At 42.8% G+C, this 53,579-nt stretch carries 49 protein-coding genes, 2 tRNA genes, 1 other RNA gene and 7 pseudogenes; 12 read left to right on the top strand and 47 right to left on the bottom strand.

All coding sequences use genetic code 11. The features are described 5' to 3' along the window. The 10 genes and pseudogenes from LJE09_RS10155 to LJE09_RS10200 all read right to left on the bottom strand — a co-directional run. Positions 1–725, bottom strand: a pseudogene (locus tag LJE09_RS10155) (hypothetical protein); the annotation flags it as partial. Positions 726–744: 19 nt separating this feature from the next. Further along, positions 745–1,065 carry a hypothetical protein gene (locus tag LJE09_RS10160; RefSeq protein ID WP_227311286.1) on the bottom strand — a complete coding sequence of 107 codons (321 nt, stop codon included), beginning with the start codon at positions 1,063–1,065 and terminating at the stop codon, positions 745–747. 152 nt (positions 1,066–1,217) lie between these two features. After that, entirely contained in the window at positions 1,218–1,841 is a 624-nt protein-coding gene (locus tag LJE09_RS10165; RefSeq protein ID WP_227311288.1) for a PrsW family glutamic-type intramembrane protease, read from the bottom strand. Continuing rightward, the gene (locus LJE09_RS10170; protein ID WP_227311289.1) at positions 1,838–2,464 is read right to left on the bottom strand and encodes a histidine kinase; all 627 of its coding nucleotides are present in this window, start codon (positions 2,462–2,464) and stop codon (positions 1,838–1,840) included. Before LJE09_RS10170 ends, LJE09_RS10165 begins: the two co-directional genes overlap by 4 nt. Continuing rightward, the gene (locus LJE09_RS10175) at positions 2,448–2,816 is read right to left on the bottom strand and encodes a DUF4179 domain-containing protein (protein WP_227311291.1); all 369 of its coding nucleotides are present in this window, start codon (positions 2,814–2,816) and stop codon (positions 2,448–2,450) included. Before LJE09_RS10175 ends, LJE09_RS10170 begins: the two co-directional genes overlap by 17 nt. After that, positions 2,803–3,369: an RNA polymerase sigma factor gene (locus tag LJE09_RS10180; RefSeq protein WP_227311293.1), complete on the bottom strand. Its 567-nt coding sequence runs from the start codon at positions 3,367–3,369 to the stop codon at positions 2,803–2,805. Before LJE09_RS10180 ends, LJE09_RS10175 begins: the two co-directional genes overlap by 14 nt. A gap of 142 nt (positions 3,370–3,511) precedes the next feature. Then, positions 3,512–3,583 (bottom strand) — tRNA-Glu (locus LJE09_RS10185). A 262-nt stretch (positions 3,584–3,845) separates the two neighbouring features. Then, positions 3,846–6,014, bottom strand: coding sequence for an RNA degradosome polyphosphate kinase (locus LJE09_RS10190; protein ID WP_227311295.1), 2,169 nt, complete (start codon positions 6,012–6,014; stop codon positions 3,846–3,848). Positions 6,015–6,028: 14 nt separating this feature from the next. Further along, on the bottom strand, positions 6,029–7,567 hold the full coding sequence (locus LJE09_RS10195) for a Ppx/GppA phosphatase family protein (protein ID WP_025577169.1): 1,539 nt from the start codon (positions 7,565–7,567) through the stop codon (positions 6,029–6,031). 36 nt (positions 7,568–7,603) lie between these two features. After that, entirely contained in the window at positions 7,604–8,911 is a 1,308-nt protein-coding gene (locus LJE09_RS10200) for an ATP-binding protein (RefSeq protein ID WP_008707619.1), read from the bottom strand. 97 nt (positions 8,912–9,008) lie between these two features. Here LJE09_RS10200 and LJE09_RS19175 point away from each other — a divergent pair. Further along, positions 9,009–9,077: pseudogene (locus LJE09_RS19175) on the top strand (DUF6783 domain-containing protein); the annotation flags it as partial. 19 nt (positions 9,078–9,096) lie between these two features. Here LJE09_RS19175 and pheA read toward each other — a convergent pair. Beyond that, positions 9,097–10,227: a prephenate dehydratase gene (gene pheA, locus LJE09_RS10205; RefSeq protein ID WP_008707620.1), complete on the bottom strand. Its 1,131-nt coding sequence runs from the start codon at positions 10,225–10,227 to the stop codon at positions 9,097–9,099. A gap of 21 nt (positions 10,228–10,248) precedes the next feature. Then, positions 10,249–11,532 carry a bifunctional folylpolyglutamate synthase/dihydrofolate synthase gene (locus LJE09_RS10210; RefSeq protein ID WP_008707621.1) on the bottom strand — a complete coding sequence of 428 codons (1,284 nt, stop codon included), beginning with the start codon at positions 11,530–11,532 and terminating at the stop codon, positions 10,249–10,251. 165 nt (positions 11,533–11,697) lie between these two features. On the opposite strand from LJE09_RS10210, the gene LJE09_RS10215 reads away from it, so the two are divergent. The 3 genes from LJE09_RS10215 (at position 11,698) to LJE09_RS10225 (ending at position 13,517) form a co-directional block, all read left to right on the top strand. Continuing rightward, positions 11,698–12,084, top strand: coding sequence for a putative ABC transporter permease (locus LJE09_RS10215; RefSeq protein ID WP_008707623.1), 387 nt, complete (start codon positions 11,698–11,700; stop codon positions 12,082–12,084). 78 nt (positions 12,085–12,162) lie between these two features. Continuing rightward, the gene (pyrB, locus tag LJE09_RS10220) at positions 12,163–13,086 is read left to right on the top strand and encodes an aspartate carbamoyltransferase (RefSeq protein ID WP_020993668.1); all 924 of its coding nucleotides are present in this window, start codon (positions 12,163–12,165) and stop codon (positions 13,084–13,086) included. Next, positions 13,080–13,517: an aspartate carbamoyltransferase regulatory subunit gene (locus LJE09_RS10225; protein ID WP_008707627.1), complete on the top strand. Its 438-nt coding sequence runs from the start codon at positions 13,080–13,082 to the stop codon at positions 13,515–13,517. Before pyrB ends, LJE09_RS10225 begins: the two co-directional genes overlap by 7 nt. Before the next feature lie 51 nt (positions 13,518–13,568). Here the strand turns inward: LJE09_RS10225 and rnpB are convergent. The 7 genes from rnpB to LJE09_RS10260 all read right to left on the bottom strand — a co-directional run bounded on the left by rnpB (position 13,569) and on the right by LJE09_RS10260 (position 21,396). Next, an RNA gene (gene rnpB, locus LJE09_RS10230) (RNase P RNA component class A) lies at positions 13,569–13,919 on the bottom strand. Positions 13,920–14,128: 209 nt separating this feature from the next. Continuing rightward, positions 14,129–15,796 carry a nucleoside kinase gene (locus LJE09_RS10235; protein ID WP_008707628.1) on the bottom strand — a complete coding sequence of 556 codons (1,668 nt, stop codon included), beginning with the start codon at positions 15,794–15,796 and terminating at the stop codon, positions 14,129–14,131. A gap of 118 nt (positions 15,797–15,914) precedes the next feature. Next, positions 15,915–16,697, bottom strand: coding sequence for a Nif3-like dinuclear metal center hexameric protein (locus LJE09_RS10240; RefSeq protein ID WP_008707629.1), 783 nt, complete (start codon positions 16,695–16,697; stop codon positions 15,915–15,917). After that, on the bottom strand, positions 16,684–17,391 hold the full coding sequence (locus tag LJE09_RS10245) for a tRNA (adenine(22)-N(1))-methyltransferase (RefSeq protein WP_008707630.1): 708 nt from the start codon (positions 17,389–17,391) through the stop codon (positions 16,684–16,686). The genes LJE09_RS10240 and LJE09_RS10245 overlap by 14 nt, the downstream gene beginning before the upstream one ends. A gap of 10 nt (positions 17,392–17,401) precedes the next feature. After that, entirely contained in the window at positions 17,402–18,529 is a 1,128-nt protein-coding gene (gene rpoD / locus LJE09_RS10250) for an RNA polymerase sigma factor RpoD (protein ID WP_008707631.1), read from the bottom strand. A gap of 39 nt (positions 18,530–18,568) precedes the next feature. Continuing rightward, positions 18,569–20,365, bottom strand: a complete 1,797-nt coding sequence (gene dnaG / locus LJE09_RS10255; protein ID WP_055053826.1) for a DNA primase — start codon at positions 20,363–20,365, stop codon at positions 18,569–18,571. Positions 20,366–20,388: 23 nt separating this feature from the next. Then, a complete protein-coding gene (locus LJE09_RS10260; RefSeq protein WP_055060127.1) occupies positions 20,389–21,396 on the bottom strand; it encodes a deoxyguanosinetriphosphate triphosphohydrolase in 1,008 nt (335 codons plus the stop codon). A gap of 197 nt (positions 21,397–21,593) precedes the next feature. On the opposite strand from LJE09_RS10260, the gene LJE09_RS10265 reads away from it, so the two are divergent. Continuing rightward, a tRNA-Leu gene (locus LJE09_RS10265) sits at positions 21,594–21,678 on the top strand. A gap of 137 nt (positions 21,679–21,815) precedes the next feature. After that, positions 21,816–23,084 (top strand): peptidoglycan-binding protein, encoded by a 1,269-nt coding sequence (locus tag LJE09_RS10270; RefSeq protein WP_055060128.1) that lies wholly within the window; start codon positions 21,816–21,818, stop codon positions 23,082–23,084. A gap of 116 nt (positions 23,085–23,200) precedes the next feature. Here the strand turns inward: LJE09_RS10270 and LJE09_RS10275 are convergent, their stop codons facing one another. The 10 genes and pseudogenes from LJE09_RS10275 to LJE09_RS18820 all read right to left on the bottom strand — a co-directional run. After that, positions 23,201–23,323 (bottom strand): PD-(D/E)XK nuclease domain-containing protein, encoded by a 123-nt coding sequence (locus LJE09_RS10275; protein WP_242857138.1) that lies wholly within the window; start codon positions 23,321–23,323, stop codon positions 23,201–23,203. Between the two features lie 90 nt (positions 23,324–23,413). Continuing rightward, entirely contained in the window at positions 23,414–23,620 is a 207-nt protein-coding gene (locus LJE09_RS19180; protein ID WP_442860828.1) for a hypothetical protein, read from the bottom strand. Next, positions 23,620–23,790 (bottom strand): annotated as a pseudogene (locus tag LJE09_RS19185) (flavoprotein); the annotation flags it as partial. The pseudogene LJE09_RS19185 and the gene LJE09_RS19180, both read right to left, overlap by 1 nt. Positions 23,791–23,944: 154 nt before the next feature. Further along, positions 23,945–25,651, bottom strand: a complete 1,707-nt coding sequence (locus LJE09_RS10285; RefSeq protein ID WP_022380716.1) for an AAA family ATPase — start codon at positions 25,649–25,651, stop codon at positions 23,945–23,947. 337 nt (positions 25,652–25,988) lie between these two features. Next, complete coding sequence (locus LJE09_RS10290) at positions 25,989–26,681, bottom strand: hypothetical protein (protein ID WP_055060131.1); 693 nt, start codon at positions 26,679–26,681, stop codon at positions 25,989–25,991. 248 nt (positions 26,682–26,929) lie between these two features. Continuing rightward, positions 26,930–27,661 (bottom strand): DUF554 domain-containing protein, encoded by a 732-nt coding sequence (locus LJE09_RS10295; RefSeq protein WP_008707651.1) that lies wholly within the window; start codon positions 27,659–27,661, stop codon positions 26,930–26,932. Between the two features lie 24 nt (positions 27,662–27,685). Further along, a complete protein-coding gene (locus tag LJE09_RS10300) occupies positions 27,686–29,155 on the bottom strand; it encodes a sensor domain-containing diguanylate cyclase (protein WP_055058722.1) in 1,470 nt (489 codons plus the stop codon). A 362-nt stretch (positions 29,156–29,517) separates the two neighbouring features. Then, positions 29,518–30,813 (bottom strand): RIP metalloprotease RseP, encoded by a 1,296-nt coding sequence (gene rseP, locus LJE09_RS10305; protein WP_022380720.1) that lies wholly within the window; start codon positions 30,811–30,813, stop codon positions 29,518–29,520. A gap of 1 nt (position 30,814) precedes the next feature. Then, positions 30,815–31,957: a 1-deoxy-D-xylulose-5-phosphate reductoisomerase gene (dxr, locus tag LJE09_RS10310; protein ID WP_008707653.1), complete on the bottom strand. Its 1,143-nt coding sequence runs from the start codon at positions 31,955–31,957 to the stop codon at positions 30,815–30,817. Between the two features lie 33 nt (positions 31,958–31,990). Next, positions 31,991–32,164, bottom strand: a pseudogene (locus LJE09_RS18820) (DUF6783 domain-containing protein); the annotation flags it as partial. On the opposite strand from LJE09_RS18820, the pseudogene LJE09_RS18825 reads away from it, so the two are divergent. Next, positions 32,102–32,269, top strand: a pseudogene (locus tag LJE09_RS18825) (DUF6783 domain-containing protein). The pseudogenes LJE09_RS18820 and LJE09_RS18825 sit on opposite strands and share 63 nt — an antisense overlap. Here the strand turns inward: LJE09_RS18825 and LJE09_RS10315 are convergent. From LJE09_RS10315 to LJE09_RS10400, 18 genes and pseudogenes are all read right to left on the bottom strand, one after another. Next, complete coding sequence (locus LJE09_RS10315) at positions 32,232–33,026, bottom strand: phosphatidate cytidylyltransferase (protein ID WP_025580326.1); 795 nt, start codon at positions 33,024–33,026, stop codon at positions 32,232–32,234. The pseudogene LJE09_RS18825 and the gene LJE09_RS10315 sit on opposite strands and share 38 nt — an antisense overlap. 3 nt (positions 33,027–33,029) lie before the next feature. Beyond that, a complete protein-coding gene (locus tag LJE09_RS10320; RefSeq protein ID WP_287638547.1) occupies positions 33,030–33,758 on the bottom strand; it encodes an isoprenyl transferase in 729 nt (242 codons plus the stop codon). 114 nt (positions 33,759–33,872) lie between these two features. After that, on the bottom strand, positions 33,873–34,424 hold the full coding sequence (gene frr, locus LJE09_RS10325) for a ribosome recycling factor (RefSeq protein WP_008707656.1): 552 nt from the start codon (positions 34,422–34,424) through the stop codon (positions 33,873–33,875). A 69-nt stretch (positions 34,425–34,493) separates the two neighbouring features. Then, positions 34,494–35,189 carry a UMP kinase gene (gene pyrH / locus LJE09_RS10330; protein ID WP_008707658.1) on the bottom strand — a complete coding sequence of 232 codons (696 nt, stop codon included), beginning with the start codon at positions 35,187–35,189 and terminating at the stop codon, positions 34,494–34,496. A gap of 80 nt (positions 35,190–35,269) precedes the next feature. Next, on the bottom strand, positions 35,270–36,370 hold the full coding sequence (locus LJE09_RS10335) for a hypothetical protein (RefSeq protein WP_055148928.1): 1,101 nt from the start codon (positions 36,368–36,370) through the stop codon (positions 35,270–35,272). 378 nt (positions 36,371–36,748) lie between these two features. Next, positions 36,749–37,339: a cytidylate kinase-like family protein gene (locus LJE09_RS10340; protein ID WP_022380724.1), complete on the bottom strand. Its 591-nt coding sequence runs from the start codon at positions 37,337–37,339 to the stop codon at positions 36,749–36,751. A 153-nt stretch (positions 37,340–37,492) separates the two neighbouring features. Then, positions 37,493–37,963, bottom strand: a complete 471-nt coding sequence (smpB, locus tag LJE09_RS10345; protein ID WP_020993664.1) for an SsrA-binding protein SmpB — start codon at positions 37,961–37,963, stop codon at positions 37,493–37,495. A gap of 23 nt (positions 37,964–37,986) precedes the next feature. Further along, positions 37,987–40,269 (bottom strand): ribonuclease R, encoded by a 2,283-nt coding sequence (rnr, locus tag LJE09_RS10350; protein ID WP_020993663.1) that lies wholly within the window; start codon positions 40,267–40,269, stop codon positions 37,987–37,989. A 104-nt stretch (positions 40,270–40,373) separates the two neighbouring features. Beyond that, positions 40,374–40,610, bottom strand: coding sequence for a preprotein translocase subunit SecG (gene secG / locus LJE09_RS10355; RefSeq protein WP_022380725.1), 237 nt, complete (start codon positions 40,608–40,610; stop codon positions 40,374–40,376). Positions 40,611–40,697: 87 nt separating this feature from the next. Further along, a pseudogene (eno, locus tag LJE09_RS10360) lies at positions 40,698–41,558 on the bottom strand (phosphopyruvate hydratase); the annotation flags it as partial. A gap of 46 nt (positions 41,559–41,604) precedes the next feature. Further along, positions 41,605–43,212 (bottom strand): recombinase family protein, encoded by a 1,608-nt coding sequence (locus LJE09_RS10365; RefSeq protein WP_022380727.1) that lies wholly within the window; start codon positions 43,210–43,212, stop codon positions 41,605–41,607. Further along, positions 43,191–44,921 (bottom strand): recombinase family protein, encoded by a 1,731-nt coding sequence (locus LJE09_RS10370; RefSeq protein WP_022380728.1) that lies wholly within the window; start codon positions 44,919–44,921, stop codon positions 43,191–43,193. Before LJE09_RS10370 ends, LJE09_RS10365 begins: the two co-directional genes overlap by 22 nt. After that, positions 44,921–46,558, bottom strand: a complete 1,638-nt coding sequence (locus LJE09_RS10375) for a recombinase family protein (RefSeq protein WP_055053834.1) — start codon at positions 46,556–46,558, stop codon at positions 44,921–44,923. The genes LJE09_RS10370 and LJE09_RS10375 overlap by 1 nt, the downstream gene beginning before the upstream one ends. Positions 46,559–46,696: 138 nt before the next feature. After that, entirely contained in the window at positions 46,697–46,963 is a 267-nt protein-coding gene (locus tag LJE09_RS10380) for a DUF6870 family protein (RefSeq protein ID WP_055053835.1), read from the bottom strand. 56 nt (positions 46,964–47,019) lie between these two features. Next, on the bottom strand, positions 47,020–47,385 hold the full coding sequence (locus LJE09_RS10385; RefSeq protein ID WP_055053836.1) for a type II toxin-antitoxin system PemK/MazF family toxin: 366 nt from the start codon (positions 47,383–47,385) through the stop codon (positions 47,020–47,022). Between the two features lie 153 nt (positions 47,386–47,538). Further along, the gene (locus LJE09_RS10390) at positions 47,539–47,721 is read right to left on the bottom strand and encodes a hypothetical protein (RefSeq protein WP_055053837.1); all 183 of its coding nucleotides are present in this window, start codon (positions 47,719–47,721) and stop codon (positions 47,539–47,541) included. 242 nt (positions 47,722–47,963) lie between these two features. Next, positions 47,964–48,437: a sigma factor-like helix-turn-helix DNA-binding protein gene (locus LJE09_RS10395; protein WP_008707683.1), complete on the bottom strand. Its 474-nt coding sequence runs from the start codon at positions 48,435–48,437 to the stop codon at positions 47,964–47,966. A gap of 776 nt (positions 48,438–49,213) precedes the next feature. Beyond that, positions 49,214–49,396, bottom strand: a complete 183-nt coding sequence (locus tag LJE09_RS10400) for a hypothetical protein (RefSeq protein ID WP_008707686.1) — start codon at positions 49,394–49,396, stop codon at positions 49,214–49,216. A 129-nt stretch (positions 49,397–49,525) separates the two neighbouring features. On the opposite strand from LJE09_RS10400, the gene LJE09_RS10405 reads away from it, so the two are divergent. The 5 genes and pseudogenes from LJE09_RS10405 (at position 49,526) to LJE09_RS10425 (ending at position 53,514) form a co-directional block, all read left to right on the top strand. Beyond that, positions 49,526–50,200, top strand: coding sequence for an alpha/beta hydrolase (locus tag LJE09_RS10405; protein ID WP_008707688.1), 675 nt, complete (start codon positions 49,526–49,528; stop codon positions 50,198–50,200). Positions 50,201–50,220: 20 nt separating this feature from the next. Continuing rightward, on the top strand, positions 50,221–51,696 hold the full coding sequence (locus LJE09_RS10410; RefSeq protein WP_008707690.1) for an amino acid adenylation domain-containing protein: 1,476 nt from the start codon (positions 50,221–50,223) through the stop codon (positions 51,694–51,696). Beyond that, positions 51,696–52,166: a GNAT family N-acetyltransferase gene (locus tag LJE09_RS10415; protein WP_008707691.1), complete on the top strand. Its 471-nt coding sequence runs from the start codon at positions 51,696–51,698 to the stop codon at positions 52,164–52,166. Before LJE09_RS10410 ends, LJE09_RS10415 begins: the two co-directional genes overlap by 1 nt. 79 nt (positions 52,167–52,245) lie before the next feature. Continuing rightward, a pseudogene (locus LJE09_RS18830) lies at positions 52,246–53,140 on the top strand (radical SAM protein). After that, positions 53,137–53,514, top strand: a complete 378-nt coding sequence (locus LJE09_RS10425) for an MmcQ/YjbR family DNA-binding protein (protein ID WP_008707693.1) — start codon at positions 53,137–53,139, stop codon at positions 53,512–53,514. The pseudogene LJE09_RS18830 and the gene LJE09_RS10425 overlap by 4 nt, the downstream one beginning before the upstream one ends. Positions 53,515–53,579: the final 65 nt, after the last annotated feature.

The raw sequence follows: 53,579 nt of genomic DNA on the forward strand, positions 1-53,579 counted from the left end.
ATTCCGGCACCAAAAGAAGAAGTAGCAGTTACGGATCCACCGCTAATGGTAATGTTACTGCCGGTGTTCCCTCGACCCCCGCCAATTCCGGCACCAAAAATACCTGTGGCAATTAATTCTCCGGTAGTGTTTGGAGACTTATCTATTGTAAGTTTGGCAGTGTTATCTTTCTGTAAGGCTGCCTGCCATTCACTGTTAAGATTATTGATTCCTTCTAAATATATGTAAACTTGAGCTTGAACACTACTTTGAATTTGCAATGCCGGATCAGCAGATGTTTTGATATTTACGTTATCAAGATAAATGTTGATGTTGTCTTGCTCTAAAATAGTATCTCCATTAACCACAATTCTATTTGCCGTTTCCTGGCTATTACTGCATGTGAATTTGTAATCTCCTGCCGAACTTATAGTATAAGCTCCGTTTTTGACTTCAGTACTATTGATTAAGTCAATTTCTTTAATCCGTGCATTTTCCGCAGCAGCCATTGTCTCATCGGGGGTATCGTTAAATTCAGGAACCTCCTCCGAACTGAATACAAACAAGTCCTCATTTGTCTCTCCTGCTGCTTCCTGCTCCTCATTGGTAAAAATCTCTGGAGTATCTTCCTCAGACACTACATCCGGATTTCCTGAAGTAAATTCCCCCGCAAATATGGTCTGGGGGGGCATATTGGTGGAACACAGTGCAAGCGCCAGAATCCCGGCTAATAACTTTTTCTTCATACGTTCACCTCTCCTTTCTTTATACATGATCTTCTGCGTCTTGACTCTTTTGTTCTCTTTTTCTGAATTTGATACATAATGCGGTAATCACGACTGCCACAGTAAAGGAAATGACAGCCACCAATACATAGCCGCCTGCGCCTTCATGCAGCAGAATTGTGCCGTACATTCCCGTGGTGTTTATTGGCCGGCTTTGCATTATCCCCATTGCCCCCACAAGGGACAGGAACAGCATGGTACACAGAACGGACAGACGGCAGACTGTGCGCCGCTCCTGGCGGCGGTGGTATTCATGCATTCGCTTTTTTACCAATTCGATACGCTTTTCTGTATCGTACATGCCTTCCAACCTCCTTCCACAAAAACAGTCTTAAAAGTCTTTCACTTATATAGGTACAAAAAAAGCGAAAAACTCTCACCTGAAAATCAAATTTTTTCAAAAAAATTTGAGAGCTGCCGAAACAGCTCCCAAAAGAGAAAAATCAGGTTATATTATTGTATCGAACTGCGGAAAATCAGTTTTCCCGCTGCCAGGATCAGTACAGGCAGCAGATAAGCAATATACTGTGCTGCACTGCCATAGGCGATCAGAAGATTATAAATTGCGTGAAAAGTGATTGCCGCTCCCAGCAGACCGCAGGTTCCGGCAATCTTCAGCCATGTTCTCTGCCACACATATGCAAGGCCACCGCCGACAATGGCACCACAGATCACGTGCATGGCTCCTGTCCCAATACCCCGGAAGAAAATAAAAGAAAAATGACCGGCTCCGTTTTGGATCAGATAGCAGACGTTTTCAAATGTGGCAAAGGAAAGAGCTGTGATCACGGCTGCATTTTTGATCTGCTCCGCTTTCGGCTCAAATATCAGCAGATAAAAGAGCAATGGCAGAAGTTTCATCACTTCCTCCACCACCGGGGCGATCTCTGTGGTAGCTGCAAAGGTGTCCGCTTTATAAAGTGCAACGAAAAAGGTGTTGATGTAAGCGGAAAGCAGACAGGCACCCATCCCGGCAAAGCAGAACAGAAAGAATTTTCTCTGCCGCTTTCCCATGCACAGAGCAGCGATCAGCAGGGGTGAGACCATGCAAAGAAATACGTTTTCAATATATGTCATACCTGCACCGCCTTTCCTGTGGCTGGCAGCAGTGCAAACAGGCAGCCTGTAAGCAGAAGATCAAACCAGCAATAGGGAGCGGAAATGGAATAGCCCGGCCACAGGCAGCCGGAGATCCAAAGGACATACTCCACCGCCACATAGCACAGTACCCCAATGTGGAAATACCGCATCTTACACGCTGTTCCCGTCTGTATCTGCGCATAAGCAAGACCCCGGATGGAATGATAAGAAACAACAATCATCATGCCACACCAGAGCAGATTGGAGAGAACATCCCCAAAGGTACAGTAAAACACACAAAGCGGAACACCGATCAAAGGGGCAATCAGGGCTTTTCCTGTCGAAAATCTTCTTTCCTCATCAGAAGAAAGGGTGTATTGCAGAAGATAAAGGAAAACCACACTGGCTACCCAGCCGAACTCTGACACATAAAAGACCTGTGGTGTTTCAGAAAACAAAAGCAGATACAGCGTCCAGTAAAGAGAGCCAAGGGCAAAGCATCCGTAAAAGCAGGTCAGCAGGAAATGTGCCTGTTTTCGATCTTTCAGATACCGAATGCCACTCATACAAAAGCCTAGCAGGGTAACAGCGAATTGAAAAAGGTTACTGATCAGCTCCATCCCCATTGTCCTCCTTTTGTTTCTCCGTCTGCTCCTCTTTGTTCAGCTGACGGATGCGGAAGCACAGAACAGTCACGCACACGCCGAGGATAAAAGCCAGCAGTCCGATCACCATATATCCCAGTACGGTGCTGCCGCCCAAAATTGTTGCCGCAGTTTCAAATCCTGAAGAAATACCGGGTTCGATCTGTCCGACAATACCGGGCATGGCAAATGAAACCCCAACGATCACTGCAAAACATGCCGCTATACAGACAGCAGAGACAATCCGTCTGCGCCGCATTCTCTGCTGTTGTTCTTTTTTTGCAATACGCCGTTTTACCTCAGCAATCCGTTCCTCATTTTTCAGCATTTGCAATACCCTCCCGTTTCAATAATACGCGTAAACGCTCTTTCCCCCGGTACACCATATTTGTGATCTGCTTTACACTTTTCCCCATAACCTCAGCTGCCTGTTGATAGCTCATGCCCTCAAAATAGGTCAGATAAAGAGCCTCCCGATAATCTGGATTTAACTCGTCCATGCAGAGATGCAGGATCTGATTCCGTTCTTTTGTGCGGACGATCTCCTCCACCAGCGTTTGTGCCTCCGGTTCTCTGGCCAGGTCGTCAAGGCTGAAGAAAATCCGCCGTCTGCTTTTGTGGCGCAAAGCCATGTGCCGCGCTGCTTTATAGAGGTAAGCCTTAAAACATCCATCCCGGATGCGGGGCTTTTTCGTAAACAGCCAGGAAAAGGTTTCCATCATTAAGTCCTCCGCTTCGTGGACGTCATGCAGATAACCATCGATGTATAAGGTCAGCGGATCGCCGTATTTTTTTATCAACAGTTCAAGTCCTGTCTCATCACCGCACAGATATTGCCCATAAAGTTCTTCATCAGTGGCCATATCGTTCTTCCTTTCCAAATATTACTCCTCTGTTGTCAGATGAAATCTCCTGGTTCTTCAATCATTTTTGTCCACAAAGACATACAACATGTCAGGGGAAATCCCTGACAAAAAAAATAACCAGAGCTTAAACTCTGGTTAAATTCTCACTATTTCGTAGCAGCCAGTACGGGAATCGAACCCGTGTTTTCGCCGTGAGAGGGCGACGTCTTAACCCCTTGACCAACTGGCCATTTGTTTATCTGTCGTTCGCTCTTCGCTGTCGACTCGTTTAATATACACCATCTTTTTCTAAAATGCAAGTACTTTTTTAAAAAAATTTCAATTTTTTTATTTTTCTCGAATTTTTCGTTCAAAAAGCCCTGTATTTATGCGGTTTTTGCCACAAAAAAATTTTTATTTTTTTGTCCCAGAGAAGAAATGCCATGGCAGCTCCACCGCTTTCCATGGCATTTCCCAGTTATTTATTTCTGTTTCTGACTGTTTCTTGTTTCTTATTCCTCTATATCCTCCGCAGGCTCTGCCGGAATGAATACGCGGGATTTCTTTTCTTCGTGTTTATGAAGTGCTGCTTTCTCAGTTGCCTCCATACAGAATTCCATCTGAGAGTTAATCTGGGCTTTGCCTCGTTTATCCGGCTTCACATAAGTTCCATCCGGCTGCAGGATATGAGCTTTTACATTATCCTTAAACTCCAGATCAAGTACATGCTCCAGCTCTTTCTTAATCTTCTCATCTTCCACAGGGAAAACAATCTCTACCCTGCGGTCAAGGTTACGCGGCATCCAATCCGCACTTCCCATATAGATTTCCGGGTTTCCGCCGTTTTCAAAATAGAAAATACGGCTATGCTCCAGAAATTCCCCTACAATAGAACGGACATGAATATTCTCACTGATTCCCGGCACTCCTACTTTCAGACAGCAGATCCCCCTTACCAGAAGCTCCACCTGAACTCCGCAGGAAGATGCATAATACAATCCTGCAATAATCTTCGGATCACAGAGGGAATTCATCTTTGCGCGGATCAACGCCGGAAGTCCTTTCTTTGCATTCTCCGCCTCACGTTCGATCAGGCTTAAGAATCTGTCTTTCATCCAGATTGGTGCTACGATCAGCTTATTCCAGCTTTTTGGTTCTGAATACCCGGAGAGCATGTTAAATACTGCTGTTGCATCTTCACCGAAACGTTCATCGCAGGTAAAGATACCGCAGTCTGTATAGAGTTTTGCAGTGGAATCATTGTAGTTTCCGGTCGCCAGATGCACATAACGGCGGATTCCTGTCTCTTCCCTGCGCACAACCAGTGTGATCTTGCTGTGTGTCTTAAGGCCTACCAGACCATAAATTACATGACATCCTGCCTTCTCCAGCTTCTTCGCCCATACAATATTATTTTCTTCATCAAAACGTGCTTTCAGCTCTACCAGTACGGAAACCTGTTTGCCGTTTTCTGCTGCCTGCGCAAGGGCAGCAATGATCGGTGAATTGCCGCTGACACGATACAGAGTCTGTTTAATAGCCAGAACATCCGGATCTTTTGCTGCCTGACGTACGAAATTTACAACAGGATCGAAGCTCATATAAGGATGATGCAGGAATACATCGCCCTCACGTATCACCTGGAAAATATCCTTCTCATTCTGAAATTCCGGTACAGGTGCCGGCTGATATCTCGGTGTCTTGTAAGCATCAAAGCCATCCGCGCCATATACTTTCATAAGCATGGTAAGATCCAGAGGTCCGTTTATCTCAAAAATATCTGCCTCTTTGATGTCAAATTCCGTTTTCAGAATCTTCAGCAGGCGTTCATCCATCTTATCCTCTACTTCCAGACGGATAACCTCACCCCACTGACGTTTCTTTAACTGGCGCTGGATCTCCACCAGCAGATCCTCTGCCTCATCTTCATCGATGGTAAGATCCGCATTACGCATAATACGGTAAGGATGGGCACATATCACATCATAACTCAAGAAAAGTTTGTCAATATTTCTTTCAATAATCTCTTCCAGCAGGATCACTGTGGTATCTCCATCCTTCTTTGACGGAATCTGCACCACCCTTGGAAGCACAGACGGAACCTGCACTGTAGCAAACAGAAGTTCTCCTGTTTTATCCTTTTTGCTGAGTTTATCACTCTTCTCCTTCTTGGAGATCAGAGCACCAATATTTAATGTCTTGTTTCTGATCAGCGGAAACGGTCTGGAAGAATCCATCGCCATCGGTGTAAGTACCGGATATACATTATCCTCAAAGTATCTGTCTACAAATACACTCTGTGCTTCTGTAAGATTCTCATGGGCTGCCGCCAGGTGCATTCCTGCTTTCTCAAGCGCAGGGATCAGAGAACGGTTCAGGGTATTATACTGTACATGAACCAGTTCATGGGTACGGACACTGATTTCTTTTAACTGTTCCTTGGCTGTCATTCCTGCAATGTCTGTTTTATGATATCCTGCATGTACCTGATCCTTAAGAGACGCCACACGCACCATAAAGAATTCATCCAGATTGGATGCGGTAATGCTTAAGAACTTCAGTCTGTCAAACAAAGGAAGATTTTTATCTCTTGCTTCACTCAGAACACGCTCATCAAATTTGAGCCAGCTCAGCTCGCGATTCACGAAATATTCTTTCTTTTCAAATTTTTCAAAGTCCATAAGTTCATCCTCCTTTACGCTCTGCCCTTGCGTCTGAGAACCAGACGAATGCCAAATACTTCTTCAAAAAATGCCTCTTTATCTTTCAGCAGTCCCAGTTCCAGGGAAATGTCCTGTGCAGAATCCACGATCATCTGCAGTTCTCTGTCTTTGAGCACTGCTTTGATTCCTTTTACTTTCTGATAATGACTTCTGTCCATGGCATTCGCCAGACGAAGGATTGCAGTCATCTTTACCACCTTGATATAGCTCTCTCTGTCTATAGCGATTCCCATACTGTAAAGTTCATCGTAATAAACAAACGCAGAATTATTGAATCTGACCGCACATGCGATCATCTGGCGCTCCATAGAGGACAGACCAATAATATCTGTAGACATAATAATCTGATAGGAACACTCGGAAACCTTTTCCATGCTGATATATTTGCCACAATCATGAAGCAGTGCTGCGATCTGCAGTAACAGACGCTCTCTTGTTCCCATACCATGAACCTTCTTCATACTGTCAAAGATATTCAGGCAAAGATTCATAGTTCCCTGGATATGGCTCTTACTGCTGGAATAGCGTTTCGCAATGTTCTTTGATGTAACCAGAATGTCATTCTCAAAATTGTGGACACTTTTGAGAAATTTTTTCTTCTCTGCAAAATCATAGGCAATTCCATCCAGCAGGGAAACACCTGGTGCCCAGAGAGACTCTGCATTGAAAATATCAATAAAATTTCTGCACACTACCATGGTCGGCACAACAAGGGATGCATATTCCGGATCAATCTCCATCTCCTGTGCCAGCAGGTCAACAGATTTTCCAACTGTATCCTCATAGCGTTTCATAAACTCTTCCCTTGTAATGATCCTGTCTTCCATTTCCTCCTGGAAGATCATATCTGTAATAAAATCTCCCATCAGGATCACATTCCTGATATCCTTATCCTTCAGATACAGACGCTGAAAGCTCATCAGGTCATTTCGGATAAATTCCTCAACCAGCTTGTCATAATGAATGGTTGTTTTCTCCAGTTCCTGCAGACGCTGGCGGATTCTTAAACTTCCCATTTTAAGTCCCTGGGTAGTGACCAGTGCATCTTTGTCAAAGAGGGAAACCTGAAGGCTGCCGCCGCCCACATCCAGGATCGCGGTGCCTTTCTGGATCATCTTTTTGAATCCCTTTTCTATAGCAGCAATTGATTTGTACCCAAGGAAATGCTGTTCTGCACTGCTTAATATTTCAATTTTCATTCCTGTACGCTGATAGATCTGTTCAATGATCAGCAGCGGATTCACAAGTTCTCTGAATGCACTGGTGCCGCAGGCACGATACTCTTCCACCCCAAAGTCCTGCATCAGCCTCTTAAAGTCGTTCAGCACCTCACATAAAACATTCAGCATTTCTGAATCGATCTTTCCGTCAGAATAGACACCCTTTCCGATTTCCAGACTGTATCTGACATCATTCAGTTCACGAAAACCAATTCTTTTTGACATCTCAAAGATCTTCATGCTGACTTCATAAGATCCGATATCAATGGCTGCAAATGTCATGACTGCCATATGCGTTCCCCCTTTACCATTCATCTATTTGCTTTTTTATTCCTTCTCCACACCCAGCAGATGGTCGATAAACTGCTGTGCAGTTCGTCCTGTAAGTCCTCCATGGGAAAGCTCCCACTTATTTGCTTCCAGAAGCAGTTCGTCCTCCGGCATGGTAATTCCGTTTCTCTCTGCGAGAGCTTTCACAATTGTCTGGAATTCTTTTTTGCTCGGTGCACCATAATAAATACGGACACCAAAACGATAAACCAGTGAAAGCTTCTCCTGCACTGTATCGGAGGAATGCAGATCGTCATCATCCATGATCTCCAGCTTGTCACTGGATTTCTCTCTTACCAGATGTCTTCTGTTACTTGTTGCATAGATCAGGATATTGTCCGGCTTCTTCTCCAGACCACCCTCGATCACTGCCTTCAGATATTTATATTCGATTTCAAATTCCTCGAATGACAGATCATCCATATAGATAATGAATTTATAGTTTCTGTTCTTGATCTGGGCGATCACATCATTCAGATCCTGAAACTGATGCTTATACACCTCGATAATACGAAGTCCCTCATCATAATAACGGTTCAGGATTCCCTTGATACTTGAGGATTTACCTGTACCCGCATCACCAAAAAGCAGACAGTTGTTTGCCTTTCTGCCTCTTACGAAAGCTTCTGTATTCTCGATCAGTTTCTGCTTCGGGATTTCATATCCGACCAGGTCTTCCAGTTTCACATGAGCGATCCTTGTGATCGGCTGGATCTCCACATTATCATTCTCATCATGGCCTACACGAAAAGCCTTATGTAATCCCAGCTTACCCACACCAAAATCCTTATAAAACTGTACCATATCCTTCATGAATTCCTCTGTGGACTCCGCTGCTGCCAGCGTTTTGCTCAGATCACAGATACGGTCTCTGATACGGGAATTAAACATCTTGCTGTTACTTCCGGTGTTGGTATAATCACCGAGAACCTTACAGCAGGAAATTCCAAATGCCTCATCCAGTACAGTCAGGTCAAAATCATACAGTTCTTTAAACACACCGAAATCATTCAGTGCCAGTTCATTAATACTTCCGTTGACAGCCCCTCTGATCTCACAGGCTGTACTGAATGCATTTTCATTATTTACCAGAAGAAATGTCAGATAACAGTGCCATAAATTTCCGGAAAATCCATAAGCGCCGGCAGTTTCCACCAGTCCGTTGGCACACTCAAAGAACAGCCCTTCCTTTTCTTTCAGATCAGGTGCTTTCTGTTCCCAGGCATTCATCAGTTCTGCCATTTTATCAAGGATTTCTCCATGTTCAAAGTTACGGTATAAGATGCATTCATTTAATCTAGCCATTTTTATTACTTCCTTCTTACCTTGTTGTTTTATCTTATTGTTCTGCTGTGAGTGGTATAATTATTTCGAAAACGATGTACCAGAGTGTGTTTGAAAAATGCTTTACGCAAAATATGCCGCAAAGTGGGACGTGCAGATTGTGGAAATGATTTTTCAAACACGCTCTGGCATTATGGAAATGATTTTTAATAATTTCCCAAAATTCTCATTCTGTCAGCTTCTGCCTCAATTCCTCTCAGGGCATTCTTCACTGCACTGTCCTTTAAATTTCCCTCGAAATCAACAAAAAAACGGTACTGCCAGTTCTTCCCTGTGATCGGGCGGGATTCAATCTTCGTCATATTCAGTCCATTATAAATAATGTGAGACAACATATTGTAAAGAGTTCCGCTCTCATGATGCAGTTCAAAGAAAATACTGATCTTATGTGCATCCTTCACATAGATCGGTTTCTTACTCACGATCACAAAACGTGTGGCATTCTGTCCGTTATAGCAGATATTCTCAGCCAGGATCTTCAGTCCGTAAAGCTCTCCTGCCTGTCTGCTGGCAATAGCTGCCTGCGTCTTGTCATTGTCTTCTTTTATCTTCTTGGCAGAACCGGCAGTATTTTCCATCTCTTTCTTCTTCCAGTCCGGATGAGATTCCAGATATTTTCCACACTGGGAAAGTGCCTGAGGATGAGAACATACCTGTCTGATATCCTCCAGTTCAGCATCCGGCAGTCCCAGAAGTACATGCTCCGGACGGATGATCTGTTCTCCTACAATGCTAAGCTCATACTCTGTAAGAAGATCATAAATATCAGCAACAATACCGGCAGTTGTATTCTCAATGGGAAGTACCGCATAGTCTGCTCTTCCCTCCACAACTGCTTCCATTGCATCGCGCCAGGTTTTTACATGAAAACTCTCAATATCGTCCTGGAAATATTCCCTCATTGCAGCATAGCTGTATGCACCTTCCACACCCTGAAAGACAACTCTTACATCTTTCAGCGGAAGTGCATCTACCATTTCCAGTTTCTCATCGTCCTCGATTCCATGCTCTGTGAGAAGCTGATACTGTCTCTTACGGCTGATCGCCATGATCTGCTGAAAAAGCTCCTGCGCACCAAGCTGATTAAATTCTCCATGCGCCTTACCTCTCAGGACCTCCAGCTTCTGTCTCTCTCTTTCCGGATCCAGAACCTTCTTTCCTGTACGTATCTTATATTCTGCAACATCCTCACACACCTTCATTCTCTGTTCAAAAAGACGTATGATATCGCTGTCGATCTTATCTATTTCATTTCTGCATTCCTGTAAATCTATCATTTATGTTATACCTTTTTACTTTCACAAATTCTCTACAATATCAGTCATCTCTCCGATAAAGGAAAGAGAACCAAAGGCAATGATCACATCCTGTTCCCCGGCAAGTGAAAAAGCCTCCTCCACTGCATCTTTAATCGTATCCATTGCCTGTACATTGGGATTGTATTCACTGACAGTCTTCGCCAGCTCTCCGGCAGGCAACGCCCTTATATTATCCGGAGTCTGGATCGTAAGTATCCGGTCTGCAAAGTGCGCAGTTTTCTGAATCACACTTCTGTAATCCTTATCTGCAAACACTCCCATAATATAGATGATCCGTTTTCCCTTAAAATAATGCTCTATTGAAGCTGCCATCATATCCGCAGCAGCAGGATTATGAGCCCCGTCTACCACAAACAGCGGTTTTTTACAGATAACTGTAAACCGTCCGTTCCAGTTTACTGTGCGAAGCCCTTCTTTTTTCTGCTCCGCAGCAGTGGGAAAGCCCAGCTCATCCAATACTTTTAAAGCATTCAGTGCAACTACTGCATTTTCCTTCTGATAAACACCAGCCAGCGGAATCTCATACTCTTCACCCCTGTACCGGATTGTCTGTCCAAGGCAGCTTTCCTTTAGCACCTCTGCCTCAGAAGCATCTGCTATGGTACATTTTGTACCATGTTCTCTGCTGATCCTCTCGATCACCTGCATTGCTTCCGGCTTCTGTCTGGCAGTCACCACTCTGCAGCCGTCTTTGATGATCCCGGCTTTCTTCTCTGCGATCTGTGCCAGAGTATTTCCAAGAAAAGACATATGATCCATACTGATCGATACCAGCACTGCCAGCAGCGTATTCTTAATAATATTTGTGGCGTCCAGATTTCCGCCCATTCCCACTTCCAGCAAAACGAGATCACAATTCTCTTTTTTAAAGAACAGAAATGCCACCGCAGTCTCTATTTCAAATGCAGTGGGATGGGGATAACCATCCTTTGTCATAGCAGCAATAACATCAGACACCTGTGTAATATAAGCAGCAAAGTCCTCTCTGCTGATCCTGCTTCCCGAAACTTCCATCCTGCCTCTGTAAGAATACAGGGTAGGCGAAACATATCTTCCAATGCGATATCTCGCACCTGATAAAGCAGAATACAAAAAAGCAATGACAGAACCCTTGCCATTGGTACCGGCTACATGCACATATTTCAGATCATCCTGTGGATTTCCAAGACGTTTCATCAGCTCACGCATATGCTCCAGTCCCAGGACACTGGGAATTTCCCGGGTGATTTTGTCTATGTACTCCCGGCTTTCCTGATAATTCATAATAAACTCCTCTTATTTCCATGAGATCCCCTCCACACGTTCCTTTTGCGCATAAGGCACCTCATTGCTATAGTGTAATAACGTGTTCTCATTATATCCTACGTGTATGTTTTTTTCAAGGCAGGCAATACTAGAATCATAGAAATTTATACAGGAGCGTTACCTATGAAAAAAGCTTTCATTCTCTGCGGTCTGACGGGCTGGTGCATGGAAATCCTCTGGACCGGACTGCATTCCATCCTTTCAGGAGAACTTACCATGACAGGAAAAACTTCCCTTTTAATGTTTCCCATTTACGGATGCGGTGCCATCATCCGCCCGCTCTCCGGTAAACTTTCTGCTGTCCCGCTTTTTGTCCGCGGCTGCATTTATACTGTCGGATTTTTCTTCGTGGAATTTATCAGCGGTGCTCTTTTGCGCTGTTTTCATATGTGTCCCTGGGACTACAGCAACACTCCTCTGAATTACCGGGGACTGATAAGACCGGACTACGCTCCCCTCTGGTTCGGAGCCGGACTTTTTTTTGAGAAAATACTTGGAAAACTCTCTTGAAAAAAGCACCTGATTATTATATGATGTTATGAAGGATTAAATAAAAATTCCTGAACCAGTAAAATATGGAGGTATGAAATGAGACACTTAATGAGTCCGCTGGATCTGTCTGTTGATGAGTTAAATACTCTTCTTGACCTGGCCAGCGATATTGAGAAACACCCTGATAAATACGCACATGTCTGCGATGATAAAAGACTGGCAACTTTATTCTATGAGCCAAGCACCCGTACCCGTCTCAGCTTTGAAGCTGCTATGATGAACCTTGGCGGTAAAGTTCTTGGTTTTTCATCAGCTGATTCCAGTTCCGCTTCAAAGGGTGAAAGTGTTGCCGATACAATCCGCGTTGTATCCTGTTACGCTGACATCTGTGCTATGCGCCACCCGAAAGAAGGTGCTCCGTTAGTAGCTTCTATGGCTTCTTCTATTCCTGTTATCAACGCCGGCGACGGTGGTCATCAACATCCTACCCAGACATTAACCGACTTACTTACCATCCGTTCCCTGAAAGGACGTCTGGACAATCTGACCATTGGTCTGTGCGGCGACCTGAAATTCGGACGTACAGTTCACTCCCTGATCGAAGCACTTGTACGTTACACAAATGTAAAATTCATTCTGATCTCACCGGAAGAGCTTCGCATCCCAAGCTATATCCGCGAGGATGTTCTGAAAAAGAACAATATCGAATTTCAGGAAGTAGAGAGACTGGAAGATGCCTTACCGGATCTTGATATCCTCTACATGACACGTGTACAGAAAGAACGTTTCTTCAACGAAGAAGACTATGTCCGCATGAAGGATTTCTACATTCTGGACAAACAGAAAATGGAACTTGCAAAAAAAGACATGTACATTCTTCATCCGCTTCCACGTGTAAATGAAATCTCAACAGAGGTGGATGCAGACCCGAGAGCAGCTTATTTCAAACAGGCACAGTACGGTGTATATGTACGTATGGCCCTGATTCTCACATTACTGGAGGTAAAATTACCATGTTAAATGTTGGAGCACTTCGCGAAGGTTATGTATTAGACCATATCAAAGCAGGCAAGGCCATGACTATCTATCATGATCTGAAGCTTGATAAACTTGACTGCACCGTTGCCATCATCAAGAACGCGCGCAGCAACAAAATGGGTAAGAAAGATATCATCAAGGTTGAATGCCCGGTTGAGAATCTTGATCTTGACATTCTCGGCTTTATCGATCATAACATTACTGTAAACGTAATCAAGGACGAGAAGATCGTTGCCAAAAAAGAACTGAAACTTCCGAATCAGGTTGTCAACGTGATCAAATGCAAGAATCCACGCTGCATCACTTCCATTGAACAGGGACTCGACCAGATCTTTGTTCTTGCAGATAAAGAGAAAGAAGTTTACAGATGTAAATACTGCGAAGAGAAATATACAGGTAAACGCAATAAATAATAAAACAAATATCAAAAAAACAGAACGGAAGAAATCCGTTCTGTTTTTTTGTACGCAATCAGACCGATAAGCCGGGTTATGTCATTGGGTAATCATCTGTCTAGGCCTTACGTTGCCATAAGGCTCAAGCGACCCACCTGAAAGCACGACGGGCAGCCGTATCGCTTTCTATTCGGTCTTGCTTCGAATGGAGTTTACATGTGCCCGGCCTGTTACCAGGACGGCGGTAGTCTCTTACACTGCCTTTCCACCCTTACCTCAGCAAGTGAGGCGGTTTATTTCTGTTGCACTGGTCTGGGAGTCACCTCCACCGGACGTTATCCGGCATCCTGCCCTGCGAAGCCCGGACTTTCCTCGTCTGAACCCTTTCGTCTGTTCAGCCGCGATTACCTGGCCTGGTTGCGCAAGTGCTATTCTAGCACGTTTTTTTGCACTTGTAAAGAAATTTCATTCATTACTGTTCACTCCGTTCTCAGTAACGTTGCCAAAATTCATTTCAAATTGCCTGCGGCAATGGAATTTTGGCTTGTATGTCTCGGGATTTTGGCATATTCATGCCAAAACACCTCGCGGGATAGTGGCGTGTGAACAGTAACTTTCATTCTACTATTTTACACATTAAAGCAGCTTCCGCCGATAAATTCTCTTAAAATCGAATTATTCGGTACTGCCTCGCTTGGCACCGGAACAAAATATTCAAAGAACTTCAGCAGCCTCTTCGCCTCTGTATACTCTGGTTCGTCCTTGGCAATCCCAAACAAAAGCGGTTCCGCATATACTTTCAGACATGCCAGTTCATAGATCAGCGCAGAATTAAACATTACATCTGCATCCTCCTGGAACGGAAAGATATTCTGTTCTTCACCTCTGCGCACAGACGGCCATCTTGCAATTGTCTCTTTTGCGGAAGTCCCTCTGGTGCGGGCATCTCTTACAATTCTGCGAATCAGACGGCCATCCGTAGTAGGAATCCTGTTATGTTCATCAATATTCAGCTGAGTCAGAGCGCTGAGATAAATCTTAAATTTGCTCTCCTTTGGCAGCGCATAGCTGAGCCTGTCATTCAATCCATGAATTCCCTCGATCACCAGAATATCGTCTTTATCCAGCTGCAGAAAATCACCTTTATATTCTCTGGTTCCTGTTTTGAAATTGAAAACCGGCATCTCTACCCTTTTTCCTTCCAAAAGCTCAAGCATATCTTTATTAAACTGCTCCACATCAATCGCTTCCAGACACTCAAAATTCTTTTCCCCAAACTCATCTACAGGAGTCAGGTGCCTGTCAATGAAATAATTATCCACTGCGATCGGATGCGGTTTCATTCCATGGGCAGCCAGCTGAATAGACAGCCTGTGTGAAAACGTAGTCTTTCCGGAAGAAGACGGACCTGCGATCATAACAAACTTCTTGTTTCCGGCTGCGGCAATCTCAGATGCGATTTCCGAAATCTTTGCCTCCTGCATAGCTTCCTGGATCAGCAAAATATCCTGGATACCGCCTCTGGTAACCTTTTCATTCAGATCACCAACTGTCGCAATATCCAGTTTATCTCCCCATTCCTGAGATTCCTTCTGCACACGAAAAATCTTCTCCCTCGGTTTAAATTCAGGTATCCGGTCCGGTTCATTCTGAGTCGGAAGCTGCAGTACGAAACCACCCTCATACAAAAACAGATCAAACGTCTTAATATATCCCGTATGGTTCGCCATAAAACCGTAGAAATAATCCTCAAAACTTCCAATACTGTAAAGATTCACCGCAGAGCTTCTGCGGTAATTAAACAGCTTCTCTTTGTCATACATATGATGCTTATGAAAAAGTGCAACTGCCTCACTAGTGCTTACGCTTCGCTTTACAATGGGAAGATTCTCGTCCACGATCCTGTGCATCTGCGCCTTTACCTTATCAATAAATTCCTGATCCAGCGCCATAGGTCCTTTCATTGTAAAATAATAGCCGCTGCCTACAGAATAATGGATCATTACACTGTCTATATTTTCCTGCCCTGCCACATCATAAATTGCTTTCAGAAGAATCAGACTTGCACTTCTGCAATAAGTTTTGTGTCCGATCGGATCTTTGGATGTCACAAATTCAATCTCACAGTCTGCCTTGAGATGCTTATGCAGTTCTCTCAGCCTGCCATTTACGATCACCAGCATTACAGGTGCATCCGTACTTCCTTCGTATTCCTTTACAATCTCACTGTAAGGAATCTTCTCAGGATATTGTTTTGTTATTCCCTGTATCGTAACGTTATACATTTTCTGTCCCATAAATCCTGCCTCCATTTCTGCTATACCGACAAGTAAATACAGTTATCAGCTCCGCCGCCAACAGGCAGATCAGCCAATTTTCATTTATAATTTCATTATTATATGGTAAGAACCCGTATCACAGAATCGTGTACGGGCTCTTTACCTCTGCACAGGAGATTTTCAGTTCCGGAAATGCCTGTGTCAGTTCTTTTTTCATTGCATCCATAAAAATATATTCTGTTCCATAGTGTCCGGCGTCGATCAGCGCCAGTCCCTGCGCAACCGTATCAATTCCTGTATGGTGGTCGATATCACCGGTCACATACACATCCGCACCGGCCTTAATGACATCCTTGATCATGCTCTTGCCTGATCCTGTACATACAGCAGCACATTTTACCATGCTGTCCAGATTCCCATAAACCTTTACATCATTTAACTTCAGAGACTCTTTGACAAGCTGTGCATACTCTCTCAGCGTCATTTCCCGGGGAAGTTTCCCAACTCTGCCAAAACCCTGTACTTCTCCCTCTCTCTCTTCAGTTACGGAAAGGACTGTGGTATCATGCATCTTCGTATAGTCTGCACTCAGATCTGCCATACCCAGCACATCATAATTGGTATGCATCGCATAATAAACAATTCCTTTCTGTATCAGCGTAAGGATCTTTCTTCCTGTAAAGCTGTGATTATTGATCTTCTTAATTCCGGAAAAGATCATGGGATGATGGGTAATGATCATATCTGCCCCATCCTCTATGGCCTCAGCCAGTGTTTCCTCTGTCAGATCCAGAGCCAGAAACACGTGGCTGATCTCATTTGTATCATCTCCTGCGAGAAGTCCTACGTTATCCCAGTCCTCTGCTGCATCTGACGGGTACTTCTTCTCCAGCCAGGAGGTCAGTTCATATGCCTTCATATTCCTCTAAAGCAGCAATAACTGCCTGCTTTTCCTCCTCTATCTCGCCCGCACGCTTCTCTGCATTGGGCGCATTCTTTAATCTGTCAAGAATCTCATTGCGGATGCGAAGCTCTCTTTCCAGATACTCCCGCAGAACAGGATGCTTTCTTTCCAGAAGCATTCCTCCAAACCACTCATCTAAAGTATAAGGAGTATCTTCTGAAATATGCATCTTTTCTCCATGAATTACCTTCATCATAGGATAAAACTTGCCATCCTCCAGAACCATCTCCTCCTCTGTGATCTGCCAGCCGATTTTTCTGACAAATCTGCGAAAATGGGGGATATCTGACTGAGGCTGCAGGATCATTTCCCGAAAGCTCTCCCTGACCTCTGCCCCGTCAGTAAGAATCCTCTCCATGAGAGGGCCGCCCATTCCTGCGATCACAAGAGTGTCGCCCTCTCCCGGTTTCAAAGCCTCAAGTCCGTCTGAAAGCCGGGTTTCTATGTATGCGTCCAGTCCATACTGAGAAATATGTTCCTGCGCTCTGGACAACGGGCCTTTTCTTACATCCATGGCAATCGCACCCGGAATCTTTCCATCCAGATAAAGCGAAACCGGCAGGTATCCATGATCGCATCCCACATCCACAAGTCTGTTTCCCCTGGTCACCAGGCCTGCTATTGCAGACAAACGTAATGAAAGCTGCATAACAGGCTCCTTAGTCCAGATAATCCTTCAGTTTACGGCTGCGGCTCGGATGACGAAGCTTGCGGAGCGCCTTTGCCTCAATCTGACGGATACGTTCTCTTGTTACATTAAATTCCTTACCAACTTCCTCCAGAGTTCTGGCACGTCCATCGTCCAGGCCAAAACGCAGGCGCAATACTTTCTGCTCTCTGTCTGTCAATGTGCTCAGAACCTCTACCAGCTGCTCTTTCAGCAAAGTAAATGCTGCTGCATCTGCAGGTACAGGTACATTGTCATCCTGAATAAAGTCTCCAAGGTGGCTGTCCTCTTCCTCACCGATAGGTGTCTCCAGAGATACAGGCTCCTGGGATATCTTAAGGATCTCACGTACACGCTCTACAGACATATCCATCTCTTTTGCAATTTCTTCCGGCGTAGGTTCACGTCCAAGCTCCTGCAGTAACTGACGGGAAACGCGGATCAGTTTGTTAATAGTCTCAACCATATGCACCGGAATACGGATGGTACGTGCCTGGTCTGCGATTGCTCTGGTGATCGCCTGACGGATCCACCATGTAGCATAGGTACTGAATTTATAACCCTTGCGGTAATCAAATTTCTCAACCGCTTTGATCAGACCTAAGTTACCTTCCTGGATCAGGTCAAGGAAAAGCATTCCACGTCCCACATATCTCTTTGCAATGCTGACAACAAGACGAAGGTTTGCTTCTGCCAGACGTTTCTTGGCAGCCTCATCCCCATTCTCCATTCTCTTTGCAAGTTCGATTTCCTCTTCTGCTGAAAGAAGCGGAACCTTACCAATTTCCTTCAGATACATACGTACCGGATCCTCGATGCTTACACCTTCAGGAACAGAAAGATCGATCTTGTCAAGCTCAATCTCTTCTTCATCCAGCTTATCAATGTCTGCATCGTCATCATCCAGGATCATATCATCTGCATTACTGTCTGTAATCCTAAGCACATCCACTCCACTGGCTTCCAGAAAGTCAAATACTTTCTCCATCTGTTCAACTCCCAGTGGCTGATCCTTAAAGAAGTCATTGATTTCCTGGTATTCCAGTACATTCTTTTTCTTCTTGGCAAGCTCCAGAAGTTCTACCAGTTTTTCACTGAATTTACCCATATTCATTTCCATATGTGCTCTATACCTCCATATAGTGTTTATATTTTATCCTTATTCGAAAGAAATATGCAGCTGCTGCCGCTTTCTTCCAAGCTCTTCCAGTTCTTTCTTTGCTTTTACAAGTTCCTGCAGTCCCTGTATATCTGTGGGATCCCAGGTTCTGTTTCTCTCTTTCAGACTCTCATCCTTAATCCTGATCACAGCATCCGAGAAAGCCCGGTTCTGTTCCTCCGGAGTCTCCAGATGGATCGTTGCATTAAAAAGGGATGAAACCTCTCTCTGCTCTTCACTGTCAATGAAAGCATTCATCAGCCTTGCAGGATTCACATCGCCATCCCTGTGCTGCTGGTAAAGCATCTCTGCCACCTGCCTGTACAGAGGAACCACGAAATCTGAAGGCTGGATATATTTTTCCACTGTGTCAAATATGCCCGGATAAGTTACCAGCCAGGTAAGCATCAGCTTCTGTGCTTTCTCTGCTGCACTCTCCTTCTTCTTTTGCTGACCTGCTCCCACAGGTTTAGGCTGAATCCTCTGCTCTGCCGGAGTTCCCTTCATTGCAAGAGCTCCGACTCTCTTTTTCAGATTCTCCACACTGATCCCACTGCTTCTGTAATCCTTTACGATTGCTTCTATATAAAGATTTCTCTCCAGTTCATCGGAAAGCTCCAGAAGCATCTGCGCACACCGCTCAAAGAAACGGTTCTGTCCCTGGGGTTCCTCCATTGGAAATTCCCGCTCTGCCATATGTACGCGGAACATAAAGCTGTCCATAGCCTGCTCCAGACGTTTCTCAAACTCTTCTGCTCCAAGTGCCTTGATAAATTCATCCGGATCTTTATGCGGCTTAAGATTTACCACCCTCGAAGAAACACCTGCTTCCCTCAGGATCGGAATGGCACGAAGGGCAGCCCTCACGCCTGCATCATCACTGTCATACAGAAGCAATACCTCCTGAGTGTAACGCTTCAGCAGACTTGCATGTCCGGAAGTAAGTGCCGTTCCCAGCGATGCCACCGCATTGGTAAACCCTGCCTGATGCATGGATATCACATCCATATATCCTTCACACAGGATCAGATAATTTTTTCTCGTGGTTCTTGCAACATTCAGCCCGTACAAATTCCGGCTTTTATCAAAGATCGTAGTCTCCGGCGAGTTCAGGTACTTCGGCTTTCCGTCACCCATCACTCTGCCTCCAAATCCGATCACGCGGTTATTCACATCCATGATCGGGAAAATAACCCTGTTCCAGAACTTATCATACATTCCCCTGCGTTCATCCACATTGAACAGGCCGGAATCCCGCAGCAGTTCGTCACTGTAATTCTTTGACTTCAGATATTTGTACAAATCGTCACTGTACTTATCCGAATATCCCAGGCCAAACTTCCTGATCGTCTCCTCACTGAGTCCTCTGCCTGTCAGATATTCATGTGCCTGTCTGCCACTCTCACGACGCAGCTGATAATAGAAATATCCTGCTGCAAGCTTATTGATCTCCAGAAGGGCAGCCCGACGTTCTGCTTTCTTCTTTGCTTCTCCGGAATATTCAATCTTCGGAAGCTGCACCCCTGCCCTGTCTGCCAGATGCTTCAGTGCCTCCCCAAAGGTATAATTCTCATATTCCATCACAAAATTAAATACATTCCCGCCTGCTCCGCATCCGAAGCAGTAATACATCTGCTTCGCCGGTGTTACCGAAAAAGAGGGAGTTTTCTCATTATGAAACGGACAAAGTCCAAAATAGGTACTTCCTCTTTTGTTCAGCTTCACATACTGGGATACAACATCTACAATATCATTCTTCATCCTGACTTCTTCAATGATATCGTCTGAATAACGCATGCTTCGTCCTCCTTCTTGATCGATTAATAGACTTCCCATGCTTTTGGTATGTAAATCTCCCGGAATTTCCTTATAGAATACTGGTCTGTCATTCCTGAGAGATAGTCACATACTGCCTGTTCCTTCTTCTCTCCACGCACGATCAGCTCCCTGTATTCTTTTGACATTGCTTCCGGGTGTTCGACATAATATTCATATAACTCCGTCAGCATCTTCACTACCTTTTCCTCTTCCTTATGGGCTGCCGGATTCTCATATACATTCTGAAACATGAGAGCCCGCAGATCCATCATTGCCTCGTAGATCTCTGCTGACATCTTTATGGTATCCTGCTCAAGACTGTTCTCTATCACATCATGAACAAATGTATTGAGCCGCTCTCTGGTTGTATAACCGAGCAGCATCCGAAGCGTGACCGGAATATCATCCTCAGAAATAATCCCCGCCCGCTGTGCATCATCCATATCATGATGAATATAGGCGATCTTGTCCGAAAGTCTTACTACCTTTCCTTCGAGAGTAGACGGATTCCCACTGGTTCTGTGATTCAGGATACCATCCCGGACCTCCCATGTGAGATTCAACCCTTCGCCGTTCTTCTCCAGTACCTGTGCAACCCTGACGCTCTGTTTATAGTGGGCAAAGCCATCCGGATTCACTGCATCAAGAGCCCTCTCACCTGCATGTCCAAAGGGCGTATGTCCCAGGTCATGTCCAAGTGCGATCGCTTCTACAAGATCTTCATTCAGTCTCAGTGCCTTCGCTATTGTTCTGGCAATCTGTGATACCTCAAGAGTATGTGTCAGTCTGGTCCTGTAATGATCACCCTGGGGTGCCACAAAAACCTGTGTCTTATCCTTCATCCTGCGAAAAGCTTTACTATGAAGGATCCTGTCCCTGTCTCTCTGATAGACAGTCCGTACATCGCATTCTTCCTCCTGCCGCTCTCTGCCTCTGGAACAAAGACTCAAAGCAGCATAAGGACTGAGCATCTTTTGTTCACGCTGTTCCATGCTTTCTCTGATATTCATAAGCGATACCTCCACAAGCTGACAAAATACCTCTTATTAATTATATTCTACATAAAATTTCAAATTCCTCTTTTTTTCAAAAAAAAATTGAAATTTTTTTATATTTTTTTCAAAAAGGTGTTGACATTAGCTTTTACATTTGATATAGTATCACTTGTCGCGAGGGAGAGCAAAAGAATCCCAAAGAAATGCGATATGCGGAAGTGTCGGAACTGGCAGACGAGCAAGACTAAGGATCTTGTGAGCATTGCGCTCGTGTGGGTTCAAGTCCCATCTTCCGCATTTAAAGAATGAGGAACTATGAGAAGTCATGGTGCCTTATTTTTTTATTCTTTTTTCTACAATAATTCTTTTCTCAGGTAACCATTTTCCGGTCCCCTGCATAATTTATCAGGAAAGCATTATCTACAGGAGCTTGTATGGCTTTTTATCATATGCAGATGCAGCAGGAAAATATAGATACAGGACAATATCAGGTTACCGTATCAGACCGGCTGAACAATCGTCCCATAGAAAACGCACGCGTCAGAATCTCCTACACAGGAGCACCCGACAGTACCATTGAAGAAGTGACAACAGATTCCTCCGGACGCACTCCTGTCATTGAACTTAAGACTCCACCTCTGGAATACAGTATGGAACCGGTTGAACAACAGCCCTACTCAGAATATACCATTCAGATTGAAGCAGAAGGATTTGAACCAAAAGAAATCGCAGGAAGCCAGGTATTAGCAGATACTTTATCCAGACAGCCAACAACGCTGAATGTCATGGAATCCGGCGAAACTTTCCAGAGAATTGTAATTCCTCCGCATACGTTGTTCTATGAATATCCTCCCAAAATCGAAGAAGCCGAGATAAAACCAATAAACGAAAACGGCGAAATCGTATTAAGCAAGGTCGTTGTCCCTGAATATATAGTGGTACACGATGGGCCTGTCAACGATTCCGCTGCAGGCAATTATTATGTACGCTACAAAGATTACATCAAAAATGTAGCCAGCAGCGAAATCTATGCCACCTGGCCCGACGACACCATCCGGGCAAATATTCTGGCTATCATGTCTTTTACTCTGAACAGGGTTTATACGGAATGGTACCGGAACAAAGGTTATGACTTTACGATCACTTCCTCCACTGCCTATGATCACAAATGGATCTATGGCAGGAATATCTTTGCCAGCATTGACCGCATTGTAGATGAATTATTCGAGAATTATCTTTCCAGACCAAATGTACGTCAGCCAATCCTTACCCAGTACTGTGACGGCAAACAGGTACAATGCCGAAACAGAGGCTGGATGACACAATGGGGAAGCAAGGCACTGGGCGATCAGGGATACTCTGCCATTGAAATCCTACGAACTTTTTACGGAAATGATATGTATATCAATGTGGCGGAAGCAATCTCCGGGATTCCCTCCTCCTGGCCGGGATATGATCTGGATATCGGTGCATCCGGAAATAAGGTAAGACAGATTCAGGAACAGTTAAACACAATCGCAGAAGCTTATCCTGCTGTCCCTGTTGTTACCGCAGATGGAATTTACGGACCTGAGACCCAAAATTCCGTCAGGATTTTCCAGAGCATTTTCGGTCTGGACCAGACAGGAATCGTAGATTATCCAACCTGGTACAAAATTCAGGAGATCTACGTGGCAGTCAGCAGGATTGCTGAGTTGCGTTAGGGTTGTAGCAAAGCAGACAAAATATGCGCATCAGCCTGCAAAGAACTGATGCGCAAGAATCTATCACCTATCCCTTTCCCTTTTCAGATATCATCTTTTTAAGATTACCTCATTCCTTATAAATTTTCGACAACTACCTTGCATTTCTTCTTACAAAAAGCAATTCCATATGCCAGAATATCATTTCTGTCCTCATTACGAAGCCGTTCATCATAACGCAGCTCCCGAATCTGGTTCATTGCTTTTTCACAGGCTTTTTCCAGTCCGACATAAACTCCTGATTTCGTTATCTGAAAAAATTATAGCACCATTGTATTTCTATGTTTCTCTTATACGTTTTGACTATATTTTGTCTTCCGTAATTGCAGTTCTTGTTCTAAGTTTTCGAGCAGTTGATCTAATATCCGGATTACGTCCATCAACTGTTCCTTTTCCAGATTATCATAATATACTCCTGCCAGCACAGACACCGGTTGTTTGACAAGTTCCCATATCTGCTCAGCCCATTTTCTTGTAATGATATCTTCTTCCAGCATTCTTTCAAGGTTATATCTGCTGCCCGTAAAACGAGATTATCACTGTACCCGCTTACGATTCCCGCCAGAGTTTTCATACTGCATGGAATCACGATCATTCCCATCGTACGGCAGCTTCCACTCGCCGGACCTGCACCGATGTTATAGTTATCATGTACCTCGTCCGCAAGAGCACTGTCCAAAAGACTGTTACATCACAGAAACATTGCAGAATAATCTTCTATGATATAAAAAGCTCCCCTCAGTATCACAAATAATAATCACTGAGAGGAACTGTAATTTCAGAACAGCAGAGCTGTTTTCTTATTAAGATATCTTCTTAGATTAAGAATTTTCTTTCCCAATCTTAACTTTACAATGTTTCCGATAACAGGCAATGCCATAATTTACAATATTCTTCATCCCGTCACTCTTTAACCTTGCAGCATACTGACGTTGTTCAATCTGTTTCAGAGCTTCTGTACAAGCTGCCTCCATTCTGTCTTCCTGAGCATATTTCATCTCGATCACCACTCCGACACGATTCTCCGGAACTTCCAGTAAAATATCACAATAACCTTCACCAGATTCTATATTCGACCAGACAGCCCAGTTCTCCATATGACTTAGCAGCCCCAGCAAAACTCCATGATAAAAATTTTCTTTTCTTCCCTTAACTGCCGTATCCCGAATACTGATTGTATTCCATAAATAGTCGTTAAACAAATCTTCTATCGTTTCTGCATCTCCATCTGGAAAAGCCATGCATAATTTATCAAGCTTCTTTACATCCTCAGATGACTTTTCCTGAAACCATTCCCTGATCTGAAGTTCAAACAATTCTTTAATTTCTCTGTTAGGAATTGCCAGACGTAACTTTCTGCTGTCTATTCTTTCACGTTGTGTTAAATACCCTGTTGTAAAAAGTATACTCCAAAGATTCTCAATGGATTTATCCAGTTCATTATATGTCAGTTCCTGTTTTATTTCTTTTATAACCGTTTCTCCCGAAATCAGGTTTTCGATTTCATCTCTCGTCTGTTTATTCGCTTTATCTATAAAACGACTCACAATGCTGTTGCTGCTGGTATTAGACCAGAAATCTTCTGGTATCGCATCAGGATCTGCACATAAATTTCTGCAATAACTGATCACGTCCCAGGGACAATACACTGCTTTCTTTCCAAACTGATAACCATCATACCATTCCCTGATTGTTTCATGGTAGTCAGAAAGCCCAAAATATTTCAGCATTTCTGCGACCTCATCATCTGTAAATCCAAAGAACTCATCAAACTGTACACTCGTAATCGAAAAAACATTAAAATTGTTTAATCCTGTAAAAATGCTTTCCTTCGCAATTCTCAGGCATCCCGTAAGTACTGCAAAAAACAGGCTCGAATTTGTCTTCAAAACATTTCCAAACATGTTTCTGATCAAAGATACCATCTCGTCATAATATCCATACTGGAACGCTTTATCTAATGGCACATCATACTCATCAATCAAAAGAACCGCTTTTTTTCCATAATGTTTCTCCAGTAATACAGTTAATATAAGCAGCGCCTTCTCCATTGTGGCATCAGACATTTTGAAATCGCCATGATCATCAACGACAGTCAATGCTTTATAAGAGTTTTTTTCTTCCTCTGTAAGGCGGCTGCTCTCTGCCAGAGCACTAAGTCTCCACGCCTCCATTCCCAGAGTATTCTTCAGCGATTTCCGGGCTGACTCAAAATTTAATCCCTCCACATTCTTCAATGTAAGCGAAATTACCGGAAACTTTCCCATATATTCTTCACACAGTTCTTTTTCACGGGATACCTTCAGTCCATTAAACAGCGATTTATCACATCCGATTTCCAGAAATGACTGCAGCATATTCATATTCAGAGATTTTCCAAAACGGCGAGGACGTGTAAACAGATTCACTTCTCCCCAGTTATGAAGAAGTTCTGTTATCATTTCTGTTTTATCCACATAGTAAAAATTATGCCGGATTATTTTTTCAAAACTATCTATTCCAATTGGCAGTTTCTTTCTGTTCCGCATATTTTTCATCCTCCTTCATTACCAGATTTTGCAAGTCAAACGGATATTCGCAATCCGCATTCGGTTAAAAAATTCCCCGAAAAACAGCTTCCCTGATTTTAGATAATGATAACATGAAACATTTGTAACGTAAAGCAGGAGTTACTGCCACTTCGAGCCCGACTAAGCCAGAAATAATAACAGCAATTTTTATTTCAGACAGGAATTATTTATGCTAAAATATACCTAATTATAACAATTCCGACGTAATTTCCTAAGCATAACAAAACAGCAGCCATTGCGGTACTGTTTAGAGTATCTCACAATGGCTGCCTGTCTGATATCACAATTTCATTTGTTATTTCTTATACCAGAATTTCTTACATTTCACCAGTACCTTTCCATCCGGAGCATCTGTCATCATTCCAATTTTGAACCTGTAATTTTTTGTCTTTCCGGCCGGAATATTTACATTGTAGGTTTTGGTCGGTGTTGCAGTTTCATCCAGTGGTATCTCAAAATACATCGTTACCTTTGTAATCGTATAACTGGAAGTGTTCTGCATACGGGCAGTTATATACAGCTCTCCTGTGTTCGGATTGTACTCATATCCCTTGTAGCTGACTTTGAGCTGGTTTAGCTTAGGTGTCGCTGACTTATACCAGAACGATAAGCATTTTACCTTCGGCGCTTTATATGGCTGCTGAGTCATTTTTCCAATATAAACCGTCTTATTCACTGTCTTTCCGGGATTGATCGTTACACTGAAGGTCTGGGTTATGGTTCCATCCTCCATAATAGGTATCTCATATCCCATCTTCACTTTTGTAATCGTGTAACTCGAAGTATTTTTCAGACTCAGCTTCAGATATAACTTTGCTGTATCATTGTCATATTCGAATCCTCTGTAGGTTACTTTAAGCTGTTTGGCAGTTGGCTTGGCAGCAGCCGATGCTACCCTTGGGAAAAATAAAAGTGCTGCAAATGCCGCCAGAAGAAAAAATGCCAGATAGCTTCTGCTTTTTCTTACAAATCGTTCTTTCATACTCATAAAAATCTCCTCCTCCCTGATACGCTGTTATAGTTTCAGACAAATATCAGGAAATACTTTTGGTACACCTGATACTTTGCTCAGTTTTTTATATATTTACAATACAATATCAGGAAGAAATTTTCTATTAACTATTGGTTAGTTTTTTATAAGCGCCATTACAGTCATCTATAATTTTGATTGTAATTGACCTAAAAAGAAGCAGATCTCCGTTTCTGAACTCAGAAATGAAAATCTGCCAGCTTAACTTATGATACTAACGGCAATATATAATTCACCCAGAAGCATGACATAGGCATGATCAGCACCATCGCCGGTATCATGTCCGCAGTTGGGAAGTTCTTCAGCTTCACCATACGAAAACCGGTTGCAAGCATCAGAAACCCGCCACAGGCTTTAAAGTCATTGATCATGCCCGGCGTAGTCAGCGGAAAAATCGCCGTTGCTGCAAAGAACAGGATCAGGAAAATAATCACCTGCGGAATGGCGATCATACACACTACCATTCCCAGGCTGCAGGCAAAAATAGCTGCTGTAAATAAATCCAGAATAGATTTGGAGATCAGCACTGAATGATCCCCGCTCATTCCGGATACGATAGAGCCATAGATTCCTGTTCCGCTTGCACAGAATAATACGATGATCGTCACCAGTGTATTCATAAACTCATCCTCAGAAAGCTCTGAATTTGAATTCTTGATAAATTTGCCGATCACACGCTGCATAACACCGGCACCGGCATTGATCCTTTCTCCAAGATGAATCGCAAGTCCGATTCCCGTACCGATCACAACAGAAAAAATAACCGCCGGCATATTTTCCATCAGACCGATGGTGCTGATTCCCATTCCCATAGAGCATACCCCGAATACAAGAGTAATATCCTCTTTGAATTTTGGACTTAATTTGTGCCCCACAAAAGCACCCAGGATTCCGCCTATAACTATGGATAATGCATTGATAATTATTCCAATAGGCATAACCTTTTTCTCTCTCCTTTATCTTTATCTTTTTTCTTCTTCGTAAATATTATACCCATCTCTGCCATTCTGTTTTGTCTTATATAATGCAGTATCTGCATTTTTATACAGATCAAGATATCCTGTTCCATGTTCCGGAGCAAATGCCATTCCGGCACTAATGGTAATATTCTTTCCATTCATTTCCGTAAACGATAATTCTTCAACCTTTTTTATCAGACTTTCGATTCTGGAAACAGCAACTTCTCTGCTGTCCGTTTTCCTCATATATACTACAAATTCATCACCACCAATCCTGCCAACAATATCTCCTTCACGAAAATGTTCATGAAGCACTTCACCAAATTTGTGCAGGACTTTGTCCCCTGTAATGTGTCCATATATATCATTTACTTCCTTAAAATGATCCACATCCATGATCACAAAAGTTCCCGGTTCCTGCGGGTGTTCCTGCAGAACATTATGGATCCGTTCTTCTGTACTTCTCTTATTGTACGCGCTGGTCAGTGCATCTGTCTCTGCTGCCTGAATAAGCTGTTTATCCTTTGATCTGTTCTTAACAAATCCCCAAAGGAACAACATGCTTACCATAACACAAAACCCGATTGTAAAAATCAGTTCATATCTTCGTACAAAGTTATAAGATTTCTGCGCTTCAGAAACAGGGATAACATAACAAATCATCCAGTCATTCAATCCCATATCTGTATAGGCCAGATAACGGTCTGAATTATAATCATTTCCAATTCTTATTTTCATCAGTCCATCGGCACCCACTGTAAAATCTTTTTTCACTTCTGTCAGGGACGAATCAAAAATAAGTGTCTGATCATCATAAAATTCAAAGAAGTTATCGCCATATTCAATCTCATGATAGGCAAAATCACCATCATACGCAATAATCTCACCATCACTGGTAGTAATCAGTGTATATCCTACATCTTCAAAGAAATCGTTAAACAGCATACGGCTTAATGCAGTTACGTTATAAGAACCACCCAGAACTCCTATCACTTTTCCGTTTTTCCAGACCGGTACGCCCAGAATTACACGGGTTTCTTTATCTACGCTGCTCTCCAGTGGATCGCTTAGTGTTTCTTTTCCCTCCATTCCTTCCTTAAAATATCTCCTCAAAGATACATTCTTCTCTGCTCCGTTATCATAATGAGCCGTACCATCTGCTTCAATCAGTGCTGTACGCTCTAAAGCAGTTTCCTCTTCAAGCGATATTAACATTTCCATATTTTCATCCGACACAAGTTCTTCGGATTTTCCAATCTCTTTTGCTATACCCCTCAGATATCCATAATGAATATCCAAAATTGCTTTAATATGTTCACTCTGTCTGGAAACATTCGTCTTAATTACTTTCTGCGAGTTACGCTCAATAGAATTCTGCGTGCATACCAGAAATATGCCCAGACTTACTGCTACCGCACACACAAATATAAGAGCAGCAGCTACATACTCAGTGATTTCATTTTTCTTTCTCATAAACATCTCCTTTCACCCCACATTTTTCTGTTTGTCTTTTGTTGGGTTACATTATACACACACTTTCCCGAAACTGCGGTCAAAATACTTTCACTGTTAATCCTCTGTAACAGATTTGTGTAATACATATATCTGTCGCTTAAACCTTCAGGACAATTTTAATATATCAAATCGAACTGTGAAAATCCAGATAAATCGTCAAATTTTCGTCAAAAAAAGACAGACTCTCTATTTTCTTTCAAGATATCTGTCTTTTTAATCATATACATTACATTGGTTCTAAAGTGTGTTTAAACTTTACGCAAGATATGCGTCACATTTTATGGGAGATTTTTTCAAACCCACACTGGTATGCCAGATGATCAGATCAGCTTAACAATATCGTTATACATAACAAATACCATCAGCGCCATCAACAGCATCAGCCCTGCGAAATGGATGCCGCCCTCCACCTGTCTGTTAATCGGTTTTCTGCGGATTGCCTCTATGACAAGGAATACCAGCCGTCCACCGTCCAGTGCCGGAAACGGAAGGAGGTTCATAACTCCAAGGTTTGCAGAGAGCAGAACTGCCAGATTAAGCATATTCATCCACAGGATCATGGTTCCTTCGCTTTTGCTTTCCTCATACGTAGTTCCGATTGCATCCACAATTCCGACCGGACCACTCAGATCTTTCATTCCAAGCTTTCCGCTGACCAGCTCTTTCAGGCTGAGAATCGTTGTACGTACCATATATTTTACTTCTACGGCACCATATTTGACTATATTCAGCCCTTTTGCTTTTTCAGAATACATATTGTAGGTAAATCCTGATTCTGCCGTACGGTATTCTTTTGGTGTAACCGTAATATCATATTCCTGTCCGTCCCTGGAATAGGTAATCTTTACAGACTTTTCTGTCAGCGGATTCTCCTGAATATATTTCTGGTAATCTGCTGCATTTGTAATCTTCACTCCATTAATGGATGTGATCACATCTCCCTGCTGAATCCCTGCTTCCTGCAACGGCATTCCATCCATTACAGATTCCACTGTCATGGCAGAAGTATCATCCCCGTTGAAATTGCAGCCCAGAAGGTATCTCACATTTGTATCCGACTTATAGGAAATGTCCATCTTCTTTCCATCACGCTTAACAGTCAGGTTAATGGTATCTCCCTCTTTCAGCTGGTTCAGATAGGAATATACATAGAGATCTTTTCCCAGATCAATGTGATATCCCTGATAACCGGTAATAATATCTCCCTCTTTCAGTCCTGCCGCCTCAGCCGCAGAACCTTCCTTTACGGAAAGAACTCTGGATGGTTCATATCCTACAGCACCTACAATGATCACAGACAATACAAATGCCATGATAAAGTTAAATACCGGTCCTGCGGCAACTACAGAAATCCTGCCCCACACAGACGCACTGTTAAAAGTTCCCGGTTCATTCTCTATGTCCGTATCCTCCCCCAGCATGGCACAGGAGCCACCGATAGGAAGAAGTTTCAGTGAATATCTGGTATCTCCTTTCTCAAAACTGTAAAGTCTTGGTCCCATTCCCAAAGAGAATTCTGTGACCACGATCTTATTCAGCTTTGCAAAAAGAAAATGTCCCAGCTCATGAAAGAGAATGATTGCACTGAATATGACAATTGCAATAATAATTTTCAATCTACCACCTGCTTTCAATCCAACGATAAGTTTCTTTCTCAATCTCCAGAATCTGATCCAGGTCCGGATCCTTTACTGCTGTATGTCTGCTCATAGACTGCCCGATAATCTCGTAAATATCCAGAAAGCTGATTTTTTTCTGAAGGAATTTGCGGACTGCCAGCTCATTTGCAGCATTAAAAACGGTTGGCATACTGCCGCCTGCCCTTGCCGCTTCCACCGCCATTGGAAGACCTTTAAAAGTTTTCCTGTCCGGCTCCTCAAAGGTGATCTGCTTCAACATATGAAAATCCAGTCTGTCGCCTTTTAAAAATCTTCTGTCCGGGTAGCATAATGCATACTGTATCGGAAGTCTCATATCCGGTGTTCCAAGCTGTGCCATCACTGCACCGTCCTCGAATTCCACCATAGAGTGGATAATACTCTGCGGCTGAACCACAACCTGAATATGATCCAGATCTACATCAAAAAGCCATCTGGCTTCCATAACTTCCAGACCTTTATTTACCAGAGTTGCAGAATCCACTGTAATCTTCTGTCCCATTACCCAGTTCGGATGCTTCAGCGTATCCTCCAGAGTCACCTTCTCCAGATCTGCTGTTTTCTTTCCGCGGAAAGGACCGCCGGATGCAGTGATGAGCAGTTTATGTATCTGCTCTCTTTTCTCTCCATGAAGTGCCTGGAAAATAGCACTGTGCTCGCTGTCTACAGGCAGGATCTGCACACCGAACTGCTTTGCCAGCGGCATGATCAAATGTCCGGCTGTTACCAGTGTTTCCTTATTTGCCAGAGCAATATCCTTACCTGCAAGGATTGCTTCCATAGTTGGTCTGATTCCTATCATTCCTACGATAGCGGTCACCAGAATGTCTGATTCCTCCATTCTGGCAAGTTCGATAAGACCACCCATCTGGCTTACGATTTTTACATCCAGATCCTGCACACGTACTGCCAGATCTCTGGCTGCCTCTTCTTTCCAGACTGCAACAAGTCTGGGATGAAATTCACGTATCTGCTTCTCCAGCATTTCTACATTGCTGCCTGCTGCAAGACCAACTACTTCCAGGTCATCATTTGCACGTACCACATCCAGTGTCTGTGTTCCGATCGAACCTGTAGAACCTAAGACTGCTACTTTTTTCATATTGTACCTCATTTCAATACTTATACAACAATTTTATAAAATTACTTCTGACCTGACAGTTCTCATATCAGAAAATACTGTAAACATGTATATCAGAAGAATATATGCTCCGTTAGAGCGCGTCTGAAAAAGGCTTTCTGCAAGATGTGCGTCACAATTTGTGGGATATTTTGCCCGGATGAGGGCGCCGTAGCGGGCTACGGCAACTGAATTCGGGTGAAATATCCCGTAAAGTGGGGCATGCAGATTGCGGGAATGATTTTTCAGACACGCTCTAGATCTCAATCATCACAAGAGAGAGGAAATAAATAACCGGTGCTGTGAAGATCACACTGTCAAATCTGTCAAGGATTCCTCCATGTCCCGGAATTAATTTTCCATAATCTTTAATCCCCTGATTTCTCTTGATCGCAGATGCAGCCAGATCGCCTACCATGGAAATCAGCGCTCCGATTGCACAGATCACAGCATATTCCAGCATCGGTCCCTGAGTGGCTGCTGCATAGATCACACCAAGAAGTGCAGCTCCTGCCACACCACCCACAGCTCCCTCCACAGATTTCTTAGGGCTGAGGACAGGTGCCATTTTATGTTTACCGATCAGCATTCCCACACAATATGCGCAGGTATCACATCCCCATGAGCACAGAAAGATCAGCCATACGTGGAACTTTCCACCGGGAAGCTCTCTGGTAAGATAAATAAACGACAACATAACTGCCACATACACAATACCAAACAGTGCAGGCATTACCTGCCCTGCCTCATAGGTTGGATAAGTGAACACGTATACAAACATGAGCAGCACAAGTCCGAAAATGATTGCCAGCACTCCATACCTCTCAAAATCAAGCAGTACTGCCAGATAATATAATACTGCGCCTAAATAGCCTGCTACTGCCAGCAGATTTATCTTCTCATCCTGCACCTTCATTGCTCTGTACAATTCTCTCATTCCAATGAGAGAAACCGCAAGAAGTGTGAAAAACAGCACATAATCACCGCTGATAATAGTGGCAAGCGCAATAATCACAAGCAGGATTCCGCTTAAGAGTCTTGTCTTAAACATTCTTTACTCCTCCTTAACTCCGCCGTATCTTCTGTCTCTCTGATTATATTTCTCAATAGCCTTAATCAGCTCTGCTTTATTAAAATCCGGCCATGCCACATCTGTGAAATAAAATTCTGTATAAGCCATCTGCCATAACAGAAAATTGGAAAGTCTCAATTCACCGCTTGTGCGGATCATCAGATCCGGATCAGGGATTCCTGCCGTATCCAGGTAATTGTCAAAAACGTGCTCATCAATTTCTTCCGGCTTTACTTTTCCATCTGCAGCATCCTGAGCAAGTTTGCGGATACCTCTTATGATCTCATCTCTGCTGCCGTAGTTCAATGCGATTTGGAAATAGATTTCATCATATTTCTGAGAATATTGTTCCAGACGTGCAATACTTTCCTGAATATCCTGATCAAATGCCGAAACCTCTCCGATCACCCGGACACGCATTTTGTTCTTATCTGCCAGTTTAATACATTTTTTCAGATAACTTCGGAACAGTTTCATCAGACCGTCCACCTCATCTTTGGAACGTTTCCAGTTCTCTGTGGAAAAAGCATATACAGTCACATATTTAACTCCCAGCTCCTTCATATAGTCACAGACTGTTTCCAGATTTGCACAGCCCTTCACATGTCCGTAACTTCTGGGCATTCCCTTTGCCTTCGCCCAGCGTCCATTACCATCCAGAATAATGGCAATATGATTTGGTACATTCATACTCTTGTTTCCTTTTCTTATCCTGTTATTCCTTTAACCTTACTGTCTCATCATAATGAACCACAGTTTCCGGTCCATTATCTCATTCAGATAAAAAGAGAGCCCGCATTCATGGAGCTCTCCTTTTCGTTTCCCTTATACGGTCATGATTTCTTTGCTCTTTGCATCCACTGCCGCATCAACTTCTTTGATATATTTATCTGTGCTCTTCTGGATTTTCTCCTCAAGTTCTTTGATCTCATCCTCAGATACATCCTGTTTTGCAAGTTTCTTAAATGCATCATTTGCATCACGACGAATGTTGCGGACTGCTACTTTGGCTGCTTCGCCTTTTTTCTTGACATCTTTAACCAGTTCCTTACGGCGTTCCTCTGTAAGTTCCGGGAATACAAGGCGGATTACTTTACCATCGTTGCTTGGATTTAATCCAAGGTCAGAGGTAAGGATTGCTTTCTCAATTCCTTTGATCAGGCTGCTTTCCCATGGCTGGATCTGGATCATACGAGCTTCCGGGACAGTGATATTTGCCACCTGCTGAAGAGGTGTCGGAGCTCCGTAATAATCTACGGCGAGTTTGTCAAGGATATGCGGGTTCGCACGTCCTGCACGAATTGTAACCAGTTCGCTCTCAAGGCTTGCCAGTGTCTTTTTCATTTTCTCTTCATATTTCTGAATTCTCTCATCCATTAGGTTCGTCTCCCTCTTTTTATAGTTTTTATATTACACTTTCTCTGTAAACTGACTTATAAGCCTTACTTATACAGTAACCTTAGTTCCGACAAATTTGCCATGTACTGCATTGATGATGCTGTCTTTTTCATCCAGTGCAAATACCAGCATCGGCATCTTCTGTTCCATACACATGATCGATGCTGTCAGATCCATAGCTGCCAGTTTCTTTGCAACTACTTCTTCAATGGAAATTTCATCATATTTTACTGCATTCGGGTTTGTCTTCGGATCACTGTCATAAATTCCGTCAACAGCTTTTGCAAGAAGGATTGCTTCTGCTTCGATCTCTACTGCGCGAAGTACAGTGGCTGTATCTGTGGAGAAGTAAGGATGTCCTGTACCGCCTGCAAAGAATACGATCTTGCCCTGTGCAAAGCTTGCTTCCACTGCATCCTTAGAGTAAAGGCTTGTAAATGCACCGCATACAAATGGTGTAAAGATTTCTGTCTTTAATCCAAGGTATCTGCAGATATCAGATACATAAATACAGTTCATAACTGTTGCAAGCATACCAATCTGATCAGCCTTATTCCTGTCGATAGTCTCACTGGTGCGTCCTCTCCAGAAATTACCTCCGCCGATCACGATGCCGATTTCCAGTCCTTCCTCAGCAATTGTCCTGATCTGCTTTGCAACTTCAATAACAGTCGCCTCGTCAAATCCGGTCTTCTTTTCACCGGCAAGGGCTTCACCGCTTAATTTTAATAATACACGTTTCATAGTAACTGTCTCCTGAAATTAATTTTATCGCAGGTAACAGAGGATCGGAATACCTCCTCTGTTACATTCGTAGTTCTATTCTACCATATTCCGGCAACAATTTCATTACCATTTTCATCAACTGTTGTAGAAACTGTGAAATTGCTGTAATAATGGAATCCTGTTTTACCTGTCTCAGGATCATCCTCATAGCTGCTGCCCTGTGGAGAACCGCATGCGCCTTCCAGTGCATCCAGAGACTGACCGATATACTGTTCTGCTGTGGAAATCATATCGCCGCCATTTCCCGGATCATCGTTACTGCCCGGATCATCATTAGTACCCGGATCGTCTGAGTTTCCTCCATTGCCCGGATCATCTGAACTATCCCCGGTTCCATTGCCACTGTTATTATTCTGATCAGAACTGTTGTTACTATCTGTGGAATCTGAATCATCTGCAGAATTCTTATCACTGTCGTCTGTGGAATCTGATTCAGACTCACTGTCATCTGTAATTCCAAGACGTTCCTTTACCGCATCAAGCGTGGATACTTCTTTTGTTGATGTACCTGTCAGATATTTTGCATATGGGATCGCATCATCATCTGTGCCATCCATACATAACGTAATCTGCGAAATTGTTCCAAGCGGAATATCGCGGAAAAAGCATTCATTCTTGTCCTCATCAGCATATGCAATACGGATATCATAGGAAGCTGTACTCTTGTTGGATGTTGTCTGTGTATCTGTTGTCTGTGTATCTGATGTCTGTGTATTTGCAGTCTGTGTATTTGCAGTCTGTGTATTTGCAGTCTGCATATAATACAGTGCCTTGTCCTTATCTGTCAGGGTAAACATTCCATTGATGAGATCATCTCCCCATCCTCCATCCTCGTCTGCATCATAATCCTCACTGTCTTCATCCACATGAGTCCGGATATAGAGTGACTGGATGTCATCCCCTGTATTATTTACAAACACAATCTTAGATGCTGTGGAAGTTTTCTCCCCCATTACATTCTTTATGTCTTCATCTGCTGTCTGCTGCATATCCACCATATCGACTGCCTTGGTTACTTCAGGAGTCGGGGTAGCTGTTACCTCTACAGGTGCTGTCTCTGTTGTCTTTTTCTTACCACATCCGGCAGCTGCCACTGTCATTACTAACAGACCTGCCAGTATTAAATAACGTTTCTTCATAATATATTCCCTCCTGCTATATGGAATATCTTTTTTCTTTTTAACAATGTCATTTTTTCAATTCCCTATTATTGCAGAGTATCGAAAACTTGTCAACTAAGCCTCTGCCGATTTCATACAATTTTAAGACTTTCAGGTTTTTAAAGTTTCTGCCTGCGGACGCATTCTTATGAAAAAATCACATTTTTCCTACTTCATATTATTGCACAAAAGGAAACGCTCACTGTAATCAGCGGATACTCACCAGAAAGGATGTTACTGTGACTTTCACTCGCAAAAAACACCTCGCGGAATATTACCAGTGAACAGTAACGAAAGGACTACCATGTTGCTCTGGCAGTCCTTTCTCATCTCTTTGTGGTCATATTTAATATATTTCTATCCTGCCAGCTTCATCAGAAGTTCCACGCATTCTTCCTCTGATAAAACCGAAGTATTCAGGCAGATATCATAATTTTCCATTTTTCCCCATTCATGTCCTGTATAAAAGTTATAATAATCTCTTCTCTGACGGTCTTTATATGCAATCCTGTCAAGTGCTTCCTCCTGAGAAATATGCTTATTTTTCTTAATCCGTTTAATACGGTCTTCCATATCAGATGCATAAATATACACGCGAAGCAGCTGATTATCATCCTTCAGAATCTGGTCTGCACATCTTCCCACAAAAATACATGGACCTTCCTGTGCCAGGCGCTTCACTGTCTCTTTCTGCGCATGAAACATCTTCTCCGGAATCGTCAGGCGTTTTTTATCCTGCGATTCTTCTGACATCATTACTCCGATTGCATAAAGAAGACTGGTCTTGCCTTTAAATTCATTGATGATTTCCTGACTGATTCCATGCCTCTCTGCTTCCTTCGGCAAAAATTTACTGTCGTAACAGGGAACTCCCATTTTTTCTGAAAGCAAAGCTGCAATATATCTTCCACCGCTTCCATACTGTCTGCTGATCGTGATTGTTTTCATAGGGCACCACTCCTTTCAGCTCATCTGCCTGAAAATGAATTGTTATTTTTTTATCTATATGATAGATTATAAGAATTTTCGAATATTTTTGCAATATCCATTAATTTTTTCATAACATTTCACAATTTTGAGCCAAAGGATTTAGTAATATTATCAATATAGATTCTTAACCTTAAATTCACGCTCTGCTTCTCTTCTCTGGTCTTTCTTTGCGATATCCTGTCTCTTGTCATAAAGTTTCTTGCCTCGAGCCATTCCAATTTCCACTTTTACCAGACTGTCTTTGAAATAAACTTTCAGAGGTACTAAAGTTAACCCTTTTTCTTTGAGCTTTGCTTCAATCTTATTGATCTCATATCTGTGAAGCAGAAGCTTACGGATTCTCAACGGGTCTTTGTTGAAAATATTGCCTTTTTCATAAGGGCTGATATGCATTCCGTAGATGTAAACCTCTCCGTTCTCTACACGGATAAAGGATTCCTTGATGCTGCATTTGCCCATACGCAGGGATTTTACTTCTGTTCCTGCAAGGGCAATACCGGCTTCATAAGTATCTTCTATAAAATAATCATGAAATGCCTTTTTATTATTGGCAATCAGCTTCATTCCTTTTTTCTTTGCCATAATATCCTCCAAGCCATTTTTATTTAATTCTCTTCTTCATCATTCCAGATATCAGCAACCAGCTCAAAATCTACTGTTTTGAGCATTTTATCTGCATCTGCCACACGGACACAGACTTTATCTCCCAATTTGTAGACTTTCTTTGTCATCTCTCCGCGGAGTTCGTAGGTTTCCTGGTCGAAGATATAGTAGTCATCCCGCAGAGTGTTGACATGTACCAGACCTTCTACTGTATTTGGGAGTTCTACGTAAAGCCCCCATCCGGTAACGCCTGAGATAATTCCCTCGAATTCCTCTCCCAGATGGTAGGACATATATTCTGCTTTCTTCAGCTTGTCTGATTCACGTTCTGCCTCATCTGCACGGCGTTCACATACACTGGACTGTCTCGCAACTTCATCAAGGATTTCAGCATAGTGTTCGGTTCTGCCTTCACGCATCAGTCTGCCTCGTAAGTTATCCTTAATGATCCTGTGGATCTGCAGATCAGGGTATCTTCTGATCGGAGATGTAAAATGGCAGTAATATTTTGCTGCCAGTCCAAAGTGACCGCTGCATTCTGTTGTATATTTCGCCTGTTTCATGGAACGCAGCACCAGACGGCTGATCATTGCTTCATTCGGAAGCCCTTCGATACTTTCGATGATTTGCTGAATTTCTTTTGGAGTGATCTCTTCTTTTGCTTTCTGAATCTTCACACCCTGATTGTGAAGTAATGTCAGAAGACTCTCCACTTTCTCCGGATCCGGATTATCATGGGTTCTGTATACAAACGGAATCTCTTCTGTGCAGTATTCCTGTGCCACAGTCTCATTTGCCATCAGCATGAAATCTTCAATGATTTTGGTTGCCACATTTGCTTCATATGGCTTAACATCGATTGCTTTTCCTGCTGCATTAAGAATAATCTTGCTCTCCGGAAAATCAAAGTCAATGGAACCCCTGTGATGACGGCTGTTTCGTAAGATTCCGGACAGTTCTTTCATCATAAAGAACATCGGGATAAGTGCCTCATACCGTTTCTTTGCTTCTTCGTCTGTGTCCTCAAGAATATTCTTTACATCAGTATAGCACATTCTCTCATTTACGTTAATCACTGTTTCCGCGATCTGATGGGAAACTACCTTACCCTTTTCGTTAATGTCCATCAGGCAGCTCAACGCCAGTCTGTCCTCTCCCTGATTCAGAGAACAGATTCCATTGGAAAGACGTTCCGGCAACATTGGCACAACGCGGTCTGCCAGATAAACACTGGTTCCACGTTTCAGTGCTTCCCTGTCCAGAGCACTGTTGTACTGTACATAGTTGCTTACATCTGCGATATGGACTCCCAGATGGTAAATGTCCCCCTCTTTTGTCAGGGAAATCGCATCATCCAGGTCTTTGGCATCTTCGCCATCAATAGTGACTGTCTGCAGATGTCTCAGATCCAGTCTTCCATCTCTGTCTGCATCCAGCACATGATCCGGAACACGCTGAGCCTGCTTCATTACTTTCTCAGGAAATTCACTTGGGATTCCGAAGCTCTTGACGATTGCCAGGATATCTGTACCCGGTGTTCGGATATTTCCCAGATTCTCCTTAATTTTTCCTTCAGGATTCTTATTTCCGGAACCATAATCTGTAATCACCACGATTACTTTATCACCATTTTTTATTCCTGCCGCTTCTTTTCTCGGAATGAAGATATCTTTGGAAAATTTCGGATTATCACTGATCACAAAACCGAAATCCCGATTTAACTGATAAGTTCCTACAATTTCAGGCATACCACGCTCTAGAACCTTCACAACTACGCCTTCCTGGCGTTTTCCCTCTTTTTTGTCATTTCTGATGATGATCCTTACTTTATCCTGATGCATAGCTGTTCCTGTATCACTTTCAGGAATAAAGATATCCTCATCCTGCCCTTCAATTTCTACGAAGCCGAAACCTTTGGGATGTCCGATGAATGTTCCCTCAGCCTGGATTCCCTCCGGCTGCTCTTTTTTATTTTTATCTTTTTTATTTTTATCTTTCTTCTTTCTGCCATACTCTGATCCGTATTCTTCTCTTCGGTCATCGTAATAACGGTCATCTTTTTTCTTTTTCCATTTTCCTTTGACCTTTTCATATCTGCCCTTGCGGTCTACAGATACCTTTCCTTCCTCGCAAAGTTCGTCCAGAACATCATACAGCTCTCTTTTCTCTTCTTTTGAAAGTCTCAGAAGAGAAGAAATCTCGCGGAGTCTCATTGGCTGATAAATAGGATCTCCCATCAGTTCCAGGATAAACTTTTTTCTTCTGTCCATATCTTTTTTACTCATATTACTCCTCACAGCCTCCGCAGAGGACTTTTATCTGATTCAGCTCTTTATGACACAAAAAACACTCTTGCACATAACAAGAGTGTTTCAAATTTCTTTTCTGATTAACCAAGCATATTTAATGCTACAGAAATTACAAAAAATAAAGTTCCCATAATAGTGGTTGCCTTAACAAGTCCGCCCTCCATGGAACGACCTTTGTTCTTACCCCAGTATGTTTCTGCTGCTCCGGCGATAGCACCAAGTCCCTGCTGCTTACCTTCCTGCATAAGAACTACTACTGTAAGAGCGATGCAATCTATTATGAAAATGACACTCAGAATGATCTTAATAATCTGCACTTCGTTACACCTCCTAATCAACTGAGTTTCATTGTAACATAGCCGGATGGGGATTTCAACCACAATTCAGAGTTTTTGTCAGGTTTCTTAACAATTTTTTTCATTTTCTTTAAAAGGATTTTCATACACTGCCAGTTCTCCCAATGCCTCATGGATACGAAGAAGCTGATTATATTTGGCATTTCGGTCCGAACGGCAGGGTGCACCTGTCTTAATCTGGCCGGCACCTGTGGCAACTGCCAGATCTGCGATAAATGAATCTTCCGATTCTCCTGATCTGTGAGAAATTACTGCCCTGTATCCCGCTTTCTGTGCCATTTCCACTGCATCCAATGCTTCTGAAAGTGTTCCTATCTGGTTTAATTTTATCAGAATGGCATTTGCCGCTCCCAGTTTGATACCACATGCAAGACGTTTGATATTCGTGACAAACAGATCATCACCTACGAGCTGTATTTTGTCTCCCAGTCTTTTTGTCATCTGTTTCCAGCCTTCCCAGTCATCTTCCTCAAGTCCATCTTCAATGGAAACAATCGGGAACTTCTCTGCAAGTTTTTCATAATATTCTATCATCTCGCCGGAATCCCTGAGAACTTCTTCCCCTTTCATTTTTCCTTCTCCGGGGAAAACATAAACGCCTCTTTCTTCATCGTACAGTTCACTTGCCGCAGCATCAATTGCAATGCTGATATCCTTTCCGGGTTCATACCCTGCCTTTTTTACTGCTTCCAGAATCACTTCCAGGACGCTTTCTGAATCGGAAAGATCCGGTGCGAAACCTCCCTCATCCCCGACTGCTGTTGACAGACCTTTTTGTTTCAGGATAATTCTGAGAAACTGGTATACTTCCGCACACATTCGGATCGCCTGCTCCATATTTTCCGCTCCCGTCGGCATGATCATGAATTCCTGTAAATCCACCGTATTGTCAGCGTGACGTCCCCCTTGTGTCAAGCTAATGACACAAAATTTTTGTAATTTGTCCATCATCACTTCAACTGCAGATTTTCTGCACCTGCTCTACATACTTCACCAGCTCATCAGCAAAATTCCATTCAATTTCTATTCGCTTATCATTATATACCTTGATACCACGAATAAAAGTTACTGCTATCTCTCTGGTTAATTGCTTATTTCCTTCGATCAGGTCTGTCAGGCACTGTCTGCCATCGGGCGGAAGTTCAAATAAACGTTCAGCCGCTTCACTCTGTTCTGTCTCCATTTGCGCTATCGCTAAGGTTTCTTTCTCAATTTGTTTATCCAGCTTGTCATTTTTTCTGGTGAACTCTTCTTCTGAGATTTCTTCCATTGCATATCGCATATATAGTTCAGTCTTCTGGTGCTTGTATCTGCTAATACTGTCTTTGGCATCCCGAATCTTTTTTGCAGCTCCATTCACTTTTGATTTTAATTCTACTTTCTGTAATTCGAGTACCGGTTCAGCATCATCACTGATCTTTGCAAACAGCTTTATTGCCCTGAAAATCATCTCATTGAACTCGTCATCATATAAATTGTCTGTTACACAATCTTGATTTGCCGCATTAAATTTCCTTGGGCACTTAAAGTGCGGATTGCATCTGGTTACATGCTGTAGATTCTGACCGCATCCCCCACATTTTACCAATCCTTTCAGCGGATAATTATTATTGTGGGTTTTGCTCCTCTTTCTGGAATTTAATTCCAACTTTTCCTGTACAGCATCAAACACCTCTTTAGAAACAATCGCTTCATGCGTACCCTCAACCACAATCCAGTCTTCTTCTTTTGTTTTCAAATGCTTATTACTTCCTACCGAAGCAACTTTCCACTTGCCGCCAATCGTAGTTCCCGTATACGTTTCTGTCATCAGTATCAGTCTTACAGTTACTGGATACCAGATATATTTTTCTGTTGTTTTCTTCACACCAGTTTTCAGAACTTCTCTTTTATATTGACCTGGACTCATAATTTTCTGCTCATTCAGGTAACGTGCCAGCTGAGTAATATTCATTCCATTAAGATATTTCTGAAATATCATCTTCACAACAGGCGCTGTCTCCGGATTAATCACGAGGCTGGTCACATCTTCATCAGGCTTCAAATATCCATACGGTGCTCTCGCTCCCATATATTTTCCAGCTTTCTGACGCTGTATCAAAGTTCTTTTTACTTTAACGGAAGTATCAATGCTATGATGTTCGTTAATAATATTTCTGAAACCAACATCTATTCCCGGCATACCAGATTCATATTTCATACTATCAACATTATCATTGATTGCTATGAATCTCACATTCATAAATGGAAAAATTTGTTCCAGATATGTGTCAACCTCTATATGATTCCTGCCGAATCGAGAAAGGTCTTTCACTATAATTGTGCTGACTTTTCCATCTCTTACTAATTCCATCATACTTTGGAATCCTGGGCGATCGAAATTCGTTCCACTATAGCCATCATCTTTGAATTCTAACACTTCCGTATTTTTGAACTCATTTTTACTGGCTATGTATTGCCCAATCACAATTCTCTGATTGGTAATACTATTGGATTCATCCAGCATATCCTCATCTTCCAGCGACAATCTTAAATACTTTACTATGCATTTACCATCTGACATCTGATCACCCCCTCCTCTAAAATTTCTGATAACGCCTGTATTTCATCTTGAAATTTAAATTCGATCTCTATACGTTTGTCTTCATATAAAGAGATTTTCTTTATATAAGAACGGACAACATCTTTTGTAAGGAATTCCAAATTCTTTCCTTTACTGAATTCAGCAAGCCACGAGAAGTTCTTTTTACACAATTTTTCTGTAATTTTTCTACTCTTCTCAATTTCTTTCTGTCTTGTAACCAGGTCTTTTTCGACCACGGTTATTCTTTCTGTCATACGATTATATGCATCCGTATCAATCTCGCCCGAAACATATTGCTCATATAATTCAAATCGTCTTGCTTCGTTCCTTTTATTGAGCTGAACAATTTTACTCTGTTCCCTGTTCAAATATTTTTGGAATGTTTCAAAATATTCACCATTAAAGCGTTTCAGTTGCGTTTTTAATTCACATACTGTTTTTAGCTGCATGATGAGTGCCCGATACACCAGTTCATCAATTACTTCTTCTTTCCAGCGATTACAGTTATATTTTTCCTTGGAAATTTTTGCATAATTACCACAAATGAAATAGTAATTGTAATACAAAACACCATTCTTTTCGCTGTAATAGTATCTCCGAACCATATTAGCGCCACAGTCACCACAGTATATCAATCCAACATACTTATTATCCTGTTTTCCATGAGTCTGCATATTCGATAAATCTTTTTTGGGCAATGCTTTCTCCTGCTTTAATTTGATTACATTTTGTACTTTTTCAAATAATTCAGCACTCACTATAGCCTTATGGGTATTCACATGTTCAATCCATTCTTCTTTATCCAACATTACATTTTTTTCTTTTGTAAGAAGTGAAGTTCTTGTTTTATGTGAATAAGTATTTCCCAAATAGTGCCTATTTTCCGCAATCTGTTTAATTACAGATGATTGCCAATGCATATCCGTTTCGTCAATTCTATCCAAGAATAACTTCCCAGTTCTTGCGTATACCCTTGGCGAAGCCAGCAGCATGGTATTAAACTCTCTCGAAATTTTCAAATATGACTGCCCTGCAGCAAGTTTTTCAAATATTTCTACTACATACGGTGCAGTTAAAGGATCGGGAACAGTAGTAGATTTTCCTTTTTCATCTCTAGCTCTCTTATACCCATAAGGAGCATCTCCACCACAATATTCACCTGACTCCATCTTAATTTTCATGGCACTTGTCATTTTTACAGATGCATCTTTTGCATACATATCATTTGCCAGATTCGATATCATGATTCCCAGCATCTGATTGTCACATTCTGGACTGATACTGTCATAGTTATCATTGACTGATATAAAGCGCACTTGCATAAATGGAAATATTTTTTCCAGATATTTTGATACTTCTTCCAAATCTCGACCAAATCGTGATAAATCCTTTACTATGACCGTATTTATTTCTTTTGTTTTGATGTCACCAAGCATTCTCACAAAGTCATCTCGATCAAATTTCGTACCTGATATACCGTCATCCTTATAAAACTTTACAACTTCAATATCCGGATGAGATTCTGCGTAAGAAAGAGCGATCAGTTTCTGTGTCTCCAGCGATTCTCTCTTCTCACCATTGATATCTACAGATATTCTGGTATAAATACCGGCTTTCCAGATCTTCTTCGGTGATGCCTGCACAAATGCTTCAGCTTGTTTCATCTGGCGATTTCTTGTTCTTGCCATTATACAGCCACCTCCTGTTTTGTTTTTCCAATCTGTTCTGCCAGTCTTGCAGCTGTTACCAACTCATCTTGGAATCGGTAAACAATCTCTATTTTTTTTCCTTCAAAGACATTTATTTTTTCCACATACTGAAGAAGCATATCTCTGTCAAGATCTCCCAGCGACGGTTTCTCAAGAAATGTGTTTACCCATTCTTCGCACAGCAGTTTATTTTCAAGGAGATTTTCCATATACTCTTCCTGCTTTTCAATATTGCTTTCCAGACTTTTAATTTCTGTCTGATACCGTTCTCTAAGCAAAGCGTAATCATCCCTAGAAATAACTCCTGACGCAAGATTTCCCGATAATGAATGTAACAACTTATAATATTTATTGACTTTGTTTCGTAACTCAAGTATCTGGTCATCATGCTGTATCAATGTCTGTGTATCCAAAGAATTCTCTTTCAAATACTCCATTGCACTCCGTATGGCATCCGTCATCTTACTGTATATTTTCAAAGAATCCATTACCAGCTGAATCAGCACATCTTCTCTGATACTATGTCTGGAACATTGATCCTTCTTTTTATTGTAAGAAGAACAGATATAAAAAACTGTCTTTTCTCCTTTATAACTGTTAGTTCGCCGGATCAGATTACTTCCACAGTCTCCACAGGATAATAACCCACCAAACAAATAAAGTCTGTTTTCTCCGGGTGCTATCCTGGTATCCTTCGCAAGCAACATCTGAACTGTTTCATATTCTTCTTTTGTAACGATACCTTCATGATGATTTTCAAAAATCACCCATTCTTCCTTTGGTAATGCCCTCTGCACCTTAACTTTATAGTTAATTCTTTGGGATTTTCCCTGTTGAAGCACTCCATAGTAGATTGGATTCTTTAAGATACGGATAATTGCTACTGCTGACCACCTGGATGTCAGATGTGTCTGAAATGACGATTTGAAGTTTACTCCGGTCGCACGTTTGTAATCAGCCGGTGCAAGAACTCCCAGTTCATTCAGTTTATCTGCAATCAGCTGATTGCTCATGCCCTCCATCTTCCAGTTAAAAATATCTCTTACATGCTTTGCAGCAACCGGATCAATTTCTATCTGACTTTTATCAGCATCACACTTTTTATATCCATATGACACGTAATTTCCCACATATTCTCCAATATTTCTTTTTGCACTCAAGTGGCTTCTTACTTTTTGAGAATTCTGTCTGCAATACGTGTCATTAACAAAGGATTTCACCGGTAATACAAGATGCGTATCGGTAATGTTTGCTGTTTCAGAATCATAATTATCATTGATTGCTATAAATCGTACTCCCAGTTGTGGAAATACTTTTTGAATATACCGATCAACATCTATATGCTCTCTACCGAATCGAGACAAGTCTTTTACAATGATACAGTTGATTTCCTTATTTTCGATTGCCTTGAGCATTGCCTGAAAACCAGGACGCTTAAAATCAGTACCTGAAAAACCATCATCTTTAAATGTCTCAACAATAGTAATATCAGATGTCGATTTCATATAGTTATCAATCAAAATTGACTGATTTACAATAGATTCACTTTCAGCCTTATCTCCGTCCTCAATACTAAGACGAAGGTACTTGGCTGCTATCCAGATATTTTTTTGCATAAAAAACACTCCTATCCAAAGATTCTGCCAAAACAGAACCCTTAAATAGAAGTGCTCTATTCAAATTTAGTCCTGTTAGCATTATAGCACACTTCGTCTTCTGTGTGAATATGAAATTTTGTTGTTCCAGTTATTCCCTTATGCCAATCCAGCTTTCTTTGCTACAAGCTGTTTTGTACAGTCTATATAGGAAAGGGAAGCTGCTGCATTAAAAACACTTTTTACGACATAGCCCATATCTTCATATACATATGGGTTATCAGAGTGATTAAGCAGCACTTCCATCTTATTGCTTTTCCTGCTATCCAGCTCTGAAATCAAATCCTTGTACTTGGGCAAACTATCTCGTTCAATCTCTTTGATATCAACTGTTTTCAACTCTTCTAATCTTTCAACTGTTGTCATGGACATCGCCTCCTTTTCCTATAGTTACCATTATCGAAAATAAATATTCGTAACAGTTATGTAGTCTTCTCTTCCATTCCCATCTGAATCCGTACTGCTTTCAGTACCCGATCTAGGCTCCACTTGTTCACTCTTCCGCATTTCTCAATAATACATTTCGTAGAAATGCTCATAACCTGTTCAGCCAGTGCCAGGCTTCCTTTTCGGATTCCCGTCATATCATATTTGCTGATAAATACATGCGTTGGCAAATACCGTTTCTTATAAATTCTTGATGTCAGCGGAACTACCGTTATGACTGAACTGTATGTATTGGCTTTATTATTGCTCACTACGATCACCGGTCTTACTCCACCCTGAACCGAAGTTGTCGGGAACATACCGAGATCTGCCCATAAGATATCTCCTCTTCGGATTGTCATTTGTCCTCTCTCCAATCTGTTATTTTTATTTGTAAAGCATCCATAGCGCTATATTGGCTCCACAGGAATACGGCAGAGTTTCTTTCCTATAAGGAAAGCTCTGCCGCATAACCTCTATAGCCAATTTGATTATTAAACAGTGCTCGCTCGATTCTATTTATCCTCGATACCCCGAATCGTTACTCCCGCATGTGCAGGAAGGGAATAATAACCTGCCCGGATGCACGCTCCGGACCACAACCCGGAAACTCTCGTTTCCAGGCTCCAGCAGTTCATAGGTTTACCAGTTACAGACTTCTCAGGGTCTGCAAGTGTATCGCATCTCATATATGTCATCGCATCACCAGCCTGCCAGCTAGCTTCGGTCAGTGCTTTTTCGCAGCATTACGGACTGAACTAAAATCTTTGTTTTGTCTTATAATCCTATAGCGGCATCTTCCTCGTGCTCACTGTATGAAATGTCACATCAGTTATTATTGAATATTCAGTTATCATGGTTCATTTTAGGAAGTCCTTTAACTTCCTCTAATTACTAAAGTCAAATGACTTTGGCAGATGCAAAAGATTTTGAAAAATTTTTAAAAAAATTTATTCATATACATTTCACGCATCTTATTAAGAGTGGATTTCAGCTTGTATGACAGCATCTGTCTGGAAATCCCCATAATCTCCGCCATCTGTGTCTGTGTCTTGTTTTCAAAGAAAATGCCATAAATAATCATGCGTTCCTCTGAGTTCAGCTGATTGATCACTTTGTGAATATCCTGCTGTTCCATTTTTGTCAGTACACAGTGCTCCACATCACAGTTCAGATCTGGAAAATCCTCAATCATGAAGACTTCTCCATCAATGGACTGACCGCTGTAAGGTACCTCCCGCAGCATCTTATCCACGACCTCACCCAGTTCGTTCTTGATCTCAACTTTTTTTGCCTTGCTGCTTCTGTAAAAATTGTTCATCGCATACGCAACTTCTTTTGTAACTTCGATCATTTCTCCATCAATATTTGCGTAATACTTTCCTTCATAAAAATATGGGTGTTCAATATACATGTCCGTTCCTCCTGAATTTGAAATCTTGTTGCTCGTTTCAAATCCAGAAGGCGGACCTCTGTTTAGAATCATGCCTGCTCCGCCTTTATCCTGCCGGGATACGCCCGCAGTTATTGGCTGAAAAATTCAGGCACGAAAAAAAGCCCCAGTAGTTTTTTCTTAACTACTGAGGCTTTCGTCTCTTTCTTGTATTCAGTTATCTATGCCTTCTTTCATCAGCATAATCATTGTATCAGGATAAAGTTCACAAAGTATCCGCAATACGTTCCCATAAGTTCATGTCATTATTAGAATCGTACATATTTCAGTGTAAAAAGTTCACTATTCAAATTCTGATTATTTATAGTTAATATGTTCTATCAAAATGACTATTTTCTTTTTCATTATTTAATTTAACAAAACAATTCCTATGCCAAAAGGCGGAGTTCACTTTACATTTTCCCCACTAAAGCTGAACAAGTCGAACTCTGTATATGATATTATCGTATACAGGAATATGTTTTGTTTGGTGTATCGAAGAAAATAAAAGTAACGGCATTGTATGTTACGAAAGTGATATACAGTGTCGTTATTTTTATGCTATAATGCGGATATGAATTTAACAAATCGGAATTGTGCGCCCAGACAAGGGCGAGTAGTCTAGCAGGTGGAATGCCTGTCTGGTAAGGTCTAACCAACCGCCAGTAGCGAGTCTTGGGTGACTGCCAGTAATGGTAGTTGCTAAGCGTAGACAGCGAGAAAATAGAGAGTGTGATTGAGCCTCGAAATTTTGATATCTAGAAGGCTGACGTTTTAATTCCAGCGGAAAGCAACACAAACCAAATCGTCATGGTAATCTGTGTTTTCCACTTTCCCTGAAGCATCAGAAGCAGCGGCGTGACCGGGCTGTTGCCCAGATCGGTGACGATTCCCTTCTTGACATCGCGCAGATATTCCTCATATGTCATGATATGATCCATCTTGATTCCTCCTGTTTATAGCCTTGGTCAGTAGTTTGATACTATGTACGAACTTTCTGCGTACTTGCTTTCGTTTTCGGATACCGTACAATATTTATACAATGAATCGTCAAGAGAGGAGGCAACAAGGTGACTTCTTTAACCATAGAACAAAAAAGAGTGGACATATACCCAAGCGCAAAGCCGGGCAGCCCAGTTATCTATCTCAACACCTTTTCCAATGCCGTTAACAGTGTGTATAAAAACCTGATGGCGCTCGGCTGCCCAGATTTCTGTCTGGTGGCGGTCAGTAATCTGAAATGGGATCATGACATGACACCGTGGTATATGGGGCCGATCTCTAAACACGATACGCCCTGCACCGGGGGTGCGGATGATTACCTGAAACTGCTTCTGGATGAAATTATGCCGGAAGCGGAAGCGCTCCTTCCCGGTGCGCCCGCCTGGCGGGGCCTCGCCGGTTACTCGCTGGCTGGGCTGTTCGCCCTCTACGCTCTCTACCAAACGGATGTGTTTGCCCGCGCAGCGAGTATGTCAGGTTCCTTCTGGTTTGAGGGCATCATGGAATATGTGTGCTCCCATGAGATGAAGCGCAAACCTGACTGTCTGTATTTTTCTCTCGGAGACAAGGAGAGCTCCACCGATAATCCGATTTTGAACGTTGTGCAGCAGAATACGCAGGAGATAGAAACACTGTGCCACGGGAAAGGCATCGAAACCACCTTCGTACTGAACAGTGGCAGCCACTATCAGGCGTGCAACAAGCGCACAGCGGCTGGCATTCACTGGATATTAAATAGATAAACCGACAAGGAGATAAAACGATGGATACGATTTATTCGCTTTTTCAGAAAGTAGTTAAAGAACATGAAAATGCCCCGGCTATCATTGAAAACGACCGCGCCATGACTTTTGGAGAGCTGTCCAACATGGTAGATATGATCACGTGCAGCTTTCCGCAGGAAGTACACAGCATCGGCATCGTCATGCGTCACCGAACCGAGATGATTGCCTCGATTCTGGCGGTACTCAAATGCGGCGGCCAATATGTCCCAGCCGAGCCGGATTTTCCCACCGGGCGCATCCATGACATGATGACCGAGGCACAGGTGGATTTTGTGCTGACGGAACACGCCTTTGCGCCCAAACTGAGCAGTTTCCCCATCCGCTATACAGATTGTGAGATCTGCGGCGTGGAGACGCCCTCCTGGAAGCGCAACGCCATCGAAGACCCGGAACGCCCCGCCTATGTGCTGTATACGTCAGGTACCACCGGGCGGCCCAAAGGTGTCTGTGTCACCAACCGCAATGTTTGCCATTATGTCCGTGCCTTTGCCAACGAGTTCCATCCCGGCCCCGGTGATGTCATGCTGCAATATTCCGTCTGTTCTTTTGACATCTTTGTGGAGGAAGTGTTCACCAGTCTGCTGAATGGTGCCGCTCTGGCCATCCCCGCTGACGAGGATAAGGCCGACATCCATGCGTTGATGGCTTTTGTGGAACGTCACCATGTGACTATGATCAGCGGCTTTCCGTATCTGCTGGCAGAAATGAACCACCTGTCTGTCATTCCGTCCTCTCTGCGGCTGCTTATCAGCGGCGGCGATGTGTTGCGGGGCGTTTATGTGGATCACCTGCTGAACAAAGCAGAGGTTTACAACACCTACGGCCCCTCCGAGACAACGGTCTGCGCCTCCTATTACCGTTGTAATAGTGGAACTGTGCTGGAGGACGGTACCTATCCCATCGGTCATCCTGTACTAGGTGCGCAGATCAGGATTCTGGATCAGTCTGGCAACGAGGTTGCCAAAGGGCAGACGGGTGAGATTTGCATTTATGGCGGCGGTGTATCTCTGGGCTACATTGGCGACCATGCCGAGGAAAACAGCGCTTTTGAGCGGCAGCCGGACGGTAGCACCATGTACCGCAGCGGCGATTTGGGCTATATCCTGCCGAATGGCAACATTGCATTCCTGCACCGCAAGGACGACCAGATCATGATTTACGGCAAGCGGGTGGAACTTGCCGAGGTGGAGTCCCGGCTCTATCGGTGCAAGGATGTGCAGCAGGCTATTGTCCGGGCTTTTACAGACGAGGATGGACTGTCCTATATGACCGCCTATGTGGTGCCTTCCGACAATAAGCTGAAAGTCTCGGAAGTAAAAAAAGAACTGTCTGAAAATCTGACTTCCTTTATGATCCCAGAGTTCTTTGTGAAGATGAAGCAGATTCCTTTGAATGTCAACGGTAAGCCGGATGTGTCGAAACTGCCGGTGGTAATGAAAGCGGGGGCATTATAATGGAGATTCAGATCCGGCAGGCCACGATCCAGGACCTGAATGTATTGATGCAATGGCGAATGGAAGTCTTGCATGAGGTATTCTCCATCCCCTCGGAGCGGTCTGTAACAGAGCTGGAATCGGAAAATCGCCGCTACTATCAAACAGAACTGCCGCAGGGCGGACATATTGCCTGCTTTGCCTACGTAGGGGAGGAAATCGTCGGCTGCGGCGGGATATGCCTCTATCATGAGATGCCCTCACCGGACAATCTAAACGGGAAATGTGCCTACCTGATGAACATTTATACCCGGCCGCAGTTTCGCGGACACGGCATAGGGAACAGAATCGTCAGGTGGCTTGTAGAGCAGGCTCGTCAGCGGCATATTTCAAAAATATATCTTGAAACCTCAGACAAAGGCAGGCCGCTGTATCAAACAATCGGTTTTGCCGATATGAAGGATATGATGAAACTGTCCCGTGAAAAATAAGCAAAATCAAAGGAGCATACATACAATGGAGCCAATCATCTGAAACGTTGAAGTAAAAAGCGTCCTCACAAAATCCAATTTGCCTGTGAGTGATTATTATTCGGTCAATCCTTATGTGGGCTGTGGCCACGGCTGCAAATATTGCTACGCATCTTTTATGAAGCGTTTTACCAATCACCCGGAGCCCTGGGGAGAGTTCATAGACGTTAAATTTTGGCCGGAAATCAAACACCCGGAGCGGTATGCAGGGAAAGAACTGTTTCTCTGTTACGTGACCGACCCATATCAGCCGCTGGAGGAAACCGCCTGCCGCACCCGCGCCATTTTAGAGCAGATGCAGGGCAGCGGATGTAGCCTCAGTATTGCTACCAAGTCTGACCTGGTGCTGCGTGACCTTGACCTCATTAAAACATTCCCCAATGCGCGGGTATCCTGGTCGATCAAACACACTGGACGAAGATTTTCGCGCTGATATGGACAATGCAGTGAGCATTGAGCGGCGGCTGGCCGCTATGAAAGCATTCCATGATGCTGGTGTGCGCACCACCTGCTTTATCTCGCCGATTTTCCCCGGCCTCACCGACCTGCCCTCCATCATCCACCGGGCGAAGAATCAATGTAATTTGGTCTGGCTGGAAAACCTAAACTTGCGGGGCGGTTATAAGAAAACGATTTTTGACTATATAACGGAAAAACATCCAGACCTGCTGCCGCTGTACGATACCATTTACAATAAAAAAGAACGCAGCTACTGGTCAATGCTGGATGCGCAGATGCGGCAGTTTTGCCAAGAGGAAGGGCTACTGTATGTCCGGGATGATGATTCCATCAAACGCCCGTTCAACGATCCGCCTATCGTGGTCAATTATTTTTTCCACGAAGAGATTATCCCTCGGCCAAAATGCAGAAGAACAGGTAATCAAAACTATATAGTAACATGCAGAAAGCTAGAAGTTGTAGAGGTGAGGTTATGAAACGCGCAGAATTAGAATCATTTATAATGGAGACATATAACGCTGAGACAGATTATCCGTGGCTCAAATATCCGAATTATGAGGTGTTCCGGCATTGTAATAATCGGAAGTGGTTTGCTCTGATTATGGATGTACCAAAGAACAAGCTGGGGCTGCAAGGCGAAGAAATGCTGAAAGTGGTCGATTTCAAATGTGACCCAATTCTGATTGGCACACTACGAGAGGAACCCGGCTTCTTCCCGGCGTATCACATGAGCAAGGATAGCTGGATTACTGTTGCACTGGATGGCAGCGTATCAGATGACAAAACCAAAATGTTGCTTGATATGAGTTATGAAGCAACGATACCCAAAACATGCAAAAAGAGATACTGACAAATTCAAGTTGAACAAAATCGCTGCGCGATGGCTTGCCAAGGCTGTGGCGCAGCTTTCTTTTT

Origin of the sequence: Blautia sp. DFI.3.45 (assembly GCF_020593505.1) — a bacterium.
GTDB classification, from domain to species: domain Bacteria; phylum Bacillota; class Clostridia; order Lachnospirales; family Lachnospiraceae; genus Blautia_A; species Blautia_A wexlerae.

Excerpts from the sequence above, each read along its gene's own strand:
- LJE09_RS10160 (WP_227311286.1), bottom strand. The coding sequence starts at position 1,065 with ATGTACGATACAGAAAAGCGTATCGAATTGGTAAAAAAGCGAATGCAT.
- LJE09_RS10165 (WP_227311288.1), bottom strand. The coding sequence starts at position 1,841 with ATGACATATATTGAAAACGTATTTCTTTGCATGGTCTCACCCCTGCTG.
- LJE09_RS10170 (WP_227311289.1), bottom strand. The coding sequence starts at position 2,464 with ATGGAGCTGATCAGTAACCTTTTTCAATTCGCTGTTACCCTGCTAGGC.
- LJE09_RS10175 (WP_227311291.1), bottom strand. The coding sequence starts at position 2,816 with ATGCTGAAAAATGAGGAACGGATTGCTGAGGTAAAACGGCGTATTGCA.
- LJE09_RS10190 (WP_227311295.1), bottom strand. The coding sequence starts at position 6,014 with ATGGACTTTGAAAAATTTGAAAAGAAAGAATATTTCGTGAATCGCGAG.
- LJE09_RS10195 (WP_025577169.1), bottom strand. The coding sequence starts at position 7,567 with ATGGCAGTCATGACATTTGCAGCCATTGATATCGGATCTTATGAAGTC.
- LJE09_RS10200 (WP_008707619.1), bottom strand. The coding sequence starts at position 8,911 with ATGGCTAGATTAAATGAATGCATCTTATACCGTAACTTTGAACATGGA.
- pheA (WP_008707620.1), bottom strand. The coding sequence starts at position 10,227 with ATGATAGATTTACAGGAATGCAGAAATGAAATAGATAAGATCGACAGC.
- LJE09_RS10210 (WP_008707621.1), bottom strand. The coding sequence starts at position 11,532 with ATGAATTATCAGGAAAGCCGGGAGTACATAGACAAAATCACCCGGGAA.
- LJE09_RS10215 (WP_008707623.1), top strand. The coding sequence starts at position 11,698 with ATGAAAAAAGCTTTCATTCTCTGCGGTCTGACGGGCTGGTGCATGGAA.
- pyrB (WP_020993668.1), top strand. The coding sequence starts at position 12,163 with ATGAGACACTTAATGAGTCCGCTGGATCTGTCTGTTGATGAGTTAAAT.
- LJE09_RS10225 (WP_008707627.1), top strand. The coding sequence starts at position 13,080 with ATGTTAAATGTTGGAGCACTTCGCGAAGGTTATGTATTAGACCATATC.
- LJE09_RS10235 (WP_008707628.1), bottom strand. The coding sequence starts at position 15,796 with ATGGGACAGAAAATGTATAACGTTACGATACAGGGAATAACAAAACAA.
- LJE09_RS10240 (WP_008707629.1), bottom strand. The coding sequence starts at position 16,697 with ATGAAGGCATATGAACTGACCTCCTGGCTGGAGAAGAAGTACCCGTCA.
- LJE09_RS10245 (WP_008707630.1), bottom strand. The coding sequence starts at position 17,391 with ATGCAGCTTTCATTACGTTTGTCTGCAATAGCAGGCCTGGTGACCAGG.
- rpoD (WP_008707631.1), bottom strand. The coding sequence starts at position 18,529 with ATGGAAATGAATATGGGTAAATTCAGTGAAAAACTGGTAGAACTTCTG.
- dnaG (WP_055053826.1), bottom strand. The coding sequence starts at position 20,365 with ATGCGTTATTCAGACGATATCATTGAAGAAGTCAGGATGAAGAATGAT.
- LJE09_RS10260 (WP_055060127.1), bottom strand. The coding sequence starts at position 21,396 with ATGAATATCAGAGAAAGCATGGAACAGCGTGAACAAAAGATGCTCAGT.
- LJE09_RS10270 (WP_055060128.1), top strand. The coding sequence starts at position 21,816 with ATGGCTTTTTATCATATGCAGATGCAGCAGGAAAATATAGATACAGGA.
- LJE09_RS10275 (WP_242857138.1), bottom strand. The coding sequence starts at position 23,323 with ATGAACCAGATTCGGGAGCTGCGTTATGATGAACGGCTTCGTAATGAG.
- LJE09_RS19180 (WP_442860828.1), bottom strand. The coding sequence starts at position 23,620 with ATGCTGGAAGAAGATATCATTACAAGAAAATGGGCTGAGCAGATATGG.
- LJE09_RS10285 (WP_022380716.1), bottom strand. The coding sequence starts at position 25,651 with ATGCGGAACAGAAAGAAACTGCCAATTGGAATAGATAGTTTTGAAAAA.
- LJE09_RS10290 (WP_055060131.1), bottom strand. The coding sequence starts at position 26,681 with ATGAGTATGAAAGAACGATTTGTAAGAAAAAGCAGAAGCTATCTGGCA.
- LJE09_RS10295 (WP_008707651.1), bottom strand. The coding sequence starts at position 27,661 with ATGCCTATTGGAATAATTATCAATGCATTATCCATAGTTATAGGCGGA.
- LJE09_RS10300 (WP_055058722.1), bottom strand. The coding sequence starts at position 29,155 with ATGAGAAAGAAAAATGAAATCACTGAGTATGTAGCTGCTGCTCTTATA.
- dxr (WP_008707653.1), bottom strand. The coding sequence starts at position 31,957 with ATGAAAAAAGTAGCAGTCTTAGGTTCTACAGGTTCGATCGGAACACAG.
- LJE09_RS10315 (WP_025580326.1), bottom strand. The coding sequence starts at position 33,026 with ATGTTTAAGACAAGACTCTTAAGCGGAATCCTGCTTGTGATTATTGCG.
- frr (WP_008707656.1), bottom strand. The coding sequence starts at position 34,424 with ATGGATGAGAGAATTCAGAAATATGAAGAGAAAATGAAAAAGACACTG.
- pyrH (WP_008707658.1), bottom strand. The coding sequence starts at position 35,189 with ATGAAACGTGTATTATTAAAATTAAGCGGTGAAGCCCTTGCCGGTGAA.
- LJE09_RS10335 (WP_055148928.1), bottom strand. The coding sequence starts at position 36,370 with ATGAAGAAACGTTATTTAATACTGGCAGGTCTGTTAGTAATGACAGTG.
- LJE09_RS10340 (WP_022380724.1), bottom strand. The coding sequence starts at position 37,339 with ATGAAAACAATCACGATCAGCAGACAGTATGGAAGCGGTGGAAGATAT.
- smpB (WP_020993664.1), bottom strand. The coding sequence starts at position 37,963 with ATGGCAAAGAAAAAAGGAATGAAGCTGATTGCCAATAATAAAAAGGCA.
- rnr (WP_020993663.1), bottom strand. The coding sequence starts at position 40,269 with ATGAGTAAAAAAGATATGGACAGAAGAAAAAAGTTTATCCTGGAACTG.
- LJE09_RS10365 (WP_022380727.1), bottom strand. The coding sequence starts at position 43,212 with ATGTCAGATGGTAAATGCATAGTAAAGTATTTAAGATTGTCGCTGGAA.
- LJE09_RS10370 (WP_022380728.1), bottom strand. The coding sequence starts at position 44,921 with ATGGCAAGAACAAGAAATCGCCAGATGAAACAAGCTGAAGCATTTGTG.
- LJE09_RS10375 (WP_055053834.1), bottom strand. The coding sequence starts at position 46,558 with ATGCAAAAAAATATCTGGATAGCAGCCAAGTACCTTCGTCTTAGTATT.
- LJE09_RS10380 (WP_055053835.1), bottom strand. The coding sequence starts at position 46,963 with ATGACAACAGTTGAAAGATTAGAAGAGTTGAAAACAGTTGATATCAAA.
- LJE09_RS10385 (WP_055053836.1), bottom strand. The coding sequence starts at position 47,385 with ATGACAATCCGAAGAGGAGATATCTTATGGGCAGATCTCGGTATGTTC.
- LJE09_RS10390 (WP_055053837.1), bottom strand. The coding sequence starts at position 47,721 with ATGACATATATGAGATGCGATACACTTGCAGACCCTGAGAAGTCTGTA.
- LJE09_RS10395 (WP_008707683.1), bottom strand. The coding sequence starts at position 48,437 with ATGTATATTGAACACCCATATTTTTATGAAGGAAAGTATTACGCAAAT.
- LJE09_RS10400 (WP_008707686.1), bottom strand. The coding sequence starts at position 49,396 with ATGGATCATATCATGACATATGAGGAATATCTGCGCGATGTCAAGAAG.
- LJE09_RS10410 (WP_008707690.1), top strand. The coding sequence starts at position 50,221 with ATGGATACGATTTATTCGCTTTTTCAGAAAGTAGTTAAAGAACATGAA.
- LJE09_RS10415 (WP_008707691.1), top strand. The coding sequence starts at position 51,696 with ATGGAGATTCAGATCCGGCAGGCCACGATCCAGGACCTGAATGTATTG.
- LJE09_RS10425 (WP_008707693.1), top strand. The coding sequence starts at position 53,137 with ATGAAACGCGCAGAATTAGAATCATTTATAATGGAGACATATAACGCT.